General features: G+C 67.5%; 61 protein-coding genes and 1 pseudogene (2 of these 62 running past the window's edge). 24 read left to right on the forward strand and 38 right to left on the reverse strand.

The window, feature by feature from the left end; genetic code table 11:
• The 8 genes from ACFU9P_RS12300 to ACFU9P_RS12335 form a co-directional block, all read left to right on the forward strand.
• Positions 1 to 344 carry the 3' end of a glycosyl hydrolase gene (locus tag ACFU9P_RS12300; protein WP_384079238.1) on the forward strand. It extends 415 nt beyond the left edge of the window, so the window shows 344 of its 759 coding nt (coding positions 416–759); its start codon lies off the left edge, out of view; its stop codon occupies positions 342 to 344.
• A complete protein-coding gene (locus ACFU9P_RS12305) occupies positions 341 to 835 on the forward strand; it encodes a hypothetical protein (protein ID WP_384079241.1) in 495 nt (164 codons plus the stop codon). Before ACFU9P_RS12300 ends, ACFU9P_RS12305 begins: the two co-directional genes overlap by 4 nt.
• Positions 832 to 1,494, forward strand: coding sequence for a hypothetical protein (locus ACFU9P_RS12310; RefSeq protein WP_384079244.1), 663 nt, complete (start codon positions 832 to 834; stop codon positions 1,492 to 1,494). Before ACFU9P_RS12305 ends, ACFU9P_RS12310 begins: the two co-directional genes overlap by 4 nt.
• Positions 1,491 to 2,318 (forward strand): large ATP-binding protein, encoded by an 828-nt coding sequence (locus ACFU9P_RS12315; RefSeq protein WP_384079247.1) that lies wholly within the window; start codon positions 1,491 to 1,493, stop codon positions 2,316 to 2,318. The genes ACFU9P_RS12310 and ACFU9P_RS12315 overlap by 4 nt, the downstream gene beginning before the upstream one ends.
• A gap of 25 nt (positions 2,319 to 2,343) precedes the next feature.
• Positions 2,344 to 2,889 carry a hypothetical protein gene (locus ACFU9P_RS12320; protein WP_384079250.1) on the forward strand — a complete coding sequence of 182 codons (546 nt, stop codon included), beginning with the start codon at positions 2,344 to 2,346 and terminating at the stop codon, positions 2,887 to 2,889.
• Positions 2,890 to 2,962: 73 nt separating this feature from the next.
• Entirely contained in the window at positions 2,963 to 3,799 is an 837-nt protein-coding gene (locus ACFU9P_RS12325; protein WP_384079253.1) for a winged helix-turn-helix transcriptional regulator, read from the forward strand.
• A 131-nt stretch (positions 3,800 to 3,930) separates the two neighbouring features.
• On the forward strand, positions 3,931 to 4,779 hold the full coding sequence (locus ACFU9P_RS12330) for a DUF317 domain-containing protein (RefSeq protein WP_384079256.1): 849 nt from the start codon (positions 3,931 to 3,933) through the stop codon (positions 4,777 to 4,779).
• A gap of 20 nt (positions 4,780 to 4,799) precedes the next feature.
• Positions 4,800 to 5,657, forward strand: coding sequence for a DUF317 domain-containing protein (locus ACFU9P_RS12335; RefSeq protein ID WP_384079259.1), 858 nt, complete (start codon positions 4,800 to 4,802; stop codon positions 5,655 to 5,657).
• A gap of 178 nt (positions 5,658 to 5,835) precedes the next feature.
• On the opposite strand, the gene ACFU9P_RS12340 is transcribed toward ACFU9P_RS12335, so the two are convergent.
• A complete protein-coding gene (locus tag ACFU9P_RS12340; RefSeq protein ID WP_384079262.1) occupies positions 5,836 to 6,654 on the reverse strand; it encodes a helix-turn-helix domain-containing protein in 819 nt (272 codons plus the stop codon).
• A gap of 937 nt (positions 6,655 to 7,591) precedes the next feature.
• On the opposite strand from ACFU9P_RS12340, the gene ACFU9P_RS12345 reads away from it, so the two are divergent.
• Together ACFU9P_RS12345 and ACFU9P_RS12350 are read left to right on the forward strand one after the other, a co-directional pair.
• Entirely contained in the window at positions 7,592 to 7,771 is a 180-nt protein-coding gene (locus ACFU9P_RS12345; protein ID WP_384079265.1) for a DUF397 domain-containing protein, read from the forward strand.
• 337 nt (positions 7,772 to 8,108) lie between these two features.
• The gene (locus ACFU9P_RS12350; RefSeq protein ID WP_384079268.1) at positions 8,109 to 8,948 is read left to right on the forward strand and encodes an SAM-dependent methyltransferase; all 840 of its coding nucleotides are present in this window, start codon (positions 8,109 to 8,111) and stop codon (positions 8,946 to 8,948) included.
• Positions 8,949 to 9,011: 63 nt separating this feature from the next.
• Here the strand turns inward: ACFU9P_RS12350 and ACFU9P_RS12355 are convergent, their stop codons facing one another.
• Together ACFU9P_RS12355 and ACFU9P_RS12360 are read right to left on the reverse strand one after the other, a co-directional pair.
• Positions 9,012 to 9,851 carry a helix-turn-helix domain-containing protein gene (locus ACFU9P_RS12355; RefSeq protein WP_384079271.1) on the reverse strand — a complete coding sequence of 280 codons (840 nt, stop codon included), beginning with the start codon at positions 9,849 to 9,851 and terminating at the stop codon, positions 9,012 to 9,014.
• 547 nt (positions 9,852 to 10,398) lie between these two features.
• Positions 10,399 to 11,100, reverse strand: coding sequence for an HNH endonuclease (locus ACFU9P_RS12360; RefSeq protein ID WP_384079275.1), 702 nt, complete (start codon positions 11,098 to 11,100; stop codon positions 10,399 to 10,401).
• Between the two features lie 390 nt (positions 11,101 to 11,490).
• On the opposite strand from ACFU9P_RS12360, the gene ACFU9P_RS12365 reads away from it, so the two are divergent.
• From ACFU9P_RS12365 to ACFU9P_RS12385, 5 genes are all read left to right on the forward strand, one after another.
• Positions 11,491 to 11,823, forward strand: coding sequence for a DUF317 domain-containing protein (locus tag ACFU9P_RS12365; RefSeq protein WP_384079278.1), 333 nt, complete (start codon positions 11,491 to 11,493; stop codon positions 11,821 to 11,823).
• A gap of 63 nt (positions 11,824 to 11,886) precedes the next feature.
• Positions 11,887 to 12,246 (forward strand): hypothetical protein, encoded by a 360-nt coding sequence (locus tag ACFU9P_RS12370; protein WP_384079281.1) that lies wholly within the window; start codon positions 11,887 to 11,889, stop codon positions 12,244 to 12,246.
• 70 nt (positions 12,247 to 12,316) lie between these two features.
• Positions 12,317 to 12,592 (forward strand): hypothetical protein, encoded by a 276-nt coding sequence (locus tag ACFU9P_RS12375; RefSeq protein WP_384079283.1) that lies wholly within the window; start codon positions 12,317 to 12,319, stop codon positions 12,590 to 12,592.
• Positions 12,593 to 12,642: 50 nt separating this feature from the next.
• Complete coding sequence (locus ACFU9P_RS12380) at positions 12,643 to 12,855, forward strand: hypothetical protein (RefSeq protein WP_384079287.1); 213 nt, start codon at positions 12,643 to 12,645, stop codon at positions 12,853 to 12,855.
• A gap of 92 nt (positions 12,856 to 12,947) precedes the next feature.
• Entirely contained in the window at positions 12,948 to 13,277 is a 330-nt protein-coding gene (locus ACFU9P_RS12385) for an esterase (RefSeq protein WP_384079290.1), read from the forward strand.
• 163 nt (positions 13,278 to 13,440) lie between these two features.
• Here ACFU9P_RS12385 and ACFU9P_RS12390 read toward each other — a convergent pair whose 3' ends face one another.
• Positions 13,441 to 13,602, reverse strand: coding sequence for a hypothetical protein (locus ACFU9P_RS12390; protein WP_384079293.1), 162 nt, complete (start codon positions 13,600 to 13,602; stop codon positions 13,441 to 13,443).
• 41 nt (positions 13,603 to 13,643) lie between these two features.
• Here ACFU9P_RS12390 and ACFU9P_RS12395 point away from each other — a divergent pair, with 41 nt between their 5' ends.
• Positions 13,644 to 13,874 (forward strand): hypothetical protein, encoded by a 231-nt coding sequence (locus ACFU9P_RS12395; RefSeq protein WP_384079296.1) that lies wholly within the window; start codon positions 13,644 to 13,646, stop codon positions 13,872 to 13,874.
• A gap of 63 nt (positions 13,875 to 13,937) precedes the next feature.
• Here the strand turns inward: ACFU9P_RS12395 and ACFU9P_RS12400 are convergent, their stop codons facing one another.
• Complete coding sequence (locus tag ACFU9P_RS12400; RefSeq protein WP_384079299.1) at positions 13,938 to 14,393, reverse strand: hypothetical protein; 456 nt, start codon at positions 14,391 to 14,393, stop codon at positions 13,938 to 13,940.
• A gap of 338 nt (positions 14,394 to 14,731) precedes the next feature.
• On the opposite strand from ACFU9P_RS12400, the gene ACFU9P_RS12405 reads away from it, so the two are divergent.
• On the forward strand, positions 14,732 to 15,202 hold the full coding sequence (locus tag ACFU9P_RS12405; protein ID WP_384079301.1) for a hypothetical protein: 471 nt from the start codon (positions 14,732 to 14,734) through the stop codon (positions 15,200 to 15,202).
• Between the two features lie 122 nt (positions 15,203 to 15,324).
• Here the strand turns inward: ACFU9P_RS12405 and ACFU9P_RS12410 are convergent, their stop codons facing one another.
• The 8 genes from ACFU9P_RS12410 to ACFU9P_RS12445 all read right to left on the reverse strand — a co-directional run bounded on the left by ACFU9P_RS12410 (position 15,325) and on the right by ACFU9P_RS12445 (position 21,861).
• Positions 15,325 to 17,073, reverse strand: a complete 1,749-nt coding sequence (locus ACFU9P_RS12410; RefSeq protein ID WP_384079304.1) for a relaxase/mobilization nuclease domain-containing protein — start codon at positions 17,071 to 17,073, stop codon at positions 15,325 to 15,327.
• Complete coding sequence (locus tag ACFU9P_RS12415) at positions 17,074 to 17,532, reverse strand: MobC family plasmid mobilization relaxosome protein (RefSeq protein ID WP_384079307.1); 459 nt, start codon at positions 17,530 to 17,532, stop codon at positions 17,074 to 17,076.
• Between the two features lie 203 nt (positions 17,533 to 17,735).
• Positions 17,736 to 17,960 (reverse strand): hypothetical protein, encoded by a 225-nt coding sequence (locus ACFU9P_RS12420; protein WP_384079310.1) that lies wholly within the window; start codon positions 17,958 to 17,960, stop codon positions 17,736 to 17,738.
• A gap of 104 nt (positions 17,961 to 18,064) precedes the next feature.
• The gene (locus ACFU9P_RS12425) at positions 18,065 to 19,123 is read right to left on the reverse strand and encodes a DUF2637 domain-containing protein (RefSeq protein WP_384079313.1); all 1,059 of its coding nucleotides are present in this window, start codon (positions 19,121 to 19,123) and stop codon (positions 18,065 to 18,067) included.
• Entirely contained in the window at positions 19,120 to 19,686 is a 567-nt protein-coding gene (locus ACFU9P_RS12430; protein WP_384079316.1) for a WhiB family transcriptional regulator, read from the reverse strand. Before ACFU9P_RS12430 ends, ACFU9P_RS12425 begins: the two co-directional genes overlap by 4 nt.
• A 120-nt stretch (positions 19,687 to 19,806) precedes the next feature.
• Positions 19,807 to 20,514: an ATP-binding protein gene (locus tag ACFU9P_RS12435; protein WP_384079319.1), complete on the reverse strand. Its 708-nt coding sequence runs from the start codon at positions 20,512 to 20,514 to the stop codon at positions 19,807 to 19,809.
• Positions 20,514 to 21,530: a hypothetical protein gene (locus ACFU9P_RS12440; RefSeq protein WP_384079322.1), complete on the reverse strand. Its 1,017-nt coding sequence runs from the start codon at positions 21,528 to 21,530 to the stop codon at positions 20,514 to 20,516. Before ACFU9P_RS12440 ends, ACFU9P_RS12435 begins: the two co-directional genes overlap by 1 nt.
• Position 21,531: 1 nt before the next feature.
• Positions 21,532 to 21,861, reverse strand: coding sequence for a transcriptional regulator (locus ACFU9P_RS12445; protein ID WP_384079325.1), 330 nt, complete (start codon positions 21,859 to 21,861; stop codon positions 21,532 to 21,534).
• Between the two features lie 1,444 nt (positions 21,862 to 23,305).
• On the opposite strand from ACFU9P_RS12445, the gene ACFU9P_RS12450 reads away from it, so the two are divergent.
• Positions 23,306 to 24,334 (forward strand): hypothetical protein, encoded by a 1,029-nt coding sequence (locus ACFU9P_RS12450; protein WP_384079328.1) that lies wholly within the window; start codon positions 23,306 to 23,308, stop codon positions 24,332 to 24,334.
• Between the two features lie 207 nt (positions 24,335 to 24,541).
• On the opposite strand, the gene ACFU9P_RS12455 is transcribed toward ACFU9P_RS12450, so the two are convergent.
• Both ACFU9P_RS12455 and ACFU9P_RS12460 read right to left on the reverse strand, forming a co-directional pair.
• A complete protein-coding gene (locus ACFU9P_RS12455; RefSeq protein WP_384079331.1) occupies positions 24,542 to 25,669 on the reverse strand; it encodes a hypothetical protein in 1,128 nt (375 codons plus the stop codon).
• A 360-nt stretch (positions 25,670 to 26,029) separates the two neighbouring features.
• On the reverse strand, positions 26,030 to 26,902 hold the full coding sequence (locus ACFU9P_RS12460) for a hypothetical protein (protein WP_384079334.1): 873 nt from the start codon (positions 26,900 to 26,902) through the stop codon (positions 26,030 to 26,032).
• A gap of 486 nt (positions 26,903 to 27,388) precedes the next feature.
• Here ACFU9P_RS12460 and ACFU9P_RS12465 point away from each other — a divergent pair, with 486 nt between their 5' ends.
• Positions 27,389 to 27,544, forward strand: a complete 156-nt coding sequence (locus tag ACFU9P_RS12465) for a hypothetical protein (RefSeq protein ID WP_384079338.1) — start codon at positions 27,389 to 27,391, stop codon at positions 27,542 to 27,544.
• A 205-nt stretch (positions 27,545 to 27,749) separates the two neighbouring features.
• Here ACFU9P_RS12465 and ACFU9P_RS12470 read toward each other — a convergent pair whose 3' ends face one another.
• Positions 27,750 to 27,950 carry a hypothetical protein gene (locus ACFU9P_RS12470; RefSeq protein ID WP_384079341.1) on the reverse strand — a complete coding sequence of 67 codons (201 nt, stop codon included), beginning with the start codon at positions 27,948 to 27,950 and terminating at the stop codon, positions 27,750 to 27,752.
• A gap of 133 nt (positions 27,951 to 28,083) precedes the next feature.
• Positions 28,084 to 28,524: an ATP-binding protein gene (locus ACFU9P_RS12475; RefSeq protein ID WP_384079344.1), complete on the reverse strand. Its 441-nt coding sequence runs from the start codon at positions 28,522 to 28,524 to the stop codon at positions 28,084 to 28,086.
• 483 nt (positions 28,525 to 29,007) lie between these two features.
• Between ACFU9P_RS12475 and ACFU9P_RS12480 the strand changes: the two genes are divergently transcribed.
• Both ACFU9P_RS12480 and ACFU9P_RS12485 read left to right on the forward strand, forming a co-directional pair.
• A complete protein-coding gene (locus ACFU9P_RS12480) occupies positions 29,008 to 29,856 on the forward strand; it encodes a helix-turn-helix domain-containing protein (protein WP_384079347.1) in 849 nt (282 codons plus the stop codon).
• Complete coding sequence (locus ACFU9P_RS12485) at positions 29,835 to 30,074, forward strand: DUF397 domain-containing protein (RefSeq protein WP_384079351.1); 240 nt, start codon at positions 29,835 to 29,837, stop codon at positions 30,072 to 30,074. The genes ACFU9P_RS12480 and ACFU9P_RS12485 overlap by 22 nt, the downstream gene beginning before the upstream one ends.
• 1,391 nt (positions 30,075 to 31,465) lie before the next feature.
• On the opposite strand, the gene ACFU9P_RS12490 is transcribed toward ACFU9P_RS12485, so the two are convergent.
• From ACFU9P_RS12490 to ACFU9P_RS12550, 13 genes are all read right to left on the reverse strand, one after another.
• Positions 31,466 to 32,488 carry a glycosyltransferase gene (locus ACFU9P_RS12490; RefSeq protein WP_384079354.1) on the reverse strand — a complete coding sequence of 341 codons (1,023 nt, stop codon included), beginning with the start codon at positions 32,486 to 32,488 and terminating at the stop codon, positions 31,466 to 31,468.
• Complete coding sequence (gene serS / locus ACFU9P_RS12495) at positions 32,488 to 33,780, reverse strand: serine--tRNA ligase (RefSeq protein WP_384079357.1); 1,293 nt, start codon at positions 33,778 to 33,780, stop codon at positions 32,488 to 32,490. Before serS ends, ACFU9P_RS12490 begins: the two co-directional genes overlap by 1 nt.
• 454 nt (positions 33,781 to 34,234) lie before the next feature.
• The gene (locus ACFU9P_RS12500; protein ID WP_384079360.1) at positions 34,235 to 34,483 is read right to left on the reverse strand and encodes a histidine phosphatase family protein; all 249 of its coding nucleotides are present in this window, start codon (positions 34,481 to 34,483) and stop codon (positions 34,235 to 34,237) included.
• On the reverse strand, positions 34,480 to 35,304 hold the full coding sequence (locus tag ACFU9P_RS12505; RefSeq protein ID WP_384079363.1) for an aminoglycoside phosphotransferase family protein: 825 nt from the start codon (positions 35,302 to 35,304) through the stop codon (positions 34,480 to 34,482). The genes ACFU9P_RS12500 and ACFU9P_RS12505 overlap by 4 nt, the downstream gene beginning before the upstream one ends.
• A 101-nt stretch (positions 35,305 to 35,405) precedes the next feature.
• Positions 35,406 to 36,656, reverse strand: coding sequence for a methionine adenosyltransferase (locus ACFU9P_RS12510; RefSeq protein ID WP_384079366.1), 1,251 nt, complete (start codon positions 36,654 to 36,656; stop codon positions 35,406 to 35,408).
• 71 nt (positions 36,657 to 36,727) lie between these two features.
• A complete protein-coding gene (locus ACFU9P_RS12515) occupies positions 36,728 to 37,774 on the reverse strand; it encodes a phosphotransferase (RefSeq protein WP_384079369.1) in 1,047 nt (348 codons plus the stop codon).
• A gap of 124 nt (positions 37,775 to 37,898) precedes the next feature.
• Positions 37,899 to 39,143, reverse strand: coding sequence for an acyl-CoA dehydrogenase family protein (locus ACFU9P_RS12520; protein ID WP_384079372.1), 1,245 nt, complete (start codon positions 39,141 to 39,143; stop codon positions 37,899 to 37,901).
• 87 nt (positions 39,144 to 39,230) lie between these two features.
• Entirely contained in the window at positions 39,231 to 39,884 is a 654-nt protein-coding gene (locus ACFU9P_RS12525; RefSeq protein ID WP_384079375.1) for a GAF domain-containing protein, read from the reverse strand.
• A complete protein-coding gene (locus ACFU9P_RS12530) occupies positions 39,884 to 40,468 on the reverse strand; it encodes an ATP/GTP-binding protein (RefSeq protein WP_384079378.1) in 585 nt (194 codons plus the stop codon). The genes ACFU9P_RS12525 and ACFU9P_RS12530 overlap by 1 nt, the downstream gene beginning before the upstream one ends.
• A 22-nt stretch (positions 40,469 to 40,490) precedes the next feature.
• Positions 40,491 to 40,916, reverse strand: coding sequence for a DUF742 domain-containing protein (locus tag ACFU9P_RS12535; protein WP_384079381.1), 426 nt, complete (start codon positions 40,914 to 40,916; stop codon positions 40,491 to 40,493).
• A complete protein-coding gene (locus tag ACFU9P_RS12540; protein ID WP_384079384.1) occupies positions 40,916 to 41,332 on the reverse strand; it encodes a roadblock/LC7 domain-containing protein in 417 nt (138 codons plus the stop codon). Before ACFU9P_RS12540 ends, ACFU9P_RS12535 begins: the two co-directional genes overlap by 1 nt.
• A 142-nt stretch (positions 41,333 to 41,474) precedes the next feature.
• Entirely contained in the window at positions 41,475 to 42,998 is a 1,524-nt protein-coding gene (locus tag ACFU9P_RS12545; protein WP_384079387.1) for an ATP-binding protein, read from the reverse strand.
• A 38-nt stretch (positions 42,999 to 43,036) separates the two neighbouring features.
• Complete coding sequence (locus ACFU9P_RS12550) at positions 43,037 to 43,327, reverse strand: hypothetical protein (protein WP_384079390.1); 291 nt, start codon at positions 43,325 to 43,327, stop codon at positions 43,037 to 43,039.
• Positions 43,328 to 43,644: 317 nt separating this feature from the next.
• On the opposite strand from ACFU9P_RS12550, the pseudogene ACFU9P_RS12555 reads away from it, so the two are divergent.
• Both ACFU9P_RS12555 and ACFU9P_RS12560 read left to right on the forward strand, forming a co-directional pair.
• Positions 43,645 to 43,797, forward strand: a pseudogene (locus ACFU9P_RS12555) (transcriptional regulator); the annotation flags it as partial.
• 114 nt (positions 43,798 to 43,911) lie between these two features.
• Complete coding sequence (locus ACFU9P_RS12560) at positions 43,912 to 44,871, forward strand: transcriptional regulator (RefSeq protein WP_384080079.1); 960 nt, start codon at positions 43,912 to 43,914, stop codon at positions 44,869 to 44,871.
• 70 nt (positions 44,872 to 44,941) lie between these two features.
• Here the strand turns inward: ACFU9P_RS12560 and cutA are convergent, their stop codons facing one another.
• Positions 44,942 to 45,271, reverse strand: coding sequence for a divalent-cation tolerance protein CutA (gene cutA, locus ACFU9P_RS12565; protein ID WP_384079393.1), 330 nt, complete (start codon positions 45,269 to 45,271; stop codon positions 44,942 to 44,944).
• A gap of 136 nt (positions 45,272 to 45,407) precedes the next feature.
• Between cutA and ACFU9P_RS12570 the strand changes: the two genes are divergently transcribed.
• On the forward strand, positions 45,408 to 45,593 hold the full coding sequence (locus ACFU9P_RS12570; protein ID WP_384079396.1) for a transposase domain-containing protein: 186 nt from the start codon (positions 45,408 to 45,410) through the stop codon (positions 45,591 to 45,593).
• Positions 45,594 to 45,902: 309 nt separating this feature from the next.
• On the opposite strand, the gene ACFU9P_RS12575 is transcribed toward ACFU9P_RS12570, so the two are convergent.
• The 7 genes from ACFU9P_RS12575 to ACFU9P_RS12605 all read right to left on the reverse strand — a co-directional run.
• Positions 45,903 to 46,679, reverse strand: coding sequence for a hypothetical protein (locus ACFU9P_RS12575; protein ID WP_384079399.1), 777 nt, complete (start codon positions 46,677 to 46,679; stop codon positions 45,903 to 45,905).
• A gap of 13 nt (positions 46,680 to 46,692) precedes the next feature.
• Complete coding sequence (locus tag ACFU9P_RS12580; protein ID WP_384079402.1) at positions 46,693 to 51,456, reverse strand: putative T7SS-secreted protein; 4,764 nt, start codon at positions 51,454 to 51,456, stop codon at positions 46,693 to 46,695.
• A gap of 3 nt (positions 51,457 to 51,459) precedes the next feature.
• On the reverse strand, positions 51,460 to 52,116 hold the full coding sequence (locus tag ACFU9P_RS12585; protein ID WP_384079405.1) for a hypothetical protein: 657 nt from the start codon (positions 52,114 to 52,116) through the stop codon (positions 51,460 to 51,462).
• Positions 52,116 to 52,547, reverse strand: coding sequence for a hypothetical protein (locus ACFU9P_RS12590; protein ID WP_384079408.1), 432 nt, complete (start codon positions 52,545 to 52,547; stop codon positions 52,116 to 52,118). Before ACFU9P_RS12590 ends, ACFU9P_RS12585 begins: the two co-directional genes overlap by 1 nt.
• Positions 52,548 to 52,740: 193 nt before the next feature.
• On the reverse strand, positions 52,741 to 53,022 hold the full coding sequence (locus ACFU9P_RS12595) for a helix-turn-helix domain-containing protein (RefSeq protein WP_384079411.1): 282 nt from the start codon (positions 53,020 to 53,022) through the stop codon (positions 52,741 to 52,743).
• A 302-nt stretch (positions 53,023 to 53,324) separates the two neighbouring features.
• Positions 53,325 to 54,155 (reverse strand): zinc-dependent metalloprotease, encoded by an 831-nt coding sequence (locus ACFU9P_RS12600; protein ID WP_384079414.1) that lies wholly within the window; start codon positions 54,153 to 54,155, stop codon positions 53,325 to 53,327.
• A gap of 26 nt (positions 54,156 to 54,181) precedes the next feature.
• A protein-coding gene (locus ACFU9P_RS12605) for an endonuclease/exonuclease/phosphatase family protein (RefSeq protein ID WP_384079417.1) crosses the window boundary here: on the reverse strand, positions 54,182 to 54,753 show its 3' portion. The gene runs 343 nt beyond the window's last position; only the last 572 of its 915 coding nucleotides appear in the window; its start codon lies beyond the right edge, outside the window — the gene reads right to left on this strand; the stop codon is at positions 54,182 to 54,184.

Raw genomic sequence — 54,753 nt, forward strand, 5'->3', positions numbered from 1 at the left:
ACACGGCGCCGGACTACCCGTACGAGACGTGGACCATGGCCCGCGATCGGCGTGCGGTACAGGACCCGGTCAGGGTGTTCCTGGAAGTGGACGGTCCCGGGACGGAGACGTACACCCTGCGTGAGGGCGCGTTCGCCGACGAGGAAGCGGCGATGGACTGGCTGTTCTACCGACACAGCCCCCTGCCCGAGTCGCCGGAGTACCACGCTGAGGCGGCGGCCCGCAGCCGCGCGGCGCTCACCCGCTCCACCGGCCCCACGGTTCCGTCGCAGCCCGAGGCAGCCCGCAGTGCCGCGCCGTCGACGAGCACGGCGGTACAGACGACGGTGTCGAGGCCGTTGTGAGCCGGGCCCGCTTCGCGTTCGCCGCGCACCCCGACGCCCTCACCGACCTGCGCCAACTCCCCGGCCCCATCCGCGACCAGGCCCTCCTCCACCTCCAGGACCTCGTCCACGGGGAACGCGTCGCCAAACGCCTGGAGGGCCGGCTCGAAGGGTTCCACAAGGTCTACCTCGGCACCGGCACCGCCTTCGCCTCACACCGCCTCGTCGTCCAGTTCCGCCCCGCACCCCCCGGCTCCCGCCACGCCCGCGAGGTGTACCTCGTCGCAGCCGGATCCCGCGAAAACTACGCCGTCTACCGCACCGCCCAGCTCCGTACGAACCGCACCGGCCTCAACCAGCCCGCCGACACCGGCCAGGCCGTCGAGGCACGGGTACGGGCCGCCCGGTCCCGCTCCCCGCTTGCGGGTGAGCAGACCCGGTTCACCTCCGCTGCTCGTACGGCATTCAGCACGAGCACTCCGGCCGCCGATCCCCGAAGGGCCCTGCGATGACTGCCGACCGTATCCCGCTGTCCCGCGCCGAACTGGCCGACCTGCTCACCGATACTGCGGAGAGGATCTCGGGCATCCTGGCCGCCGAGTACCCCACTCCCGCCGGCCGGTCCTACCTGCACCCCGTCCTCGGCGCGCTGGCCGCCGGCCCGCAGGTGATCGGCGAGCTGAACGACCGGCTCGAAGAGTTCTTCGACGAACCGCTCCCGGCTACTCCTGCCGGGCTGTTCACCCTCGCCTCCTACGCCTCCGCGCTCGGCTGGCTCACAGAGTCCCTCGCCGAACTGACCATCTCGGTCGACCAGATCTGCACCCGCGTCGGTCTCCCCACCGGGCCACCGGCCCCGGCCGACGTTCCGCCCAGCGCCGCCGAACCAGCCGAGTCGGGCTTCCAGTTCAGTTCGCCAGAGCTGACGGCCATCCGCACCGCTGCCGAAGCGGCCGGCCTCTCCGCCAGCGAGTACGTCGAGGTGCTGTCTCAGGCCCTGCTCGCCGCCTCCCGCATCACCGACGCCTGCACCGAAATCTCCAACGGGCTGCGCGAAGACGCGAAGTACGTCCTCGACGAGGTCACCGACCGCGTCCGGCTCGGCGACGGCCCCGACAGCCTGCCCACCCTCGTCCGCACCCTCCTGGCCCGAATGGAGACGGCCGAATGAACCCCCACGACGCGGCCAAACGGCCCGGTGCCCACCTGGTCACCGAGGAGTTCGGCGTTGAGGACCCCTGGGCGCTGAGCGACAACCGCCCGCTGAGCAGCCCGCTTGGCCTGGTCGGCAGGATGGTCGCCGAGGCCGCCTGCGACGTCGACGAGCTGCACGGCGAACTGACCCGCGCCGCCCGGTCCGCCATCGGACTGCTCGAACCCGTCGGGCGCGGTGAATTCGGCGGTACGCGCGTCGCCGACGCACTGCTGCGCACCGCTGTCCCGCAGATCGGGCAGCTCGTCGCGCGCCGGGACGCGGCCTACGAGCGGCTCGCCCAGTCCGTATCCGCGTACCGTCGTCTCCTGCCCGAGCCGGACGCCGGGCAGCCCTCGAAGGCGTCGGTCCACAGCCTGAACAAGGAACAGGATCCCGGCCGGGACGATGACTGGGCCATCTCAGGTGACCGCCAACTCGGGGCCCTTGAAGCCGTGGAGGCGGGCGGGCTCCGATTCCACCAGAGCGGGGTCCACGGTTACATCTACCTCTCCGACCGACGGGGCCTGCGCCCCAACCCGGAGGTCTGGCCCGAAACCGTCCAGCGGCTGGTCGCCGACGGGCTCCTGGACCAGGACACCAGCGAGGGACTGTACCGGCCTGGACAGCTCCTCTCGCTCACGCCGCAGGGCCAGGCGGCACTTCGCGATGCCCGTACGGCCACGCCGCGCGCATCCGCCGCCCTCAGCCGCAGCAACACCGCAGCGATCCCCAGCGCTGTCGCCGATCCAGCGATCGCACCCACAACAAGCGCGGCCACCAAGCCTTCCCGTTCCCGCTGATCTCCCCCACGAAAGGACGTCCCCCATGTCCACCGCGATCTACACACGCCGCCTGGTCGAGCACCGGTACGGCCGCCCGCTGGAGGAACTGCGGCGCGGCAACGCCTCCGGTCACTCCAACGACCCTGTCCTGCCCATCCTGCTGCGACGGCTCAGCGGCCTCGCCCAGACCGACGCCGATGCCCGATCCGCCCGCCGCAGCCTCGACGCGGCCTGGCAGCGCTGCCGCTCCGCAGAGCACGGCGTCGACGACCTGGTTCTCCGCTACGCCGCCCGCGTCGCGGACCTGGAACAGCGGGAAGCATCGCAGGCCGAGGCCCTCTGGGACCTCCTCGACGTCCACCTTCTGCTGCAACAGCCCACCCCCCTGGGTATCTCCGCCCGCAGGCGGGAGGCCGCCACGCCAGATGCCGACGACCTGATGGCCACCGCCCGCCAGGTCACCGCCGGCCTGCCCCGGCTCAACCGCGACACCCTGCGCCAGGCCCTGCACGACCGCGGCATCCACGCCAGCAACCGCCGCCTCGGCACGGTCCTGCACCGCCTGCGCACCGAGCGTCCCCGCCCGTAGTACCGGTCCCCGCCCCGGACTTGCTACGCGTCGGCCACACCGAACCTTCCCCACTTGACTTGGAGTTACCGCGATGACTAACGCCTCTCAGCCCGGCACTTCCCTGACCGGCTCCGTCGACGCCCAGGGAGTCGAGGACGCCCTGACGCTGATCGCCCCACGGTGGACGGCCTGGACCCTGCAGACCCTCGCACAGCACGGCAGCCCCATGCACGTGAGCGACATCGCCGCCCAGCTCCCGTTCGTCCACCAAAACGTCATCGGCAAGCGCCTGCACGAGATGCGCGGCGACGGACTGGTAACCCGTACCGACACCCGATACCGCGCTCCCTACCAGCTCAGCGTCCTCGGCCAGGCACTCGAACCGGTCCACCGTGCCCTGTCCGACTGGTCCCAGGCGCATATACCGCTCGGCGCAGCAGCCGACGCCGAACGCGCCGAAGACGCCGTACGCCGCCTGTACCTGCGCCATACGACCGCAGTGATCCAGGTCCTCGACACCGCCGGCCCGACGCGGTTCGTGCACATCGCCGAAATGGCCGGGCTGGACACCACCCTCGCCTTTCACCGGCTGAACCGGCTCCAGACCGACGGTCTGGTGACCCGGACCGGACCACGCCGCGGAGACCCCTACACCCTCACCGACGCGGGCCGTGCCCTCGGCCCCGTCTACGCCGCCGTCGAGCAGTGGAGCCATCCCACCGCTCCAGCACCTACCTCCGCCGCACCAGCCACGAGGGTCACTCGCACCCATACCGGGGCGCGGACAGAATCGCAGGACATACGTGCCGCAGCAGCGCTGCGCCGGACCACGGCCTCCCCGGGCGGCCTGTTCAGCCACGCCTCCCAGCCGCAGCCGCAGGTCCGAGCAGCCGTCACCGCGCAGCCCGCCCCACGCCGGGGCCGGTGACCCGCCCGCCATGGCAATCAGCGCCAGACCGGCATCCCCGCCATCCCTGCCGCCACCGTGCCCGCGCGCCGCCGTACCGTCCGTATCCGGCTGCGTGCGGGCCCGTGCCCCTCCCGCCAGGAACCCTCACCATGAGCCCCCTCCCGTTGGGCGAACCCTCTCCCGACACCGACATGCTGGTCTTCCCCGTCTACCTCGCCGGACGCGGAGATACCACCACCATCCACGCCCCGTTGTCCGCCGCCCACGGCTGGGGCACCGTGAACACCACCACTGGGCTGATGTTCACCAGTCCGCGGGGGGACGCGCTGGTGGCCTCGGTTCCCGAAAGCCGGTACGGGGGCTGGAAGATCGTCCAGTACCGCGAGCCGCTCGGCATGCCCGTCTGGTCCGCCAGCTTCAGCCAGAACACCCCGGCCGAGATCACCGCGGCCTTCACCCGCGCCCTCGCCACAGGGCTGCCCAGCAACCACCGCGACTTCCTCCACGGCGGCCCCCACCACCGGCCCGCCAGCCCCGCCCGCACCCTCGCCGACCGCGGCTGGCACACCGAGGACACCGCCTCCTACCTGTACCAGTACGCGCCGGACGGGCACGCCTACTTCCGCCTGCACAAGGACCACCTCGACCACTACACCGAGCTGGAAGGCGGGGGACCCGCGCAGTGGACGATGTACGGCTGCGTGGAGCGCGTCAACGGCGAACGCTGGCACGCCGACTTCACCAGCACCACCCCCCTCTACCTCGTAGAGCAAGCCGTGCTTGCGCTCAGCAGCACCGACCCCGTCGAGCGCCCGCTCCACGCCATCCCCGAGCGGAACCTCCCCTACATCACCGCCCGGCCGGCCAACGCGGGCCCCGATCCACGCCGGTCCGCCGCTCTCGCCCGCACAACCAACGCCCCGCACAGCGGCCCTGCCGCACCCGCCGCCCAGCCTGCCGGCAACACGCCCGCGCCCGCGCCGCCGCACCGCCGCTGACCGCCCCCTCCGGAGACACCGTGCCGCACAACCAAGACCCCGAACCGTGGCGCGAGTACCACATCACCCCCTGCTACCTGGCCGGATCGACCTACACCGCGGGTCCCGCCCTCCGGCCCCTCCTCGACCTGGGCTGGAAGCTGACCCGCGACGAGCTGGCCAATGTGTACGTCGCTTCCCCGGACCACACCGTCCGCCTGGGCTACCTCCCCGAAGGCGAAGACGCCACCCTCTGGAAGATCACCGCGTACTCCGACCCCTTCGCCACGCCCCGCTGGCTCGTCACCTTCCAGAACAGCACCCCCACCGAAATCGTCGCCGGCTTCACCACCGCGCTCGCCACCGCCTACACCGACGGCCCCGACTCCTACCTCTACTACGGCAACGACACCCTCGCGGCCCTCGACGTCGGCACGCCCCTCGCAGCAGCGGGCTGGAGCCACCGCTACGGAACCACCGACGTCTCCTTCCACTCCCCCGACGGACTCGCCGAAGTCCACCTGCGCCGCCACCGCCTCGACCACCATGCCGAAATGACCGGGCACCAAGAACGATGGCTCATGCAGGCCGGCCCTCCCGGTGACCGGTGGTACGCCACCGCCTCCTCCTTCACCCCCGAAGGCCTCGTCGCCGCGATGAACACCGCCCTCACCGACCCGGCACCCGTCATCCGCTACGGCTACGACGTACGCCACCTTCCCCCACAGGCCACCGCCACCCCGGTCAAACCACCAGTCCCGACACCACTGGACGTACGCCGCGCCCAAGCCGCCAGCGCCCGCACCACCGTGCCCCCGCCCGCCAGCGCACGGCCCGTCATCCCGGCCCCGCGCCAGCCGTCAGCTCCGCAAAGCTCGCGCCCAGAACACAGCCGCTGACCACCATCCCTGCTTTACGCGCCGCAGAAGCCGTTGTGCCCGCCGCCACTGGCCTCAAGTAGCACACATCAGTGGTCGGAGGCGTCGGTCAAAACCCGCGCCATCTGCGCATCCGTCCGGCTCCTGCCAGCAGGACCACTGCTTCTCGGGCCCTAGATGTGATCCGTTGGAAAGTCCGCTAGCGATCACCCCTAAGTGCCCTCGGGCGGTCGAACCGGCAGATGGAGGAATTCTCCTGACGGCTCTTTTCGTCTTCCCACACCTTTCGCAGGATCAGCGGGTCAGCTCCGCAAATACGCGCAATGCTTTCAGTAACGCGCCAGTTAGGGAATTGTTCGCCAGCCAAGATGTGGGACATCTGGGAAAGCGAGAGGCCAGCGCTGGAGGCAAGTTCCTCAAGGGGAATATGCGAGAAACGTTGCACATGCGCGAGGACGGACCCCAGTTGACATCTGACTGGGCGATTGCACGAGCTGCGAGAATCACCATCCCCAGTCGCCTTGTACCTTTCGCTTTCAGTCTGCGTTGGCTGTGTGACTTCCGGATCCTGCAGGGCTTGCCGGATCTCGTGAGCAATGTGGATCAGACGATCCGTGAGCGCCTCTACTGACAGACGAAAGTGCATAGCTTGCTCGGCGAGAGTTTGCACAGGTGCGTCGGCCTGGGAGGCCACCTGTACAAGGTGGTTGACCTGAACCAGTGCATGTTCAGCTACTTCTCGCATGGCGGTGTCGGCCATTGCCGGAGCGGGAGCGATTACCGAACAGGCCGCTTGGCTTTTCCAATGAGCCGCCTGGCCGTAAGAGGCAATGCAGTCATTGGGCAAGCCAGAAAAGGCGCTCTTTCGCGGGAGTGGCTCGTTGGCGTGACCAGAACGGAACGTGACGCGCATATGCGAGATGTCCTTCCTCGGAAGCTCGATGGCGGATATGCGGCAACGAGGGCTGCGCTCGTTGCCGCATATCCGATGGATCGGCGCTGCCGCTTCGCTGGCCATCACGCGGAGCGGCAGTGGTGGTCGGGAGCCGCATCTTGGCGCCCCCGACCGTTATTCACGCGCCGTTCGGGGCTCCACGGGTACTGAGCCAGATGGTGAGGGCGGACAGGACCATGGCCGCCAGGAAGGTCATCGGGTCCGGGGGCGTCTGCGGGCCCGGGTAAGGCGCAGCACCGCAGACATGCGCCGCCATAAGCGCGTTGACGGCACAGGCGCCCCATGTGGTGTTTCGGGTGCGGCTGCTAGCCTGCCGATCAGGGTGGCGTTTGCGTTTGCCGCCTCGGCGGGCGGGGGATGTCGCCATTGCGACTCCTTCTGTCGTAGAGACGCAGAGCCCTGGCACCGGGCTCCACAACCTGAGGAGCCAGGGCTCTGCGGCTGAACCGAATAACTCAGTCAGCGGGCACTGAGAGTAGGCCGGTGCTCTACCGGCTGCCACCGCTCCTGGACCGTTTCCCTCCGCCCCGCGAGCGCTGGACGCCCTGAACAGCGGTGCGCCTACCGGCTTCTCTGTGAGAGCGCCCGCAGTTTGCGGAGCTGCTGAGCGTCCGGGCTGTTTCCGAAAATCGCATCATCTTCGCTGTTTCCGCAGGTGAGATGCCCGGTGGCACCGTCATCCGGTTGTCGAACGAATATGCCTCAGGTAACTGATGCGTTGCGCGCGCCCTCGTGAGTGCGCCGGCGCGAAGTCCGTGAAGAAAAAGGCTCCCGGCGCGCACTTGCATGCCTGGCTGCTGCTGCCGCACAGAGAAAGATGCTTCATACAGGTTCAGGGACCGCCTTGACGGGTCATCCTTCAAATGACTATCGGGATGCAATTGCACCCAGAGCCAACGGGGTACTGGCAGCAAGCGCAGAGGAGCTGATGATGACGGGGGAATCCGGAACGATCTCAGGCGTCACGAAGGGACGCGCTGAACAGTCAGCAGCCGTCCCGGTGACGGCCTGGCGAAAGAGTTCTTACAGCAACCACAATGGCGCCTGCGTCGAGGTCGCCGCTCGTGGTCCCAAGGCCATCGCCTTCCGTGACTCCAAGGTCCCGGACGGGCCTGTCCTGGGGTTCATGCGTGACGACGCCTCGGCGTTCATCACGGCCGTGGCCATCGGGGACTTGTAGTTCGCCGAACGGTTGACGGAAGTTGGCCGTCCTGGATCCGCCAGACAAGAGGTGATGCATGCCTGCCGGGCGTGCATCACCTCGCCTTGTGCACGCCGGTGAGCGCGTCCGCCAAGGCAAGGGACGGGGCGAGATCAGCAGGCTGACATCACCCTGTTCGCACTGGTGCCCCCGGACTCACGCCTCAAAGGTCGTGCGGGGCGAATGGCGGTCGAGGGGTGGACACGCGGTTGTTCTGACGGGTACTCAGTGACCATGATGCAAGTGCATCTGTTGCATCCAACTCACCTCAGAGTTGGCTTGCACAGATGCGACATGCTTGCGAATAGGGGATGGCGTGGAAGATGACAGGACTAAGTACCCGCAAACGGGCAGCGGGGACGGGGAGTTACAGCAGGACCGGCCTCACAGCGCCCGGATGTACGACTACTACCTGGGCGGGAAAACCAACTACGCGGTTGATCGGGAAGCGGCACAGGAAGTCACCCGCCACTTTCCCGGCATCAGCACAGTGGCGCGGGTGAACCGCGCCTTCATGCACCGATCAGCGCGCTATCTGGCCAGCCAGTGCGGGATCCGTCAGTTCATCGACATCGGGACCGGGATTCCGACTGCTCCCAACCTGCACGAAGTGGCCCAGGAAGCGGCCCCGGACGCGCGGGTCGTCTATGTGGACAGTGACCCGATTGTGCTTGTGTATGCAGACGGACTTCTCAACAGCTCACCACAAGGCGCCACTACCTATGTCGAAGGGGACGTGACCGACCCCGGCTCGGTGCTCGCGGCGATAGAGGAGTCTGGCTACCTGGACCTGAACCGCCCGGTCGGCCTGAGTCTTCACGCCCTGCTGCACTTCGTTCCGGACGACCGTGATCCGTACGGCATAGTGCGAACGTTGCTGAACCGGTTGGCGCCGGGTTCCTACCTGAGCCTTTCGCATTGCACCCCAGACTTCGACCCCGCGGCATGGGCGGCGATCGTGAACGTCTACACCGCCGCCGGCACTCCGACACAGGTACGCAGTCGGGCCGAAGTGCTCCGCTTCTTCGACGGGCTGACGCTGACCGACCCGGGGCTTGTCGTAGCGCATCGCTGGCGCCCGGAGGCCGCCAGTGGGCCAAGTCTCGTGACTGACACCCAGGTATCCCTGTACGCCGGAGTGGCACAGAAGCCATAGCGCCCAACCGGCAGCGCCCGGTCAGACACGGGCAGATCGGGCGCTGCCTGCGCGGAAAAGGGGCTAGAACGCGCTCCTCAGGTCACGCAGACGCTGGGCAGAACCCTTGTGGCTCAGCGATGCTTTCTGCAGACGGTCGAAGCCCTTGACCCGCCGGTCCACCTGCTCCTCTTCCTGCAGAATAAAAGCACCGTCGAACTGCTCGGTATAGACAATGCTGGGGAGCAACATGTCCTCGAAGTCAAAGATGGTAGTCGACCCCAGCACCACCGGCAGATTGGGTTTGCGTAGTTCCGCGATACGCATGACGTAGCGCGAGTGCTGCTCCGTCAGCGCGATCAAGTGGTCGAGTTGCCTGCGCATAATCCCGCTGTCGCCGAAAGGCCGGATGAGCGTCACTTCATCGATCACGGAGATCAGCCTCTTGGGCGGCGCCCCCTCAAACCGCAGTCGACGATGCTGCCTCAGATCCACAAGCCGCTCGACCTCCCGGCGGGACGTAGCCTCCCGCCCCGACAGGATCACAGCTCGCGCGTACTCCTCGGTCTGCAGCAGACCCGGTAGCTGCGCTGGCTCGTATGTGCGGATCCGCTGCGCCATCTCCTCGAAGCTCACGAAGGTCTGTAGCTGTTTCGTCGCGACATCCGACCAGTCCTGCCACCAAGGACGCTGGTTGGCGTGTTCGAGCAGCTCCATCAGGTTGTGCCGTTCCGCAGCGTCGCTGACGCCGTAAAAGTCCAGCAAACTACTGATGTCCCTGGCCTTGTAGACGTGCTGCCCCGTCTCAAGCCGGCTGATCTTGGATCCGGAGGCCCCGATGTGCCTGCCGGCATCCACGACGGATATGCCTAACCCTTCACGGAGTTCCCGCAGGTGACTCCCCAAAACCATGCGCTGCGCCATGGGAGCCGCTTCGGCATGCAGGTGCCTGACTCGTCGTTGAGCCGGGGACGGACGAGGGTCAGTCACAAAATCTCCTTGGATCGAGACAACGGCTCCTATCAGAGCGTTACCTATCGTGCACCATGCGTGCGCTCACTCACGCCAGAGCCGGACAACTGACCGAGTTGTAGCGATGAGCACCACTCATGAGTTTTGATACTGACATGCCACATTTGCCGACGGCAAACCAGAGACGCAACAACAATGGATCATGTTGCGCATCCGGGCAGAGGTCACAGAGGCAGCAACGGTCACCTGGGAGCTGCACCGGCCGGCGGCCGACCGCTGCGGTTCCAACCTGACGCCCGGAATCCTTGTCTGGTCCGCGGTGATCCAAACGAGTCTGCCAGGTGCGTGCGTCGTCCCCCGGGGGACCAAAGACGCGCCACGGGCAGGAGCTACAGGCGAAGTCGGACCGGCATCGATTCCCCAGTCGGGCCTGACCCGGTATGCCTCCGTCAAGCGATGCTGGCCAGAGGAGTGAACCGAGGCGGGCTTCGCCCCGCCGCTACGGCTCGCGTTCAAGTGCCCGCCGGATGAGCATGGCAGTGAAGTCACCCCCCGACATGCCTTTGGCGAAGGCTAACTTCAAGAATGCCGAGTATTGATCATCCGTGAGGATCACCGCCTCCACGCTTCGCGCCTGGGGGTGGCGCCACCCGCAGCAGATGTGGCGGGCGCACACGTCAGCGGCCCACGTACGGACGTTGGGAGTGGACCACGGCAGATGCGGGTAGCCGGACAGTTCCTTGCGGCACGAGTCAAGGTGCTCCAGCATCTCCGCCTTGTTCTTGTGGCGTGCTTGTCCGTAGTGGTGGCGGAACCAATCCCTTCGACCGCTCTCGCGGATCTCGCGACGTACGCGCTCGGTACGGGCCTCGAACCCGTGGAACATGAGGAGGGGCATCCGACGCGTATCGAAGCCCACGGTCGGCTGAGCACGGTGGAGCTTTTGATCGATGAGCCACTCAACTGGCGTCCGGTTGCGCTTCCAGTCGTTACAGGGCTTGCACGCAGGCAGGAAGTTCCACCAGATATCGGCTCCGTTGTCCGCGACGGGGTCTTCGTGATCAAGAGTTGTCGACGGGCTGGCATTGCAGTAAGTACACAAGCCCTTGTTCGCCGTGAGCCCCATCAGCCACACATACGTAGCCTGCTTGACCCGGCTACCACGCAGCACGCTCGCATCTACCACCATCGCAACCTCCACCGCTCCCTTTTTGAGGAGAGGGAGGCTAGCGCCCGCCACTGACAATGTGCGCTGACCTGCTCACTTGCAGTGATCAACAGCGTTGGCCACTAGCAGTGGAGCGATGCCGGCGGTCCCTTGAGTAGGTAGTGATGGCTTCGCTCCGTCACGGTGAACTCCAAGCCAGCTCCCACTGCTCCTGATCAGGAATGAGCTGGGTTGCGCGCATGCGGGCTCCAGGGGGGCCGACCGCCCGCCCCAGCGTTTCCCCGCGCCTCCACGCGCCCTTTGACGACCGGTTCGCCCACGGCAGACACCTAGCCCCGGGAAACGACTACGTACATCGGCGCACCGCATGTCAACGTACGGACGTCGGGAAAACCCGCAGGTCAACGAAGGGACCGTCTCACCGTGAACACCTCCAGCACGCTCCTGCCTGACGTCGTCCTCCCTGCCGTGGAGGACCGTGCGTGGCTCTCCAGCGACCACTGCGCGGGCCCTGTCCTCGACGGGTGGGCCGTTGTGGACACCCCGGAGGCCAATGTGCACTGCACCAGCCCGGACCGGCGCGTCTACGTCGGCTGGCTGCCCGAGGACCCGGCCGCGTGGAAGCGCGACATCGTCTGGCAGGTCCGGGTGGCCCCCGTCGAAGGAGAGCCCTGGGTCCAGGAGTTCGGCCCCGACACCCCTTCCGAGGCCGTCGCCGGATTTCTCGCCGCCCTTGCCGCCAGTCCTCGTCGCTGACATCCCCCGCCAGCCCGGCTCCCTGCCGGGCGGCTGTTCCTCATCGCTTATCGGAAGGATCCCGTGAAGCTCGCGTTCGACCTCAACAGGCTTCCTGGGCCCGCCATCGCGGGCCTCGGCCTCATCAGCACGGTCAACACCGCGCCGGACACCCTCACCTTCGTGCTCAGCCTCGCGGTCACCGCCAGCGGCACACTCCTCACCCTCGACGACGTACGGGAGGACTCCCTGCGCCGCGACGCACGGATCGTCGCCCACCTCGCCAAGACCCCTGGTGCCCGGACGCGCCAGATCGGCCGGGCTCTGGAACTCCGCGACCGGCCAGTCGGCAGATCTCTCACCCGCCTGGTCAAGGACGGCCTGGTGGTGCTGGAGACCGAGAACGAAACGCTCCCGATGCGCTCCTACCGGCTGTCCGACTGACCCCGCCCCACCTGCCCGCCGGTCCGGACGTCGAGCCGACCGGCCCCCACCCGACCTGGAGGAACACCCGTTGCCATACCGTGCTCCGCTGACCAACCACCACGCCGACGACTCGATCTGCCCGCCCGAGCACAAGCACACCGTCACCGGCAAACCACGTCACCCCGAGTGTCCCGGCCGCTTCTACTCCCAGGCTGTGTGCTCCTGCGGTGCCTGGGAGATCAAGCACCCCGGCAAGGGCTACGTCAACGAATGCCGCAGACGACACCTCGACACCCACCAGAAGCAGGAGGACGGCCCCGGCCCGGACGTGCTGCGCAACCTACTCCGCCTCGACCCGCAGTAACACCGCGCCGGCACGTCCGTCCTGCCCGCCCCCGCTCTCCGGAGGTTCCCGTGCCGCAATACCTAACCGTCGGCCACCTCATCCGCCAGCTCCAGACCGTGGACCCCGGCCTGCCCGTCCGGCTCGCCGTCAACCCCGACTGGCCCTTCACCCACTTCATCGCCACCGACGTCATCGAACGCGACGGCATGGTCTTCATCGCCGAGGACGGCCAGGAGGGATATCTCCCCACCCCCGTCCGCGACGCCCTCAACTGGACCTGACCCGTCGCGCCGACCCCGACCAGGAGACCCGTATCCCGCCGCCACACCGGCCTTCAACTCCGCACCCGCTGCACGGTTTCGCTCTGCGGCCCATGCCGCCGGGCGTATGCGGGGCGCTCGTCCACCGCGTCTGCGCCGTCCCCGACGGCCCGTTCGAGATCACCTGGCTCCCGGCAGACGCCCCGAGTCTCCCTCCCGGCCGCATCCGCCTGCACTGGGAACCCGCCTCCGCCGCAGGCTGGAACATCACCGCCCACCTGGGCCTGCCCACCACCGAGGTCCTCCTCGCCACCTGGCCCAACGCCCCCGACACCTGGCCACGCCTGGTCCGCCCCACCCTTTACGAGGTGACCGGCCTGTGTGCCGCCCTCGGGGTGGCCACCGCCGCCCTGGGCCTCGCCAACCATCTCGCCGAGACTTGACCGGCACCGTACAAGGCCGCCCCGCGCCGACCGGCACGGGGCGGCCCTCGCCGTATCCCCAGCCACTCGGACGGTGCGTACGCTCAACGCAGGCTGAAGGAGGAGACGATGGCCGACGAACAGCCACTCTAGGGAAACCCGGAGGTCGCCGCCCACCTGGGCATCAGCGTCCGGCCGCCCGCAGCCGCAAAAGCCGGGGAACCCTGCCCGTACCCGACGACACCAGCGTGGCCGACCGGCCCCGTTGGGGGCCCGCCACCTTCCAGAGCTGGAAGCCGCTCGGCCGGGGATTCCGCGCGGCCTCCACGGCACGGAGAAGTCTCATTCCGGCTGATCTCCATCCCGGTCACCCGTAGGCTCGCGCTCATGAACGACTCACCGATGCCGTCCCCGCCGTTCCCCTCACCCGACAGCACCGTGCTCCGCGTGATCGTCGGCAACGCCATCGCATCGGTCGAGACCGGCGAGGCCACCGTGCACGAGGCGATCCTTAACGCCGCCGTCCACGGCTGGTACGAGGGCCACATCCAGGGCGAAGACAACTGCCCCGGCTGCGACTTCCGGGGCCAGCTCCCCAAGAACAGCAACCGCGGCTGACCGCCCTACAGAACAGAGGGGTGTCACCGCCATGCGGTGGCACCCCTCTGTGTTCGGTGAGGTTCATGACCCAGGCTCGTCGCTCGCCCACTCCAGGTAGGTGCCAGCGAACGCGCCGTCGAACCCCATGGCGATCAGGCCCTGCTCGACGCTGGGATAGATGGTCCGCTGCGGGGTGGCGATCATGGCGTCGTAGTCGGCGCGGGTGATCTCGGGCTCCAGCCACTGGTTGCTGCAGCGGCAGCGGACCCAGACGTGGCGTCCCTGGTTGATCAGGAGCCAGTCCCGTCGTGCACGGCAGGCTGAGCACCTCACGGGGATCCCGCGCAAGGCCAGCTCCTGCGGGTGGGTGAGACAGCGGGCGCCGCTGGGGCCGTCGGGCGGCTGCGTCTCGTACCGGAGCTGCAGCAGTGGATCGTCGGCGAGGGGGATGGAGGGCAGGGAGGGGGTCGGCTCTACGGTGCGGTCGGTCAATCTGGGCACGAGCGTCATCTCCCGGTCGAGGGCCTTCTCGTTCATCCATAACAGCCGGTGAATCCGGTTGTCCAGAGGTTTACTGCAGTCCGGTCGGCCGGGGTCCGGTGAGCCGGTTTGTGACATCGAAGTTGGACCGGTCGAGAAGCTGCGGGCCAGCAGGGAGGGCCGGGTGGTGACCCCCAACACGCCCTGCTACTTGGGGCGCCGACAAAACTGATGCTGTGCACCGATGGAAGGTGGTCTGACATCACAGCCGCCGGTTTGCCGACGGCCAGCTCCTCTCCTCCTCCACCGCCAACTCCCTCACCCTGCCACCTCGTAGTGGTGAATCAGAGGGGAAAGGCCGCCGCCGTTTCCGCAAGTCCGCTAGAAGAAGCCGTATGACAATAGGAGACGACCCGTGGATGGTCGATGCGGTGTGGCGGGCGGCCGACCTGACGCGGGCCTACCTCGCCCAGGACCGCGCCCGGGTAGCGGACGGCCTCACAGATCTGGACACCGGCCGACTGGAGCGCGTCCTGGCCTGGCTGATCCTCACCCACGACGACCTCTTCGACACTCTGGGGGAGCCGTCCATGTCAGTGCGCGAGGTCAAAGCGGTGGCGGCCCTGGCACCACCGGAGACCGAGTTCGCGACGACGACGGCCCTGCACCGAGTCGCCGCAGAGGAGACGGGGCTCACCAAAGCAGTGGAGAGCCTGGCACCGCTGGACCGCGTCCACGCCATCGCGATCTGCACCGTGGTCATGCAGTTGGAAGCATTCGGCCGCACCACCGCCCTGGAGCAGCTCGATAAAGAGACGGCAGAGTACGAGCGGATGGGCCACCCCAGGCCCTACACGATCACCTGACTGCACAGGCTCTGCTCCGGAGCGGAGTAGAGCCTGTGCAGTCAGGGCAGTCCAGCTTCGATGGCAATCGGTCCAGATTCGCTGGCACCGGTCGGCCGGGCGCCAGCCTGCCACACCGCTGGTCAGCGGCGCGGCGGCCGGTTGCGCGGGTCCGGTGGGGCGGGCCGAGCCGTAGTCGCAGAGGTGGGTCGTACGCCGGTCCGGTTGGCCGGGGCATTGGGGCTGCCGGTGCCGGATGTGGAGCGGCTGGTGTCTCCCGGGTGTGCGGGGAGGTGGGCGAGTCGGCGCAGTCGCCAGACCAGGACGTCGTTCACGTCCTCGGCCGTGTCCAGTTCGCGCAGGGCGACGGCCTTCCGCAGGAGGGTCTCGGGGTCGTGCCCGGCCTGTTCGGCCTGGGCGAGGGTGGCGGCGAGAGCGTAGTGGGTCGGCTCGGCCCCTGCACGGGTTCCGGGGTCGGGCAGGGCAGCCCGGATGGCGGCTTCATACCGTCGGCGTTCGGGTTCGGGCAGGGTGTGGCCTTGGTCGCGCAGGGTTCGCATGGGTGCGGTGGCGGCCTGGCGGTAGGCGGCACGCAGGTGCTCGGCGGCCTGCCGGGAGGCAGCGGCCTGCTGGGCGTGGCCGCGGGCGGAGTGCCAGCGGACGGCGGCGATAGTGACGAGGACCAGGGTCGACAGGAGCATGGCGGTGGCGCCGCCGTCCTCGCCTCGGCCGAGTGCGCCGCCGGCCTGGATGATGCCCCGGGCCGCCGAGCGGATGGCTCGGGTGTCGGCTTGTTCGGCGCGGATGTGGCTGCGGGTGGCGCGTTCGAAGGCGCGGGCAGCGGCGCCCAGTTCGGCGCGGGTCGCTGCCGGGGAGGTCTGGGCGAGGGCGTCGAGGAGTTCGCCGACGCCGACGAGCTGACCGGCAGCTTCGTCGTCGTCCTCGTCCAGTGCTGTCGCGGCGCGCTCGGCGATAGTGGTGGCCCGGCGCCGCTGGTGTGCGGGCGCAGACCAGTCCCTACGGGCCTCGCCCGCATCATCCTGCATGACGGGTTCGGGCGTACCGTCGGCCAGGCGGCGGCGGATCTTCGGCAGGGACAGGTCGGGGGCGAGGGTGGAACCCGGGAACCAGACGGGTTCGCGGTCGCGGTTGCGGTCACCGGGCAGCGCGACGCTGTAGCCAAGGACATCGCCGGACGGCGCGTGCCGCAGCTTGACGCGCACACCCGCCTCACGGAGCCGGGTGAAGAACTCCCCTTCGCCGGCCGCGCCTGCAAGGGACTGGCGGACTGCTGTGCGCAGTGTCTCGCGCGAGGTCTCGGGGCGGCCGGTGCGCTCGGCTTTGAAGCGTTCAGCGCTGGTGGGTGCCTTGGCCGCGGTGCCGTCGCCGGGCTGGAGCCGTCGCAGGCCCATCTCCTGTTCGATGCGGCGGCATTCGGCCTGGGCCTTCTTGAAGTCGTAGTTCATCCTAGGGCGGCGCAGGTCGCCTCGGACCATGGTGGCCAGGATGTGGATGTGGTCGTCCGCGTGGCGTACGGCGACCCAGCGGCAGCCGTCCGGATCGCCTTCAGGAGCGAGGTTCACGGCCTGGACCAGGCGACGGGCGACGGTGTTCCACTCATCGTCGCTCAAGAGCCGGTCACCGGGATCGGTACGGACCGAACAGTGCCAGACATGCTGGGCCGGAGCCCTGATGCCGGCCTGCTTGACCCGCAGGTCCAACGCGGCGGCGAGACGGGCGAGGGTCGCCTCGGGGTCGCGGCCGGGGTCGGGCGCGAAGCCGTCCCAACTCCCCACGAGGTGAGGGTCGGTGTGCTCGTCGCGCTTTCCGGGCCCGTACAGGTAGGCGAGCAGACCGTGGGTGCGCGAGCCGCGCCGGATCTTGGGAACCATCTACAGCCGCTTCTTCACCAGGAAGTCGGCCGCGTCATCAACGCGGGCGAGGACGCGGGTCAAGGCCGTGAGCGCGTGGTCGAGTTCGCCGGGACGGGGTTGTCCTCCGGCGTTGTGGACGTGGGCGATCTGGTTCATGTTGTTGCCGATGCGGGACAGGGCGGTGCGCAGGGCGGCCAGCTCGTCGACGGCGGCGTCGAGCTGCTCGTTGGTCTGCGTGGCGGTCGTACCGCGGGCGGCGGCGAGTCCGGCGGCGGCGAGGAAACGGGCGACGGTGACGGCACGTTGTTGGGCGGCAGCGGTGATCTCGCTCTTCTCGGTGTCGGAGAGGCGGGTGGTCGTCTTGTGCGTGCGCTCGGTCGGGTTGCGGGCGCGGCGGCGGGGCGCGCGGTCGGGGAAGGCGGGCGGCGTCGGGGGCGGCTGCTGGCGCGGTGCGCGGTCGGCTGCTTCTCCCTCCACGGCCGGCGCCCCCTGGTGCCGGGTGTCCGGCTGGTTCCCGTGCGCCCTCGCTCGGGGACCAGCCGGGCTTCCCCCGCCCCCCTGGGCGGGGGCAAGTGCGTGCGACGGGCCGTAGGACCGTCGTATGCGACAACTTGCTGCGCTGATTGCCGTCTTGGGTTCACGAGAAGGTTCGGGGGCAGTGACCGTCGGGTCGTTGGCGCTCACCGGCTCGTCTCCGTGTTTTGCCGGTGGACGTCGCGCAGGACGGTCTCGATCCAGTCCATGGCCAGGACCGGGTGGTGCAGGGTCCACGGGGTGCTGCGTGAATGGCGTTGCACGGTCCAGGTGTTGTCGGGGCCGGGTTCGGTGCGGTGGAGGTGGCTGTGCTGGTGATGGACGGTCAGCCAGGTGTCCACCTCGGCCGGTGTTGCGGGGGTCGTGCGCATGGCGGTGCTCTCCGGTTCGCTTCAGGAGGTCGTGGGGCGCGTGTCCGGGGGCGGGTGACCGGCCGAGAAGGTCCGGCTCGGTCACCCAGCGCCGTGGTGTCCGGTCAGTCCCGGGGGGAGGTGACCTGCTGTCCGTGCTGCTTGCGGAGCTGGACCATCAGGGCGGTCAGCGTGTCGCTGGACAGCGGGATCTGCTGACCGCGGATCGCCTGCGCGACCACCTTCCGGGTCAGCTTGTCCTCGGCCCTGACCGCTGACCGGGCGATCTCCAGCAACTCCTCGGTATCCGGGTCAGACCGCCGGTCACCGGTAGTCCGGGCATCCCGGTCACTCACCGGCGGCGCAGTGACCGACCGGTCGGTGACCGGCGGGAGGCTGTCCAGATGACCGGTGACCGGCTCGGCACTGTCCGGCCGGTCACTGACCGCCGGGATGGTATCCAGATGTCCGACCAGGTCAGCCCCCTTGGGCCCCTGGTCAAGGTGACCGGTGTCCGGGCGGGCGCTGTCCACCGGGGCACCGTCCCCGGCGGGTGTCCGGGTGTCCGGAGTCTGCTTGTTCGGGGACAGCCGGGGCCGGTCGGTCGGCACGGTCACCGGCTCTCCAGCGCCGGCCCGACCGGGCTGCGGCTGCTGCTGACCGGCCCGGTCAGTCCGAGTGACCGCGACGCGCCCGGCCTGACGGGAGTGACCGAAGTGACCGAGGTCATCGCGGTCACTGTTCTTGACCGGGCCCCGGGCGATCAGGATGTAGAGATGGACCGCTCCGGCCAGGGCCAGCGGCGCGAGGGTGGACAGTACGGCGACCACGGTGTCCCCGAGCCGTAGTTCGCTGGCCGAGGCCGTCTGCTGGTTGAGGCGGACCGCGTGGAGGGCGTTGGCCCAGATGCTGGCGGTGGTGGCCGTGCCGAACAGGAGCCATACGTACGCGCGGGCCCGCAGCGGGGCGTTGCGCAGGACGAGCAGGGCCCGTACGCCGTAGGCGATGAACCCGTCGATCACCAGGGGGAAAAGGTAGGTCAGCGGGCCTCGGACGTGGATCGCGACGGCCATCTGCTGGAGGGCGTCGTACGACAGGGCGCAGCCTGCCGCGCCAAGGGCCACGATGGCGGCGCGGTCCCAGCCGGTGATGTGTGCCGGTATCGGCACTGTGGTGCTGGTCATGCCGCCGTCCCGAAGTCGTCCCGGCGGAGACGCTTGCCGTCGGCCTCGGGAGGCGGAGGGTTCTCCCGGCTCTGCTCCACATCGCGGTTGCGCAGAGCGCGGCGGATCTCGCGGTACTGCTTCTTGGCGTATTCCTCCGTGACCTTCAGCAGCCGGGCCAGGTGCTGCTCGGTGAGGCCGTGGCGGTAGGCGGCGTGGATGACCGCGCGGCGTTCGGCATGGGTGAGGTGGATGTCGCGTCCGGCGAGGGTGGCGTTGACACGGCTGTAGTCGAGGCGGGTGGCGAGCTTCGCGTGCAGCAGCGTGCGTTCCTCCTCGGTCATGCCGCCCCGGATGCCGTGGGCGTCGTTGTTCTCCAGGGCGGCGTCCAGGCAGGTGAGGCGGACCGGGCACTGGCGGCACAGCGCCTTCGCGGCGCGGATACGGTCCATCTCGTCCGGCTCAGGGAAAAAAATCTCCGGGTCCACCGGGTGGTACTCCGTGCTCTGGCAGACGGCCTGGTCCTGCCAGGTCTGGTCGCCGAGCGAGCGGTGGCGGGCCGGGCCGTTCGTCGTGGTGCTCATGCGGGGTGTGCTCCGATCGCTCTCCGCGCGCAGGGGCGTCGGCGGAGGAGTGCATGGGTCGGGAGGTACTCGGGGTGCGCCGAGGGCGCACGGGGCAGGCGCGGCGGCGGCCTGCTGCAGTCAGGCGGCAGTGCGGAGGCGTCTGCGGTCGACCGGCTCGAACTCGACCCGGATGGTCATCTGACGCAGGCGGGAGGCGACGCGGTCGCCGAGATAGGCCCGCAGGTCCCCGATGCGCAGGTTGGTGGTGATCAGCGTGGGGAGCATGTGGTTGTACCGGCGGTTGACCAGCCGGTAGGTGATCTCCTCGGTCCAGTCGCTGGCCTTCGCCGCGCCGAGGTCGTCGAGGATCAGCAGCGGGCACCTGCTGACAACCGCCAGCTCCCGTTCGCTGTCCACTCCGGGGCGGGGACGGAGTTCCGCGTACAGGTCCGCGGCAGTGACCGCGCGCCACCGCACCCCGATGCCGGCCCCGGCAAGGGCGCGGACCGCGCCGTACGCCTGGTGGGTCTTGCCCGAGCCGACCACCCCGGCCATCAGCAGGCTCGGGCCCGTGGTGATCTGCCGCCGGGCGCCCCGGCTCGGGACGACGGCCTGCCGGGCGACGTCGTGGATCCAGTCCAGGACCTGGGGGTGGTCGGCCACCGCGCCCCGGTAGCGCGGAGGTATCCCTGCCGACAGGGCATCGAGTGCGGAGACGCGCTCGGGCTCCTCGGTCAGGGCGGCGACGGCCGCCGGGGCGATGTTCCGGGAGGCCAGGATGCGGGCCATCCGGTCCAGGGCACCCCCGGCGCCGAGGGTCTGCGGGTCGCGGGTACGGGTGCGCATCACAGCTCCTCGGCGTAAGCGGCGGCATCGACGGGATTGGTCCACGCCTGATGAGCGGGCACGGTAGACCGCGATCCCGGCCGCGCAAAACCGGCGGCGGGGGCGTTCATGGCGTCGTTGACCAGGCTCGGCAGGCGGGATGGGTGGCCCTGGATCTCGCCGAAGCGCTTCAGCCCGGCTCGGACGTGCTCCGAGGCGATGCCCTCGCCGAGGAGCTTCTTGGCGATCCTCCCGAGGTGCCCGATCACGTCGCCCGGAGGACGCTCCTGGCACGAGGCGACGTACTCGCCGACCAGCTCCTTCGCCGAGACGGTGGCATCGGGCGCTGTGCGCCCCGTAGGGAAAGAAGATCCAGGATCCAAGGTCCTAGATCCAGGCGCCGAGCCCTCCCCGACGTTTCGGGGAGCCTTCGGGGAGTCCTCGGCGAATGCCGTCTGACCTGCGATTTTCTCGCCACTGTGGTCAGGGGTGCCGACGGGGTCGGCGGGGGCGTCCCGTTGGGCGGCCGGGGCCCCGCCTTGGGGGGCGGGAGGCGTCGGTGCGGGCTGCGCGGGTAGATCGAGGGCTCGGGGAGTGTTCCCCGAAGCCTCGTCGAGCCCTCGGGGAGGGGTGGGCGACGCCTCGGTGTGATTGGCGCAGAGGCCCTTGCAGGGACCGCAGCGGTCCGCCGCCTGGTGCTCCGGGCACGCGGGCAGCCGGGACTGGCTGGGCTTGTCGATCTTCTGATGCTCGGACCAGGTCACGACATGCAGGTAGCGCCGGCCGTCGCAGCCGGTGTACCGGCAGACCAGCCCCGCGCTTTCGAGCTGCTGAAGGTCGTCCTCGACATGGACGGAGGTGTGCTCGGCGCGAAGCGGCCAGAGCAGCCCGGCGATGATCGCCGCGTTGTCCCGGTGACGGCCGTGGTCGTCGGCCTGGGTGAGCAGGCCGAAGAAGGTGCGCTCCGCCTCGACACTCACCTCGGCGAGCGACTCGGAGAAGAACGCCTCCGGCTTGATCGTCCGTATCCGCGCCATGTCAGCGGCCCCGACCAGTGGTGGGGAGGTCGCTGCGGGTGAGAACGGCCGAGGCGAGGTCGAGGGTGTGAGGCCGGGTCCAGTCGGCGTCCGGCCAGACCCGCACGACCCAGCGGGCCGCGACCGTGGCGGTCGTGCGGCTGAGTTCGATCGGCTGCCCCGCCCCGTCCCAGACACGGGCGTGGGGGTGCGGCCAGACCGCCCCGGGCTCCCGAAGGCTCACGCGGACGGTGGCCGCGCCGGGGATCATGTCGGCAAGCTGAAGGGCGAGGCGGCGCTGGCGGTCGGCGCTGTCCGGGCAGGCTGGGGTTCCGCTCGGTATGACGGGCATGCAATACTCCGTGATTTGTAGGAGCGCGGTGCGGCTGTCCTCGTGGAAAAGTCCAGCCGCCCGTGTGAGTTGTGAATCGGTGCTCTTCGGGGCATCGGCCCGGCGCCCAGGAGTTGGTAGCTCCCGGGCGCCGGTCTCATTTCAGCCCCGACCCAGAGTGCTGTGCGGCATGCGATAGGCAGCCGCGTGGGGTGGTAAGGCGTTCATCCCGGTCTCCCCCTCGTCGTTCGGTTCGGGCTGCGGCGGGCGGTCCGTCGAGCGACCAGCACCATATGCACACACCCCACGAAGATCCACCCCGTTCCCGGATGCCGGTTGGACACCACGGCCACCGAGCGAACCATCAGCGAGCACTGCTCACCAGACGGACGGTGACCCAGCGGGCGACAGCGGCCACGCCGGGCATCCAGATTTATGTACGGGGAGCAAGGCAGACAAGCCACCACGCAGGTTGGGACGTTCGACCCTTTGCGCACGACAGCCGACATGCAAAACTCCTTTGACGTGCGCCACTCCGGTGTCCGGGGAAAGAGCCGGCGCGGCGTCGGCAGGTGATCTCCCGCCCTTGCCTCAGCGTGAATGCCATTCAGCATTCGGCGCCTGAGAGGTGCAACTCTCAGACGCCGTCGCTGATTTCCGGGCGCATCGGCCCGTTCCGTATAGCATTCCGCAGCTCCGCCTGGCCGGGCGCCGGCGAGCGACCAGAAACTTATGGCGATGCCGCGTCAAGTTCTAGACGAGCTTGGAGATCCCCCTAGAACTCACGAGAAGGGCCGCGCCTCGCCCGGTGTGGACCGTAGAGGACAACGGGCGCGGAATGACGCTCGCGCCGAGATCTCCGGAGATAATTCCCACCGCTCCCCTCTGACTGGCCCCTCTGACAGGCAAGGCCCGGCAGGCAAGCCAAGGCACGGGCGCGGCCCCGCTCCAACCGACTGTTCAGTGACGGATCTCCCAGCCCAGCAAGTCCGTCAACCTGCGGGCGGGGGCTGGCTATCCGGCCACGCGAGCGTGAGCAGGCTCCGCGTCCCAATTCGGGTCACTGGCCAGTGCAATGGTCACCGGCACCGAGTCCCAGCGTGTGTCTGCCGAAGAAGCGCTCAGCACCGTGGGCGCCGAACCCAATCCCCCTGCCACCGCCAGGGCCAATGCGAACGCGGCAACGAGAACCCTGCTTTTCTGACGGCTCATCATTGAATTCCCATCTCTCGTCCAGCGCTGACGGCAGCCCTTGCCATCAGCGGCTTTTGCCAACCGGATTCTGCAGTCCAGGCCGAGTCCCGCCCTTCCCGGCAGGATCATGATCATCGTGCGAGCGGCCACGAAAAGGATGAAACTGAAAGGGAGACGTGGTCGCTGTGTGTAGGTTCCACGCTCCGGCCCGTCGGCACAAGAAAAAAGCGTTGCGTGTGCACGCACTTTCCAGAAGACGCAAGGTTCAAAAATGACAGATGCGACGGAAAGCGACGGAACGCCGGACGGCCTGGCCCTTTCGGATGATGCCTTTGCCCTCTACGAGCGCGTTGCCCGTGGTGACGGACATGTTGAGCCGGGTCAGCCCGGACTGGATGAACTGCTCGGCATTGGCCTGGTACTGCCGCACATCTTCGAGGAAGATCTATACCTGCCCTCCGACCGGCAACACGTCTGGCAGATCCTGACGGACCGAGAACGAGTCAGCATTGAGCAGTCGTGGGAGCGGCTGAGACGATCCGGGGAGCGACTCAGAGCGCTGCCGCGCTTTTTCGCGAAGCTCCCGCGCGCGGCAACAGGGGGCCAGGACAGCGGCGGCATCGAGTTCATGAAGAGCCCCCGCGACGCCAACACAGCCGTCGCCGCCGCCCTGGCCGACGTCAGTTCCCACGTCTACACCGCGCACCCCAAGGACCGCCAGCAGGAAGTGCTGACCATCTCTGCCGTAAGCGACATCGAGCGCCTGGAAAGAGGCATCGGAATGCGGACTGTCTACCCGGAGACCGCACTCTCCCGGGCGCCGGAGAACCAGTGGGTCTCGGCAGTCACCCCACACGGTGCACAGGTCAGGACCGCGGCAGCCCCGTTCCCACGGATGATCATCATCGACGAGGTCTTCGCCCTCATATCCGACCGCGAAGCGGTGCCCCCTTACAGCCGGACAGGCTGGACGGTGACCCACCCAGGCATGCTGGGTTTCATCCTGGACACCTTCAAGCTCCTGTGGCATGTGGCCGACCCCTGGGCGGGCAGGATCACACCATCGGCGTCGGGGACGATCACGACCCCCCGCGTCCGGACCATCCTGAACGGCATGAGCCTCGGACACACCCACGAAGCCATCGCCAAGAGCCTCGGAGTGAGCACACGTACGGTCACCAACAACCTCAGCCCGATCTACGAAGCACTCAGTATCGAAGCCGGCGATCGGTTCCGCCTCGCCCTCTGGTGGGCCACATCCGACGAAAGAGAGCTGGAAGCAGAGCCAACCCAGCAATGACATGCACTCAGGACCGCACCGGTAGGTCGGCCGCCGCTTCCTTATCCTCGACTCACGCACCGGTGGCTTCGTTGATGTCCTTCGACAGCGAAGTTAGTCGTGGGTCGACAGGTTTGGATGTCAACGAGTCTGCTCGTGCAGGCTGCGTAGGTAAGAGCATGCAAACCGTGTCGAAGACAGTGCGACATTAGGGCATGCGACCGGTGGTCAGAAGAACGTCGTCAGCTCGACGCGCTTGTCCTCCCGGTTGAACCGGAGTCCGATCGTGAAGGTCTGGTATCGGCCGTCCTCCACTTCGACGTCGACCAGCGCCGTGTAGAGCAGGTTCCCGTACTTATCGAGGCGCAGGTTGTATAGGTACCCCTGCGCCACCAACTTGCTGACCGCGGCCTCCAAGGCGGGCTGATCCAGATGGAGCAGGCCGGCCTGCTCCACGGAGTCCCGGTGCTTGCCGTCCTGGAGGTACCCGTACCGGCCCGGAGTCATCCAGATGTCGGGTGACTCCAGGCGCGCGGCGTCAGGGCTGAGCGTGGCGAGCGCGGAGCGGTTGTCCTCGCGATTCTGGCCGGTGAGGTGGCTGTTGATGCGGTAGCCGAGGAACGGCAGGAACAGCATGTCGATCACTGCTGTGGGCGTGAAGCCGAGTGCTTCGAATGGCAGCCCTGCGCTGTTTGGCTCTTCGTCGACGTACACGCCTTCCAGGATCCTGTCGCCCACGCGAAGGCCGGAGTTCATGAGGGACAGACCGAGGAACGCCTTCAGGGTGCTGCGGCCGGTGCAGTCGGCGTACCCGAAGTAGGCGGGGTGCTCAGCAGCAGTCGAGGTGAGCGTGTCGGCCTGTGCCTTGGACAGGTTGGTGACGTACACGCAGTACACCAGCTCCGAGTAGGTAACTCTGTACGGCCGGTGGTAGACGACGGTCTTATCCATAGCCGCCTGCACCTTTTCGGCGGGGGCGCGAAGGAGGTCGCCGCGTAGGATCGAGTTGACCGGGACGCTCTTCTTTGGCCGGGGGAGACCCGCGACCCACGCCTCCGTCACGTCTACGGCGTAGAGGCCGTTGGAGCGCTTGGAGTCGAAAAGGAGGGCGATCTCCCTGCGGCGGTGATCGGGCACGAGCGCCTTGGCAAGGCTGCTGTAGGCGATGCCCAGCTCGTCGAGGGCCCGGCTGAGGTGGAGGTGGTCGGCGCGCATCCTCCGGTGGTACGCCTCGTCGGTCAGGTTGAACCCGTTCCGCATCGCAGCGAGGAGGAGGTTGTCGTGGGTCGTGACCGAGTGGATGTTGAACGGTCCGGCCAGCAGCTCATCCCACGTCGTCGCGCTGTCGGCGGCCATGCTTGCCTCCTCGTATCGAAGTCTTCGCATGCTGGGCGAACCACGAGGCTATGCGCCCCACTACGCGCGCGACCACTGATTTCGACGATGCTCATCCCCCACGACTAGATCGCTGTCAGAGAAGCCGAAACGGCTGGGTTGGCTGTCACGCGCCTCGATTGGATGGCAAAGGACAGTTGATCTCTAGGAACAGCGTTTGCCGACGGATGTCCTGTCTCACTGAATCGAGTCGTCTTCTCAACGAAGCGAGTCGTTCGCTTCCATCTCAGAAGCCAGTCCACGCGTCTCACCAATCCAGTCCACTCAGGTCAACGCGTTGGACGACTTACTTCGTCGAGGCAGGACAGCCGCCAAGCGTCGTCAGAGGGTGCGGGCGCCCTCAAGCTTTCCCTCAAGGGCGGCCTCGACTACTCGCAGGACCTGGCGCCGGACTGCGGCTGGTTGCTCGGCGAGGTTCTCGTCCAGTACTGCCTGCGGCATGTCCAGCAGATCCTTGACGTTGGCGAGGGCGTCGGGGAGGTGTTGCAGCGAGGCCTGGATGGCAGTGAGGTTGTCGGCCATCTCCGGGTCCGAGCGGCGCATCCCGACCGTCATGGCCACCATCAGGGGGGCCATCGCGGGTTCCTCGTCCAGGCAGGCGATCCCGCCGAAGCCCGCGTGATTGTCCTTGCCGTGAACCGCACCGATGAGCCGGGCGGCGAGGGGCATCAGCCGGAAGAGAGCGTGGGCGAAGGGGCGGGCTTCTTCCAGTTCGGTGTCCGTGGCGGTTGCCATCGTCTTGACGAGGACCGGCAGGGCCAGGATGCGGCCGGCGGTGAGCAGGTCGTGGGGTGAGCCGGTGAGCCACGGGCCGGCGCCGTTCACCAGATGTCGGCGCCCCGGGGCGACACCGAGGAGTCGTTCGATCGCGAAGGCTTCGCTGTCGGTCGCGGTGGGCGGTTCGCCGAGTCCGAAGGTGCGGAGAAGCAGCTCGACGGAGCGGGTCCGTTCGGCGGCGGGCTGTCGGATCGGCCGGGGGGCGGCATTGCGGCCGCGTTTCGCGGCGAGTTCAGCGGCGAGGGATTCGACGGGTTCCCGGCGGGCTGCCGATCCCGGTGTGGCGGCAGCATCTGGTGTCGGAGCGGTGTGCTCCTGAAGGGCTTCCTCAGCGGCGCGAAGGCTGGCGATGAGCGCGCTGCGGGCGGCGTACGTGGGGATGGGGAAGCCCTCCAGCCACAGCAGCACGCGGAGCATGCCGGGGTCTTTCGTGTGTCGCCGCCAGCGACACAGGGACACGATCTGCTGCTCGGTGCCGGACGGGTAGAGCCACACGGGAGTGATCCCCCGGTTCTGGGCCCGGCGGGGGCGCGGGATAAGTCCCTGGACACGCAGCGTCTCTAGCTGCCGGGCGGTGACAGGGTGACCCGCGCGGCGGGCGGCCTGGAGGAGGGCGGCGCTGTCGGGGCCAGAGCAGATCAGCGACGGACCCGGGGGTGTGGCGGGGCTCATCGGCGCAGCCTAGTGCGCTCCCGTGCCGGCGCGTCAGGGGCGGGCCGGAGAAGGCGGTTGGAGGGGCCGGCGGGAGGGGGTACTCCCGGAAAGAGGGCCGGTATCTCGCATCCGCGGCTTCGGCCGTTGCCGGGATGGGCGGCGGGGTGCTTGTGTCGGGAGAACCGGCCCGTCGAACTGGCGGCGCCGGTCCGGCGGGGCGGTCGCGCCCCCGTACATGAGGAGGACGTTGTGGTGTCGAAGAAGATGGTGGCGGTGGTGGCGGCAGCGGTCGCGCGGGCATACGCGCAGCGGTGGGCGGTCCGCAGTGGGTATGCGGGATGGCAGGTGACGGTGGTGGGGTACGCGGCGGGGGTCGCGATCACGGCCGTGGTCCTGCGGGCGTGACCACGATGTTTCGAGCCGGTGTCCTGTCTCGACGAAGTCAGTCAGTCGGTCGCGCCTGTTCTGACCGGCGTGGACTGGACTAGGTGAGACGTGTGGCAGGACAACGGACTTCGGAGGCGACTGTTGATCAACTAGCTCCGGAATGTCGAGCAAAAATGACGGCACCGAGGTGGTCGGGAACACGGGACGGGGGAAGCGGCGGGGATCAACCGGCCTTGGCAGGCTCCTCGGCTGATGCCCGGGTGCTGGCCAAGCGGTAGGAGTCGGTGCCGGTTTTGATCGTTACCTTGCGGCGCAGCAACACGGGCTCCACACGGGCAATTAAGGTGGCCGTCTCAGCACACAGTGACGAGATGCGGCGAATCAGCCACCCTCCGTATTTTTCTGGATTCTTCGTAATGCACATACCGCATCATTTACTCCATCAAATCTGAGCGAATGTGCCACGGTGACGCTTGCGTCACCGGTCTTACCCTCAGCCCTCCGACACGATGCCGAATCGGGTGGAGCAGCGGGTTCAGCACGGAGTGATCCGGCACTCAGGCGCCAGAAGTCCGGCTCACTGCAGCTTCCCTGCGGGAGGGCACGCAGTGGATCTCGAACCACACATCCTTGCCCCCGTCGGTGGGTTGGGCACCCCATGCGTTGGTCAGGGCTTTCACGGACGCCAACCCCCGCCCGCGTTCGGCGAAGTAGTCCAGTTCCCCTACCTTCGGCAGCTCGGCGCTCATGTCGCTGACTACGATGCGGACGCCGGCGGGCAGTCGCATCAGGGTCAGCACGCACTGCGCGGATTCGGTGTGCTGGCGCACGTTCGTCAGCAGCTCGTTTGCGCAATACACCGCAATATCCACAATTGCCCCGTAGTCCCAGTGGCGAAGGTGGGCGCTGATGATGCGGCGGATACTGGCGAGGTTCTCCGGGGTGACCATCAACTCCTGACGGTACTTCCGTCCACCCGCTTTCCCAACGGCAGTCATCGGGCGCTCCGCTGACCGTTCAGCATCGAGGCGGCAGCAGCGTTCCCGCACAGCATCTTCGATTGAGTGGAACGAAATTCGCACCCCGCTTCGTCAAGGTTGCGAGCGAGGGACAGCAGAAGGGGCATGGCCGAGACCTCCACAGGTGTGCCAGGAAGTACGCACCGGAGATCTGCTCGTACGTCCGGGATTGCGTATTGCTGTCTGGCTTGGTTCTGGCTCAACTACTGTCTTGCACGGGATAGTTGGACGGCAAGATGCCGTGCAACTTTCACGGAAATTGTCATATTCGATTGTCCGGACTCTTGCCTGTGCAAGCCGAACTCTGGCTGGCACACTCAGGACTCGGGGACCGCCGAAGCGGACTCGGAGATGGCCGAGCCGGACTCAGGAGCTCGTACGCCTGACTCTGGAGAAGTGAGGAGGACTCAGACTGTGGCAGCGCCAAGGGGACCTACGAGTCGACGCGTGCACTTGGGCAGGGTGCTGGAGAAGATGCGCATCGACCGCAGAGAGTCCAGAGATGAAGTGGCGGTGGCACTCGGCTTCTCCCCGGAGAAGCTGTGGCGTTTGGAGAAGGGTCGTACCGGCCTGCCGAACCACGGTGACCTCAAGGCGCTCCTGGAGCACTACGAAGTATCCGACGAGGAAACCGTCGAAGAGCTTGTCAAGATCCACCGCGAGTCGCTGAGTCAGGGGTGGTGGGTGCCCTACAACCCCCATCTCCAGAAGGGCATGCGCGACTACGTCGGCCTGGAGGCTGACGCCCTGTCCATCAGTGCCTGGCAGCCCAACCTGATCTTCGGCTTGCTTCAGACGCCGAATTACGCGCGGGCGCTGCTTGAGAGCGCAAAGGCCGTCGATGAGATCACGACCGAGTTCATCGATGCGAACGTCGAGCTTCGGATGAGCCGGAAAAGACTCATCACAGAGGAGGAACCGCGCTCCCTGTGGGTCATCCTGGCTGAGGACGCGATCCACAGCACGATCGGCGGAAGCGCGATCATGATTGAGCAGTACGAGGAGATCGGAAGGCTTGCCGCGCTCGACCACGTCACCGTGCAGGTGCTTCCGGCCGCGTCCGCCGGCTACCGGGCCAGTCAGAACTTCGCACTGCTCGAACTGCCCGAGCCACTGCCGAAGATGGTTCAGGCCGACCATGTCAACGGTCAAGCCTGGGTTACCGACAAGAAGCCCGAGGCCGGCAGGTTCTCCCGGAGGTTCGAAGCACTGCGGGCCGCGGGTCTCGCGCCTCACGAGACACCGCGGATCCTCGAAGAAGCCAGAAGAGAACAGGAAGAACGGAAGTCATGGCCATTAACACAAACGTGAAATCCACTGACGTGGCACTTGAAAGCGCCTGGTTTAAGTCGTCCTACAGCAGTGGGGCCGAAGGGAACTGTGTGGAGATCGCGGATCTGGCCGGGCAGGTCAGCATCCGGGACTCCAAGGACAAGGAAGGAGCCACTCTGACCGTCCCTAGCTCGGCATTCTCGTCGTTCATCTCAACCGTGCGCTCCGACTCCGGCTTCGGTGCAATCGATAACTGACCGCCGGGACGAAATGAGGAGTGGTCCTCCCCAGGGCATGTGGGAAGGACCACTCTGCATCACAGCTACCTTGACGTACTGCTCGGCCAGTTGCCAGCCCGCCTCGCGGGCCTACGCACCAATCATCCGTCGATCACGATCAACGGGCCTGATCGATCGCACTGTCCGATGGCCAACTCGGCCCCGGGCCGATCATTTCCACCGGAGGTCCCCGGCGCTGCGCGCCCCGAAGCCAGAGTCTTCGTACGCCAACCCCACTACAACGGACTTCTCGCAGCCTCACCAATACCCGGAGACCCCGGACACGCCACTGATATAGATGAGTTCCGGTTCAACGTGTAGCGGGCCACACACCACCACTTTGCCGACCTGGAAAACTCCGTCACAGACCCCAGACGGACACGCTGGCGGTACGTAATGACGTTATCGGGTGACCTCCCGCTCGATACTTGAGGCAACGGCGGGCCAGGGGACGGGAAGCGCCGCAATCGTTGTCCAATATCGGTGCGATGATCGAACCGCGGCGCTTACTCCGAGGCGGGTCGATTCGGGCGTAAGTGTGCCAAGGACCCGGCGGGTTATGCCGCCCGCACCGCGTGCCGCAGGTGTGATGCCGTTACCGAGAAGAAGCGTCGCCGTGCGGAGTGCGTCCAGGGTGGCGGGAGGGGCCGCTCCGGTGAGGGGCCCGTAGATCAGCTCGTTCCAATTTTGCATGGTCCGGGCCCATGCCAAGCGTTCGAGGCTGGTGCCGAGGTCGACCGCCATGCACTGTGGATTGTCCGCGTTCCAGAGAAGAACGATGTCGCCCAGCGTAAGGTTCAAGTGTCGAAACCGTAGAGTGATTCCCTTGACTTGGCGGCGTTGCCACACCATGACTCGGCCGTAGATGCTTATGTGCCGGGCATGGAAGCCGAGTTGGGAGAGTACGGATAGCCAGACGTCGAGAATCGTCCCGTATTCGGCGATACTGTCGATGGGCTGGACGCAGGAGACGTTGACGAAAGAGGTCAGAAACCCGTCACGCAGTTCTCCGGAGTCGGTGCGTTGGCCGGTGAATCGCACTACAGGTTGAGGGATGAAGCCTCGGCGGTAGGTTCCTGAGTGGCCGTCCTTGAGGAGCGGATCGAGGGCTTGGACAGCCGAAATGGTCAGTTCCGTCTCGCGCCCCCATCGAAGAGGTAGGCAAGTATCCCGTGGGATGCCTTGCGTGGCGAAGCCCTCTTGAAGTGTTCCGAGCAGTTCTGCCCACGAAGGCCGACGGCGGGGTGGGCAGTATGGAGAGCCGCGGTGTGGGTGTTGGATTTCTAAGGAATCCCCGTCGAGGGTGAACTCCCAATGGGCTCCAACCGCTTGCCTGAGCACGTCGGCTACCTGCTGGCTCGGTGCCCCGCTCAGCACGGGCGAGCCGCCATCCCCTCGAAATGCCGTGCTGGGTCAAACCGTAGCTGTCCGGCCGCCTGCACCGTGCGGTGGTCGAGTGACTGCGCTTGTTCGACTGCCCCGGCGAGCGTGAGCGCTGCTGTCTCGTCGTCCACTTCAGGATCGGCGACAGCGATGGCCCCGGTCTGGTCGCACAGCGCAGCCTCGGCGCACGTGCCCTTGCGCCAGGTCAGCGCAGCCACGGGGGTTCCGGCTCGCAGAGATTCGCCGAACACTGCGGCTCCGGCCTCCACGTAGGTGCGTGCGTACGTGTAGACGAACGCTGATGCGTCACGAAGAGCGGCGGTCTTGGCCGGGCCACCGAGTTCGCCCACCAGCTCGACGTGCTCCGCGGTGAAGAGCTTCTCGTGCCGGCGTACGTAGTCCTCGTCGAAGACCGGCCCCACGACGCGTATCCGGCGGCCAAGTATCTGCGCTGCTCTCAGAGCGAGGTGCGGGGCCTTCTCCTCGTCTATCCGACCGAGCCACACAAGGTCACGCCCGCCGACTGAGGGCGGCTCTTCCTCGTTGAGGCCCAGGTGGACGGCAAGCTCTCGGATCGGCTGGTGAGCTGCGTACCGCTCGATCATCTCGGGCGAGTAGCAGTACAGACGCGACCGCTTACCGTCGAACGCCGTCTCAGTGTGTTGAAAGATCGGCGAGTGCTGGAATGTCGCGACGTCGCAATCGAGCTCGTTCCACGTGCGCGTCCAGGCGGCGAGTGAGGGGTACTCGTGGCCGACCACCAGGAGGTTGTATCCCGCGGCGCGGAGGTCACGCTCTGCCTGAGATCCCGACGTCATGTCCTCAAGACGGACTGGCTTGCGGACCCATTCGGCTTCCAGGTCCATGAGCCAGCCCGGCCCGAGGAGATGCACGTCGGCGCCTGCGGCACGGGCGCCAACCGCGACCGCCCAGAGCCATCGTTCGATCCCGCCGTATCCGGCCGGGGGAAAAGCGTAGCTACCTGGAAAGTCGCAGACGCCGACGAGCACTATGCCTCCGGGGTTCCATCCGCCGAGATACGGCGGAAGCCGAGGTATGGGACGAGTGATTCAGGCAGGACGATCGAGCCGTCCTGCTGCTGGCCTTGTTCGAGCACCGCGGCCAGGGTGCGGCCGATCGGCAGGCCCGAGCCGTTGAGCGTGGCAACCAGCTTCGGTTTGCCGTCCGCGCCACGGGTGCGGATGTGCGCGCGGCGCGCTTGGAAGGTGCCGAAGTTGGAGACCGACGAGATCTCGCGGTAGGTGTTCTGGCTTGGCAGCCACACCTCGAGGTCGTAGGTGAGCTGGGCGGAGAAGCCTGTGTCGCCAGCGGCGAGGCGGATCACGCGGTACGCGAGACCCAGCTCCTTCAGGCACGCCTCGGCGTGCCCGATCATCTTCTCCAGCTCGGCGTCGGCATCCTCGGGGTCGCAGATCCGCACCATCTCCACCTTCGTGAACTGGTGCTGGCGGATCAGGCCTCGGGTGTCGCGACCGTACGAGCCGGCCTCCGAGCGGAAGCACGGCGTTTGAGCAGTGAGGGCGAGTGGCAGCTCCGAGGGCGGGATGATCTCGTCGGCGTAGAGATTGGTGAGCGGGACCTCGGCGGTCGGGATCAGGAACAGCTCGCGATCCGCAACGCCGGTCTTGAACAGGTCCTCCTCGAACTTCGGCAACTGACCCGTGCCGGTCATCGTCTTGCGGGTGACCAGGAACGGAACCGAGTGCTCGACGTAGCCGTGCCGGCGTGTGTGAAGGTCGAGGAAGAGCGTGACGAGTGCCCGCTCAAGGGCTGCCCCTGCTCCACGAGAGACGGCGAAGCGGGAGCCCGAGAGCTTCGTCGCCCGGGCGAAATCGAGGACCCCGGTAGCCTCGCCAAGGTCGACGTGGTCCTTCGGCTCGAAGGAGAAGGTCGGCGGAGTCCCTACTCGACGGACCTCGACCGCGAACTCCTCAGAGTCGCCATCCGGAGCCCTGTCGTCGGGGATGTTCGGAATGCTGAGGAGGAGGTTGCGGAGATCGTCCTGAACCTTCTCCTGATCGGCCTCTATCTCCCGGATTTCGTCCTTGATCTCGCGGGCCCGCTCCTTCAGCTTGGAGATATCCCCGCCTTGCTTCGCGGTCTCCTGGACCTCCTTGGCCACACGTTTGGACTCTGCCCGCAGCCCGTCGGCAACATGAATGCTCTGGTTCCGCCGGGCATGGAGGTCCTCCAGGACGGACAGGTCCAGGGAGTAACCGCGTCGAGCGAGCCGACGTACCGCTTCGGCCCCCATGTCGATCAGGGCGCGAGCATCATGCATGGTTGGGGTCCTTCTTCTCCGGAAAGTGAGCTGCTGCTCTGACGGTAGCAACTGCCGACGTTCCGTCGACCCGCTATATCGCTGCGTTACTCCGCTCATCTGGATCTTGGCGATCCTCTGTATCAAGATCAGATAGAAGCTCCGTGATCCAGCCGCCGAGCATGTGGTGTGCGACATCGAGCGGCTGCACGCAGGGAGCCTCTGGGAAGAACAGGGGCGCGGCATCGCCCTCGGGACGACCCCGCTGCCGGAACAGGACGGACAGGAGCAAGCCGTGCCCCACGACGAGGCGAGGGCCGGGGAGAGCTAGGCAGTCTTTCAGCCCGAGGAGCATCCGTGGATACCCTCCCGCTGCGATTCCGCGGCGCCCGGGGGATGGCGCCATGCGCCATGTTGATCAACCCCATCGCCGTAGCCGAGCCAAGGGCCACCCTCGAACTCTCCATAGTCCAGTTCATTCAGCCGGGGCTCGACCACGAGCTCCGCGGCGGGCACTACCCGTGAGTAGGAGAGTGGTCTGCTTAGCACGCGGGAACCTGCTGGCCGCCCACATCCGTACGCTGTGCAGAGGCAATTCGGTCCAGGCGCGCTGACACGATCGCACTCCCTCCTCGCTGAGCTGGACGCTGACGGAGGGGTCCCCGTTGAGGAGCTGTTTCGTGCTGTATTCCGTCTGACCGTGGCGGAGGATGCGCGTCCTCATATGTCGCCTCCGGCTCCTCGGGCCGACAGGAAGGAGAGCACCCCCATCATCTTCGGTGCTCGTGGATCAACGGTGTCCACGTAGTAGAGGAGGCCGTCCAGGGACAGCAATCTGCACCACGGTGCGATCACCGGAACGGGGATGCGCGAGATTCGGGCGGCTGTCGAAAGCCGCTGTTTCGTCTCTCGGCCAAGATCGTAGTAGACGGTCCAGAAGGCCCAGTCGAAGGCGGCGTCGCCCACCATAGGAACAGGATCGAGCAGACGCGGATGGCCCTTGTCGTCGAACGGAACGTTCTCCCGATACAGGTCACCGTGAAGGACGGTGGAGCGCTCAGGGGCCGCTTTGAGGGTGGCGAGTGCGCGAAACTCGTCCTCGACGAGTGACCCCCACGGCCCAAGATCAAGACTTAGCGCTCGCTTCTCGATCCGCGGCAGCACCTCGAAGCGAAGGTAGTCACTGAGAAGCGGGAGGCTGACTGTGCGCGGCCTCGCTCGTCCTCGCAGGTGCAGTCCGTGAAGCGCACCAGCCACCATCTGTGTTTCCCGGCGCCGCCACTCGGAGCCTCCGGGGCGCCCACCCACCATTTCGAAGAGTGCCACCGCGTGATCGTCGGCAGTGTCCATGACATCGACCGTCATCCCGCCGGCCCACAGTCGAAGGGCACGAATCTCATGGCGGTAGCGTGCGGGATCAGCCCAAGCCTTGAGGAGCAGCGGACACCCGTCGGGATCGATCGCCGTGGCGATCACGGAGGCGTGTCCAGCGTCGTGGTACCCCTCAAGCGAGAGGTTCCAGCGTTCTGCCAACTGCTCCAGCACGCTAGGTACGGTGTCGAGCCAATCTTGGACCTTCGGCCCGTAATGTGCGATCAGCCGCTCTCGACATCCCTCGGGCACCCCGCCGAGCGTCCGCGTAGTCATCAGCTCAGCACGATCCCGTCTTGAACAAGCTCGTCGGTGAGGGCCGGGAACTCCTCCAGAGCCTCGGTGACGAGAGCCTGCACCTTGTCGATCTCGACTTCCTGTGCGGCGAGACGAACCAGGACCCGCCATGGTTGATCCAGCCTCTGCCCGGTAATGCTCACCAGGTGCACTTCGGCATGCTCGCCTGTCACTTCATGGAGTCGGTGTGCCAACCGAAGGGCGGTGATGTTGTAGAGCTTGCCGACGTGGTAGACGGGGTTTTTTCCGCTCGCGCCCTCCAGATTCATTGGGCGCAGGGGCGTGATGAGACCGTTGACGCGGTTGCCTCGGCCGACTACGCCTTCGTCACCGGACTCGATCGAGCTTCCCGTGTAGGTCAGGTAGAGCTCGTCCTTCTCGGGCACGTCGCGAGCGTTGAGGCGGAAGTCCGCGTCCGCGCCGGGGAGCGAGATGCTGGCGAAGCGATGGCATTCGGCGAGAACGGTCTCAGTGTTGCGGACATACTCCGCTCGACTCGCGACGTGACGCGATTTCTGGGGTACGCATAACACGATGTCCGCGTGCTGCCCGTCCCAGTAGCCCATGAGCTTCACGTCGGAGCCGCACCAGGCGTGGTCCCGCGTGAAGTCGCTCTCTCCGGAGAAGTGGTTTACGAGGTCGCGGACGAACGTCTCGAATGGGTTCTCCGGGGCCCAACCCGTCCCGAGGGAAGTGTCGTTCGAGAGGCGCACGCTGCGCTCACGGAGGTCGTCTATGGAACGCGGGTTGAACCAGCGGGTGCGGTCCGGAACATCGTCGCCTATGAGTACGGCGCCGGGACTGGAGTTGCTCGTGATGTTGAAGGCGATGTCGAGGTGATCCGAGACCTCCGGCACGCGTTCGGCGAAGAACGATTTGACTTCCGCCTCAATGATCTCCGTAACGGGGATCGTCTCGCCACCGCATAAAGGCGCGGCTCGGCCGTTGACGTGAACTCGGACCGGCGAGGTCATCTTGCCGCCGCCGTAGCGAACTTCGCTTGCGCCGCCGAGGAGAGCGAGCTTGTCGAAGTTGTGGTGCAGTACGGCCCCGAAGTGCTTCACGGTGTACTGGCTGTACGCCCGGGACAGGCGCTCGGCGAGGTGATCGGCGAGGGTGTCCGGGTGGCCGAGGCCCTTACGCTCGACGATGGTCGTGGCGTCCGGTTGGGGTGCTCCGGTCTCGATCACTATGTGGCTGTTGCCCAAGGTGGTGCTGGTTCGGTGCATGGCCTACTCCTTGCAGAGCTGGAAGGGATGTGCGTGGATTTCGTCGGGCCGGTTGGCTGGGCGAACCGAGATCATCGCGGGACGCCCGCGGTCCGCAAGCGTGAGACAAGTCGGACGAGTTGCTCGCAGGCCGCCGCAGGATCGTCTTCCGCGGCGAGCTGGTAGAGGTCACGCGCCGGAATGAGGTGGATGTCTCCGGCGCGTCGTCGATCGAGCCAAAGAACGAGGCGCCAAGCCAACGCTGGACCCGTGGAGCCAAGTTGACTGACGATTCCGATGGGCAATCGGTGAGGTCTTGCTGCTGTGTAGATCAAGTCGCGTATGACATGGAAGGTCGCATCGGCCTGATCGCACATGGCAGGGCCTCGTCCACTCGCCTCCCAATCGACTATGTGAAGGCGGTCGCCGTCGAACAGGAGGTGCTCAGGCTTGAGGTCGCCGTGCAGGTATACCGTAGGGAGTTCGTCGCAGGACACAAGGGCATCCTCCAGGTCATGCCACCAGGAGAGTTGCCGACAGCGACTGGAGAGCTGGTCGAGAAGGAATCCGCGGTTGGACCCGAGCATGTCGCCGGGGCGCCACCGCCAACCTGAGCCGGGGCATAGGCCGGCAACTCCGCGATGGAACTGGTGAGTCGCTGTGATGACGTGCCGGACGAAGCCCTGGACTCCTCGTGCGGTGCGGATTGAGCAGGGCTTCCCCGGCACGGCTCCGAACACGGCCCAGGGGTGGGCCCCGTATTCGCCAGTCGACACCACAGAAGGGACTGAAAAGCCCCATCCGGCAGCGATTCTGAGCGCATGTACCTCGCGACGTCGCCTCTCGTGTGGGGTGATGGTGCGATAGACCTTGAGCAGTGAACTCCCGTCGAGGGACCATCGCGTGATCGAGTTGGGCTTCACCGCCGCTGGCCCGTACCCCGCAAGCTGAGGGCCGGCAGTACCGGTCTGCGATGCGCTACTTGCCATGATGTTGCCCCTCCCTGTGATCAATGTGGTCTTCGACGACCTCGTGAGCGTGTTGCGCGGCACCGTCGACAGCGGTGTCGAAGTACGTCCTCCCGGCGGCATAGGATCGTCGGCCTCAGCCCGGCCACCAGCTCGTGCATGGCCCAGCATTTGCCCAGGTCACCCTTGCCGTTCAGTTTGAAGTTGCAGGTGGCGATCTTGATCTGGCCCACTACGTAATCCTTGGCATCATGTACCGCTTCAAACGGTGATCTGGGAGTGAGGGGGTGTGGTGTCAGCCGGGGGTGGGTTCGATGGGTGTCCAGGAGGATTCGGTGGCCAGGCGTTCGGACCACTCGACGAAGCCGGTGCCGAGTGCGGTTTTGGCGAGGTGGATACGCTGGAACTCGCCGGTGCCGGCAGGCGGGTAGGTGTGCTGGATGTCGCGGAAGAGGCGTTGGAGCGGGTAGTCGGTGTCCAGGGCACGGGCGCCGTGCAGCTCCATAGCGTCCTGGGCTGATCGGGCGGCGAGCTGATGGCCGGTGTGTTTGGCGCCGATCAGATGGTTATCGCAGGCCACCTTGCGGTCGAGGAGGTCGACGGCCTGGTAGGCGATGGTCTGGGCGGTCTGAAGGCGGGCCTGCATACCGCCGAGGCGGTCTTGTACAACGGGCAGGTCGGACAGGTGCCCGCCGTAACGGGCGCGGCTGCTGAGATAGGTGGCGGTGGTGTCGACGAGGGCTTCGTGGATACCGAGACTGAGGGCGGTCAGATTGGGACGGCCGTAGAGGATGCTGCTGCTCTGCGCCACATACAGGCCCTCTCCGACGTTCCCGAGCATGTTGGCGGCGGGTATGCGTACGCGGTCGAGATGGAGGCGGCCGGCGGTGAACCCGCGCAGGCCCAACCCAGCCCGGTGCGGGTCAACCGTCAAGCCCTTGCAGCCGTGTTCGACGAGGAACGCGGTCAGTGCCTTGGAAGCGGTGACGTCCGGAGGGGCGGTGCGGGCGACGACGATGTGCATGCCAGCGAGGTGGCTGTTGCCTATGTGGGCCTTGCTGCCGGTGATCAACCATGTGTCCCCGTCGCGCTCGGCAACGGTCTCGATGCCGCCGATATGCCCGCCGGCGCGGGGTTCGGTGACTGCAATCGACAGCAGCACCGTCCCGTCGGCCGCCAGCGGCAGCCACCGCGTTTTCTGCTCGGCGGTGCCCCAGTGCTGGAGGGCACCGATGGGGATCAGACCGGCTTGGAGGATCGCTGCCGCAGTCGCGGAGACCGCCGCGAGACGATGGATCAGCACTGTTTTGGCCACGTGCCCGGCCCCCAGCCCTCCGTACTCGGCGGGGATCGTCACCCCGAACCAGCGCCGCCCGGCCATGAGCCGAGACAGCTTGCGCTCGACTTTGTGCGGGGCGGCTTCCATGCGTTCCACTCGGGACGCGACGTGGCGGGCGGTGAACTCTTCAGCTTCTGACCACAGGTGCTCATGGGCAGGCGTGAGGTAAGGGGCGAGCGCGGCGGGCGGTGCGGCGGACATGGTCGTCTCCCTCTCCTGTGCGGGGTCCCAAGGCGGGTGCGGCCTGTTCTCATTGGCGTGGGTTGCCGGGTGGGGGCGAAGCCGAGGTCAGTGGACTGGTGTGCCGGGGGTGAGGGTGCGCATGACATCAGCGCCGGTGGCCTTGACGATGTCGAGGAGGCGGCGGGCGTCGGCGCGGGGACGGACCTCGGGGTCGATCCCACACACGGTGCCCAAGGTGATGCCGGTCTCCTGGTGGATCAGCGGGGCGCCGAAGTACGAGCGGATGCCCACCGCGTCGGCGACGTAATTGCCTGAGAAGCGCGGGGAGGCATGGACGTCGTGCAGGGGCAGGCCCTTCTTCCGCTTGACCACTGCGGGGCACCAGCCATGATTGAGGCTCATAGTGCGGCCGAGGATCAGGTGGCCGCTGTCGGGCGGCGGGTTGTGTAGGCCGACGAACGTTTGGTCGGCGCGGAAGATGTTAACGAACCCGTAGAGCATGCCGGTCGCCTCGGCGAGGTGGTGCGCGAAGTCATCCATCAGGTCGTCCGCGAAGGTGGGCACGCCCAGGCGTTGGATCAGCTCCTCGCGGGCCTGCTGCTCGGCCAGTTCCTGGGCCCGGGCCCCGCTGATCATCGGCTCGCCCGGGTGGACCGCACCGGTCGGCGGCACGATCACCTCATGCCGGGTGGGAACAGATCGCAGGCCGGGAAACTGGCGGACCAGCGGAGACGGGAGGGTGGTGGTGTGCTGTGGCATCAGGCATCCAGAAGAGTCGAGGTTGAAGACGGGGACAGGGCGTGGTCGACGAGGCGGAGCAGGACCCCGGCGACCGAGTCGGGCCGGCGGGCGTCGCAGGTCACCACGGGGACGCTGGAGTGGAGGGCGAAGGCGTGACGGATATCCTGCGCGAGGTAGCGGTGCGCGCCGTCGAACTCGTTGACAGCCACGACGAACGGCAGACTGGCCCGTTCGCAGAAGGTGACCGCCGGAAAGCTGACCTCCAGACGGCGGGTGTCGGCCAGGACGACGGCCCCCACCGCGCCTCGGGCCAGGTCGTACCAGAGGTCGATAAACCTGTCCTGGCCCGACGTGCCGAACAGCATTAGTTCCATGGGTATCGGCCGCGTGAGGGTGAGGCGGCCGAAGTCGAAGGCCACCGTGGTGGTTGCCTTCGCCTCCACCCCGTTCAGGCTGTCGGTAGCGGCGCTGGCTTGGGTCAGGTACTCCTCGGTGCTGACGGGCTCGATTTCGCTGACCGTCCCCACGGCGGTGGTCTTGCCGACCCCGAATCCCCCTGCGATAAGGATCTTCAGCACGGCAGGGCCGTCGGCCCGCGGCATCGTGGTCCCGGAGGGAAGCGGGTCAACTGGCCTTGTTGACGGCGTCGGGCCATTTGAGGGCGAGACCGGCACGGAGTGCCTCCAGGAGCTGTCGGTTCGGGCGGTCCCCGGCAGGGGAGTCGGAGGGCGTGTAGGGGGTGGTGAGAGACAGCACCAGGACACGGGCGTCGATCAGGTCCGAGATCAGTACCCGGGTCGCGGTCAGCGGGAGGCCAATCGTGCCCGCCAGTTCCGCCACTGAGCGGCGCCGCTGTCGGCACAGGGTCGTGATCTGCCGGTACTCCCCCTCGGACAGTCCCGGACCTGCTCTGCCGTCCCCGGCTTCCAAGGCGGTCTCCGGGCTGAGCAGGTGGCGGTGGCGCGTGCGGCCCCGAGTCACGAGGTAGGGCCGTACGAACGCGGCGGCCGTCCTCGCGGATTGCGGCGTGCGCCTGATGGGCCTGGTCATCAGGCGATGCGGACGGCCGCGACCATGTACGGGGCGAACCGGTCCACCAGGTGGCCCATCTCGTATCCCACCGTGCCCGCATTCGCCTTGGGCTCGGCGATCACCGCGAGCACCGTGTCGACCACGCCATTGGTGTTGCCGGGGCGGTTGGGGAAGGCCGCACTGGTCCCGGCGATGGACACGAAGATCAGTCCGTCCTCGCGCTCGATGAGGGCCAGCTTCAGCGCTTCCTTGCCGCCGCGCGGACCGGGGATGTTCTCGGCCAGGGACGCGAGCGTGCCCAGGGTTGCGGACCACTTGTCGGACGAGTCCTTGTGGATGCCGCTGTCCACGAGCGTCAGCCCGTCCCGCGAGATCAGCAACGCGTGCGTGACCTCGGGGACGGTCTGTGCGAACTCCTCAAGCATGCGGGCCATCTGTTGGACCGCTCCGTTCTGGCCACTCGGAGTCGCCGTCACGGTGTCGCCGTTCGTTTGCTGCCTGTCGTGAGTCATGGGAAATCGCTCCTGCGGATACGTGACCTGCCTCGGGCGCCCCGGGCGGGCCGTCGGTGGGGGGCTATGGCTGTGCGGCTGGCGGCTTTGGGGCTTCCGGGCCGTCGGTAGGGGCGTGACCGTCTTGGCCGCGGGCAGCGTTGATACCACCTCTGAACGCGCCCGCCAGGTCATAACGGGGCCCAGTAACCGGGGCCGCAGGCCGCGTAGGCTCCGGCACGTCCAGATGCTCCAGCACTCGCCGGGGCAGCGGCGGCGCACCGGCTGCCGGCGCGGTCCCAGCATCAGCAGGCGCCGGTGGAGCGCCCGCGGGCGGTGTGGACGGCGTCGCGCCGACCAGCACGCTGGACCGGGAGGACGGCGCAGCCGGCGGAGGGGCGAGCGCGGCGGCGGGACCGGAAGAATCCTCGGGAGCCGTCATCTGCACCAGAAGCTTGGCGGGGACGACCACCTGGGCGGTCGTTCCCCCGGTCGGACTCTCCATCAACCGCACGGATATACCGTGACGGCGGCCGATCTTCGCCGCAGTGAGCAGACCGATACGTCCCTCACGGACCTGGGCACTCACATCGACCTGCCCGGGATCTGCCAGCAGCAGGTTCAACTGCTCCCGTTGCGCCGCACGCATCGGGATGGCGACCTCGTCCTCGACCTCGACCACTAGACCCGTCGCCACCTGACGGGCCCGCACCCGCACCTTCGACACCGGGTTGGAAAACTGCGTGGCGTTGTCGACGAGTTCGGCCAGCAGGTGCGTCAGGTCCGGCCCCACATGCCGGGGTAGACCGAGCTCGACACCCACCGTTCCCGCCGCCGTCGACACACGCGAGTAGTGCAGAACCTCCTGAACCGCGCCTCGCAGAACCTCCGTCACGCTCACCGGCTGCCAGGCACTGCGCAGCGATTCTCCCGCCAGCACCGCCTTGCTCTCCACCCAGCGCCGCATCCGCGTCACCAGATGATCAAGTTTGTATAGCGAGTCCAGCAGATCGGGATCCTCGGTCAGATCCTGCAACTCGTCCAGCAGCTTCAACGCCCGGTCGATCAACGCATGTTCACGTCGGGAGAGCTGATGCAGCATCGACACCAGCACCGCCGACTGCGACTCGTCGTGAACACGGACCAAAGCGGCAACCGCCTGTACCTGAACCTCATCCAGCAGGGCCACTGCCTCATTGGCCGGTCCCGCCCTCTCCTGGAGCGGAGCACTCCCGGGCATCGCCGGCGTGCCGCCCCGGCACAACTCCTCCGCCGTCCACAGCACGGACTTCCCCACTGCGGCCACCGCCTCGGTGACCTTCCGCAATCCCTCCTCGCGTACACGCTCAACGGCTACCGCCACTGCCCGTGCCCGCTGAACCCCGACCACAACGGCCGCCACCAGCCCACACGCCACTGCGGCCAGCAGGTGCCCAGTCGGAACCTGAACAGTGCTCCAAGCGATCAGGGCCGCGCCCAGCACGGCCAAGACGATGACGAGCGGGGCGGCGACCGCCGCCCGGACGTGCTCCAGCACGTAACGGTCCACGGGCGGGCGATGCCGTTTGCGGCGGCGGTGCGTGACCAGGCCGCGCGCTTCGGTGTTCATTTTGCTCCCGTTTGGATCTAATGATCGGTAATCGGTGCTCACTGGGCATTACCTGCGAGATCAAGGACTTCGACGGCGGCGTCCCCGGACGTGATCCGCCCGATCTGTTCGTGAGCGGCTGGCGGAATCAGTTGCTCGGCGGCTGCGATCAGATTCCGGAACGTGTGGTTCAGGGTTTTGGGGGATGGGGTGACGCGGTTCGGCAACCAGGCGCGGGACCGTAGGCAGGTCTCGGGGTCGGCGACAAGCTGAAGCCCGCGGCCGGACTCCTTACCGTTGTCGAGGTTTCCCAGTACCGCGCCATCCGGGTTCCGATCGGTCACCGTCACGCGGGCCTCGCCACAGGCCACCGAGACCCGGAGGACCGTGCGCGTGCGGCCCCACCGACATGTCTGCACGTACTGGTTTGGGCCCACTGTCCTTGGGAGTTGACCTCTCGCCTGGCGCGCAGGCATCGGCCGCGATGCTGTCTGTGCTGCCCTGGCTGTGAGGGGCTGCCTTTCGGAGCGTGGTCATGTGCCCATCGGACCGCGTGACGATGCCGCCCAACAGGGGAATCAAGAGGGGGAAAAAATCTGTCAAGGGGGAAACCACAGTGCGGAATTAAGGACATGATTGGATTCCATCCACTGACAAGGGCACACTCATGCCAGCAGATCCGTTCGCCGAACTACTCCTCCGGCTCCGTAAGGAAGCGGGACGAACCCAGGAGCAGCAGGCAGCCGCGATCAACGCTGTGTCTGGCCGACACACCGTGACCCGCCGAGAGATCAACCGTTACGAGCACTCTGAGAACATCCCGACAAACCACACACTTGCGCATATCGCTGTGGCCTGCGGTCTCCCATTTGAGGAGCTACAGAGGGAAGCCAGGGCCGCTCGTGCCAGGCGGAGAAAGGAGGACCGGGACGACGTGAAGCGCCGCACGCTACTTGGGGGCGCCGCTGTTGGAGCGGCTACCGCCGCCGAACCGTGGGGACGGCTTGCCTTCGCTCTCAGCAAGGGATCCACGATCGATTCGCACGCTGTGGCGGCGCTCGTTGATCGAGCCGCCGAACTGCACCTAAGCGAGCTGAACCTCAGCGGTCGCCGACTGCAAGGCGTGGTCGAATCACACCTGGACGCGATCACCGCCGCTCTGACTCATGCCGGCGAGCATGAGCGGGCTCTCACGATCGCCGCCGGTGAGACCGCTGCCCTTGCCGGATGGGTGGCCTGGGACCTGGGGGAACACCAAAAAGCTGGCGCCTACTACACGGTCACATCGGAGTGTGCAGAGGCCGCCGGGCACCCGCCATTGAGGGGGCTCGCCTTGACCTACGCCAGCTATGGCGCCGCCACGCCGAAGAAGGCATTGGAACTGCTGTCCCAGGCGGCTCAGGATGTCCGGGGCCATGGCAACGCAACCGCTGCTGCCTGGGTCCACGGCAGGCAGGCCGAGGAGGCGGCTCAGGCCGGAGATGAGACAGGCGCGATGCGTGCGCTGGAGCGTGCCCGCTTCGCCTACGACTTCGCGGATCACGTCAATGAACAAGCGTGGGTCCGGTTCGTGACCCCGCACCGGATGGACTCGCTGGCGCTCTCGGTGTACGGGCACTTGCGGCGCAAGGAATTGACCACCACCGCGGACAGCGCGGTAGCACGTTTAGGAGAGGCTCTACCGGAATCCGGCGTTGTCGTCCTGGGTGATCTGGCCTCGGCGCTGCTTCGCGGAGGTGACGTCGACCGAGGGGTCTACGTCTCACATGCGTTTGCGGCTGCGGCACGGTCCAAGCCCAACACCATGGGTAGGGAGCGAGCCCGGACAGTTGCGGCCCAGCTTCCCAGCAGGGAACGAGAACTCTCTCACCACCTGGAGCAATTCGCGTCCTGAGTCCGCACTCCGCCGCTGCCAGCGGACGGGCACTCGGGACGCGAACGCTGATGCGCGCGGGGTCTGGGCGTTACGCCGGAGTTGTCTCCTCGACAACCCAAGACAGGTACGCCTCGGACCCTCCGGTCACGGGAAGAGTGATCCACTCCGGAACTTCGTAAGTGTGCTGTTCCGCTACCCACGCCGCGAGGTCCGGGAGTCGGTCCGTGGTGGTCTTGTACGAGATTCGCCACTCCTGCGCGGTCTCGATGGCACCCTTCCACCTGTAGACGGCTGTGAACGGCGCATCGATGTGGGCGCATGCCGCCAACTGGTTCTCAACAGCCCCCCGTGCCAACGCCTTCGCCCGGTCCTCGTCGTCAATGGTCGTCTGCGCAATCACAATCTCACTGTTGGCCATACAACTACCTCTCCTCTCGGTGTAACACGACTCTACCCAGCCGACTTACTTACATCTGAAGGAATTGAGGCGCAGGCTCTTCGCCTATCTCGGCTGAAGCGCCACCTGTGACAACCGTGTCCTTGTACGAGGGCATTTGAGACTTCGGTCCTGGTTGGACAGCGCGTACACCCTCGTCTTCGAGACGGTCGATGAAGTCCTGGCCGAGACCGACAGGACACAGCAGCGGATATGGGACTTGCCCTCGCGTGTAGTGGTGTACCTGCTGCTGACCGGGGTCCTGTTTCCCGGGATCGGCTGGCTACAGATCGGCAGCGGTTGACGGCAGGCATGGAAGGACTGCCGACAGCGACTCCGACGGCAGGCGCACTGGCGCAGGCGAATCCGGGCCCGGCCGCTGCGCAGGCTGTTCGACCTGCTGCGCGGACCGGCCGCCGCGATCGGCACAGTGGGGGCTCGGTGGCGGGGCCCACTCGTCTGCGCGATCGACGGCACGCTGACGGCCGTGCCTGACAGTCCGGCGAACCAGGCCGAGTTGAGAATCCCCTCGGCTACTCGGCGTACTAGGAGGCGGGCGGCGTCTGCCGCTGGTCGTCCGCGATGTTGCCATGGGCGGGGTCAGGCCGGTGGTTCACGGCTTCTGTTCGGTTGGCGGGTCGGCGTAGTCCTCGACCAGGTTGCTGATGAGTGCGAGCAGTGCGTCGGCTCGGTGGCGGTCCTCGCGCTGGTGCCGTAGGGCCAGATCGACTGCCCGGAGCCGGTTCAGGGCGGCCGGCTCTCGGTCGAACACGTCGTCAAACACCGGTGTGGTGGCCAGCTCCAGGCACTCGGCGAACAACTGCCGGGTGGCTTGGGACGGCGTGGCGGAGTCGGGGGCTGCGAAACCGGTGGTCAGGTACCGCGCGGGATCGGTGAGGCTCCAGCCGACGAAGGCGCCGCCCTGGACCAGGAGCGCCACGTCGGGGGCGATGCCGATCCGGGCCTCCACGGGCTTGTCGAGGACATCGAGGTCGCGAAGGCACGTCAGGACGGTGTCTTCGGGGGTGCGGCAGAGCACCGTGGTCGCCTCCAGGCGGAAATCCCGGGCCTCGTCCGCGCGCAGCCCGCCTGGGCGGACGGCGGGCGTGACGGGAACACGGACGCAGTCCTCGGCGGGAGCGGACTCACCGGGCAGTTGCAACTGGGCAGCGGCCAATTGCCGTTCGGACCGGTCGAACCGGAGCTCGTCAGGTGTGTCCCAGAGCAAGTCCCGGCTACCGAACGTGTCCACGAGGAGCCGCTCATGTTCCGCCACGTCCCTGTACTCCCCGAGGCGCACACGCTGGCCCGCGAAATCGAAACGCGGGGTGACGTGCAGGGGATCGCCCGCCACCGTCGCGGACCAGTCTTCGCCGAATGTCAGTCTCATGGTGAATGCCGCCTCATCGGATCTGCACTGCCGGAGGCATGTAGCCGTCCTTGGCCGGAATCCTGCCCTCCACGATGTCCGTGTGGGTAATCGGCCCACCGGGGTCGGTCGGCGAGCCGCCGAGCGCCCCTGCCCCGGATTCGCCCCTGATCCCCGACGGGCCGTATGCCGTGATGGCCTGACCCGCGGTGGAGCCGGGGCCCCGGGTCACCACGATGTCCTCGCCCTGCCGGAAGATGAGGTTTCCTGCGCCTCCCGTCGAGTGGTACACCGCGTCCGGGTTCTTCAGGATCTCCAGGACGCGCTCGTCCGTGAAGCCGTGCCTGGTGTCACCGTGGTAGTCGGGGTCCTTTCTCAGACGACCGTCCTCCGCCCTCTCGACGACCCCGTCCGCGACCTTGAGGACCCGCTGCTGAGCCTTCTCCTCCTTCGTGTACTTGGGCATGAGACCCAGCCGGTCGGACCCGATGTACGGGTTGTCCACGTAGGCGACGGGGTTCGGGGCGGGAGCGAGGCCGAGGGGGTCCGGGGAGGTGTAGCGGCCGGTTTCCGGGTCGTAGTGGCGGAAGACGTTGTAGTGGAGGCCGGTTTCGGGGTCGTAGTACTGGCCCGGGAAGCGAAGAGGCGTGTATGTGCTGCTGCCGTGGGCCCAGGCGGTGGTGCCCCACAGGGTGGCCCGGGAGCGCCACGCGATGTCGCCGGACTCGTCGATCAGTTCGGTGGGCGTGCCGATGAGGTCCGTGGCGATGACGAAGAAACGGCGGTCGATCTCCTCCTGACGGTCGTCGGCCGTGAGAATGCGCTCGGTCTGGGCCAGGGGGACGTGGGCACGGTGGTCCCAGGTGAGGGCGACCGTGCGCGGGACGCCCGGCTGGTGGCTGGTCTGTTCGCACAGGGTGAGGCCGTCCCAGGTGAAGCGGACCTCCTCGACCACGCTCTCGCCGTCGGCCGCCAGGCGCTGCTTCGCGCTGCGGCGGCCCAGGGGGTCGTAGCGGTACCTCCACCGTGTCCCGTCGGGCGTGGTCACGGAGGTGAGGCGGTTCTCCGTGTCCCACGCGTAGCGCCAGGTGTCGGGCTTGCGGGAGAGGCGGGTCTTCTGCCGGAGGGTGAGACGGCCGAGGGCGTCGTGTTCGAAGCGGACGCCTCCGGCGCGGGTGATGGTGGTGCCGTTGTAGGCGCGCGATCCGGTGGCCTCGCTGCCGGGGTGGCGGGACGGCCAGGATGCCGAGGTCTGGTTGCCGGCGGCGTCGTAGGCGTACCGCTCCGTCCAGCCCTGGGCGTGGACGGCGGTGACCCGGCCCGCCTGGTCGAGGTCGAAGGTGCGGGTGCCCGACAACTGGTCGACGACGGAGGTCAGGTGACCGTCGGCGCGGTAGGAGTAAGCGCGGCTGTTGACGGCACGCGTTCCAGCGGTGATGGTCTGCGCGGAAAGCCGGCCGGCCTCGTCCCAGGCGGAGGTCATGGTGACCATGTCGCCGAAAACGCGGGCGAGTTCCCGGCCGGCGGCGTCGTGGGTGAAGTTGACGCGGTGATCTCCGGTGGTCAGCCGCAGGGGTCGTCCGTCGGAGCCGTAGGCGTAGCTGGTGACATGACCGGTGGGTGTGGTACGGCGCTTGCGGCGGCCGAGTTCGTCGTAGGCGTAGACGACGGGACGGCCGTCCACCAGTTCGGTCTTGACGTGGCCGCGGCGGTCGTACTGGTACCGGAGGTCGCTGTCCGGTCCGACTGCCTCAAGGAGGCGTCCGGCCCTGTCGTAGGCGTAGGCCGTCGTCCGGCCGTCGACGTCCTTGCGGATCACCTGGCCGAGCTGGTCGCGGACGAACGAGATGGTGCCGCCGAGCCCGTCGGTGCGGGCGGCGAGCCGGCCCGCGGCGTCCACCCGGTAGGTCAGCGTACGTCCGTCGAAGTCGGTCTCGGAGACGGTGTTGCCAGCCGCGTCGTACTCGTAACTCCAGTTCAGGCCCTGCGGGTTGACCACGCGGGTGAGGCGCAGGGCGGCGTCGTGCTCGAACTCGTAGCGTGCGCCACCGGGTCGGGTGCTGGCGAGCGGCAGGTCGAAGTGGGTGTACTCGAAGCGGGAGACGCCACCGGACGCGTCGGTGTGGCTGGTGCAGTTGCCCTCACCGTCGTAGGTCCACGACTCCGTGGCACCGCCGGGGTCCGTGCGGTACGCGAGCTGCCCATCGACGTTCCATCCCAGGCGGGTGAGCCCTCCCGCCGGGTCGGTGACGCGGACGGGGCGGCCGAGGGCGTCGCGCTCCGTGCGGGTCGTGGAGCCCGTCGGGTCGGTCACCTCGACGGGCAGCCCCGCCGCGTCGCACACCACGCGTGTCGTGGCTCCGAGGGCGTCGGTGACCGAGGTGAGCCGGCCGGCGTGGTCGTAGGTGCAACGGGTGATGGAGCCAGCCTGGTCGGTGACCGTCGTGCGGTTGCCGCGTTCGTCGAACTCGTAAACCGTGCACGCGCCGTCCGGGCCGAGGATCTCCACCGGCAGGCCGAACAGGCCGCGCACCGTGCGCAGTTCGCTTCCGTCGGGACGGGTGGCGGTTATGAGCCGACCGTCCTCGTCGTAGGAGAAGGCGGTGGTGGCGCCCAGCGGGTCGGTGCGGGTCAGCAGGTTGCCGCTCGTGTCGTAGGCGAAGCGGGTGGTGTGGCCGAGTGGGTCGGTGGTGGCCAGGACACGGCAGCCGCGGCCGATCAGGTGCCGGGTGGCCCGGCCGTCGGCGGTGGTCAGGACCGTCGTCCGGTGGCCGGTCGCCGCGTCGGGTTCGGAGTAGGCCAGGGTGATCTGGACGTGGCCGGCCTCGCCGCCCTCGGCGATGACGCGGTGCAGGTCGTCGTAGACGTAGTCGTAACGGCTGTTGTTGGAGTCGGTCCAGGCGATGACCCGGCGGCGGTCGTCATAGACGAAGGTGGTGGCGGCGCCGGAAGGCCGGGTGACGGCGCTGAGATTGCCGTCCTCGTAGCCGTAACCCATCAGGGGCAGGTCCGCGCCGTCCTCGCCCGCGCCGACCAGGCACAGGGCCGTGACCCGGCCGTCGGCGACGGACAGCTTCACCTGGTGGCCCGCCGAGTGGACCAGGGCCAGCGGCAGGCCGTCGGCCAAACGGTCGAGGGTGACCGTATGGCCGTTGCGGTCGCTGATCTGAGTCAGCCAGGCGTCGCCGTCGTCGCCAGGCTCACTGCCGGACGGGGCGGTGAAATGGCGGGTCAGCCCGGTGTCGGGGTCGGTGACCGTGTAGTCGCCTTCCGCGTCGCGGGCCAGCAGGGTGCGGGCCCTGCCCGTCGCCGACCGGGTGGGTGCGCCAGGCACCGGGTGCGGGTACGGGATCAGGAGCCCGTCTGCGGTGACGTGGACGACACCGACGGCATCGATCTCCAGACGCTCGTCGACGGTGGACGACCACGAGGGCCCCAGGAAGCGGCCGACCGCGCAACCCGACTCGGTGCGGCGGGTGAAGACCAGCGGCAGAATGCCGGGGAGTTCGACGTCGGTCTGCGGCAGGAACATCCGGCCCGAGGCCAGGTCCACCGGGTCCGTGCCGTCTGTGGTGCGCTCGCCGTCGGGGCGATTGTGGGTGCCGTCCGGGGCATCGTCGATCAGCCTGCGCGCACGGTTCGCGGCGGCGGCCGCATCCGCGGCGTCCATGGCCAGCCGCGCACCCTTGACGCCAGCCCCCGCGCCCCCGGTCGCCGCCGTCAGCAGCAGGTCGGGGACGAGCCGGCCGAAGCCCTCGGCCGGGTCCCGCATGAAGTCGGTGACCATCTGACGGCCCGCGCCCCACGGGTCGTTCGCCACCTGCACCAGCCCGGCCGCCGTGCTGTTCAGCGACGTCAAATACTCTGCCGGATGCGTGATGTTGTACGGGTCGGTCGGATTGATCCCCCGTACGAACGTGGCCAGCCCGGCCGTCCCTCTGACGATGCCCGCACCGAAGTGTGTCTGCATGACCTGGAGTTCGTCCAGACCGTCCATGGCCTGCTCGCCGTACGAAGGCTTCTGCGGGGCCGCGTCCCGCGCCGTCCGTACCGCCGCACGCGCCGTCTCCGCCGCCGAATTGCGCTGATGGCGGGCCTCGGCCAGCAGCTCCTGCGCCCCCTCCATCCGCGCCCGGCCGGGATCGGTGAACGCGCCGGGCCGGGTGGGCAGGGAAGCCGGGTCGCGCTGGTCGGCGGGCTGCGCGTTGTAACGGTCGACGGCCTGGTTGTACGTGTCAACCCGCCCGTTGTACGCATCCCGAGCCGACTCCGACGCCTCCGTACCCGCCTTCCACTTGTCGATCGCCGTCTGCGCCTGCCCCTGCGCCCATTCCACCGTGTCCGCGAAGGCCTCCAGCGCACCGGCCGCCTGCTCGCACGCGTCCGCCGCCCGCAGCCACTTCGGCGGCTCGACCGACACCGTCTCCCGGAACGCGTCGGCCGCCTCGCCCCGGATCGAGTCCGAGTTCAGACTCCGCAGGCCCTCACCGACCTCGGTAAACGCGTTCTGGAAATCGCGCAGATGGGAGACCGTGCTCCGGATCTTGCCCGGACTTCCGTAGATCAGCTTGGTCTTGTCCTCGGTCTGGCCGAGATCCAACTCGTCGACCTGGGCGCCCATCCGGTTCGCCAGCGAACCCGACTGCTCACGCACCCAGTCCGCACCGGACTGCCAGCCCACGTCCTCCAGCCGGTCCGCGGTCCACCGGCCGGCGTCCTCGACACGGTTACCGACCCACTTGGTGCCGCCTTCGACCGCGTCCTCAACGACATCCGGAACGAAATCACCGATACCCATGGCTCAGTTCCCCCCGCCGTCCCCGTTGTCCTGCTGCTGGGCCTGCTGGGCGCGCTCCTCCGGAGACGGACCGAACGTGTCATCCAGCGCCTGGTCGAAATCCTCCTGACCCACCCCGAGCAGCTCGTTGAGGATCCGCGACTGACGGCCGCCCTGGCCCTCCGTGAGCACCGTACGCCCGGTGTCCCGCCAGGTCTGCGCGGCCTCGTCCCCCGCCTGTTGGAAGGACTCCGCACTGTAGTCCGGGCTCAGATAGTCCGGTGTGAACACCTCACCCCAGCTCTGCCCGGTGATCTCCTCCTCGGAGGCATGCGGATTGCCGACCGCCGCGTTCACCGCGATCTTGAACGTGCCCTGGAGGTACTGGTCCTCCTCCCACACCAGACCCGCGGCCAGACCGAGTGTCGAGGCGATCGTGTTGGCATCCTGGACGAGCGCCCGTACACCCCACTCCCAGCGCTCACAGAAGTCCTCGAAGTCGGCCGACAGACCGTGGTGCCCGCTCTCCATGCCGGTCATGGCCAGCTCGGAGAAGCCCTTGCCGAGTACGGCGCCGGTCCCGGTGCCCACATCCCGCAGCTCACCGACCGAGGCCCGCAGGCCCTCGGTGATCCGCCGGACGCTCTCCTGGTCGAACCGCAGATCCTCAAACCCGCTCATCAGCGCCACCCGCCCTCACGCGGTTCGACGGCATCCAGGGCGACAGCTTCGGGCACGATTCCCACCACGGGCGGGAACAGCATCGACCCATCCGGATCGGCGACATTGATCGCCACCCCCGCCGGCACTCCCATCGCCGGAATGATCTCGTCCAGCAGCCGGGCGCCGCGCAGTTCGGCGTACTCCCAGGCCCCGTCCGTGCCGTCCGTTCCCTTCCCACCCCCGCGCGCCTTCGCGAACCGGGCCAGTGCGACCTCATCCGTGAACCCGCTGATCCACCGGACGCCACCCAGCTTGGCGGTCCACAACCCGCTCCCGCCGAAGGGCACCAGCACCAGCGCCCTCCGCAACTCCCCCACCAACGCCCGTGGATCCCCCACCCCCGCACGCCGCTCAGCAATACGCCCCACAAGCCCCGCAGCCGCCCCCATAGTCGCTCCGTACCCTCTTGTCACCCGGCCGATACGCCTGTCATGCGTCAAAGCAATCCCCGTGTTGGTGTAAAGGCGGGGCCGGCCGCCGCTGCGACCCTCATCTGGGCGGCGGCCGGGGCGCCGTTCCACGGCGCCCTCCGTCCGGCGAGGTGTGCGGTCTCATCCGGACGGGCCCCAGGGAGGCCGCCTCCTACGAGGAGGACGGCCGTATGGTCTGGTCAGTGTCCGGGCAGAGGGCATCAGGGCTGCGCTTATCGCCGCCAGGCCTCCGCAGCGTCAGCCCAGCGTCAACGGTGAGCAGCCGGTGAACCGAGCCGTAGGACAGCCCGGACCGTCTGACGAGGACCCGAACTGAAACATTTTCGCTGCTCACGTAGGCCCTGGCCAGTTCGTCGGCATAGCGCTGGCGCAGATCACCAACGAGCCGCTCGCCTTTCTTGACGGGGGGCAGATCGAGTTGTGTGCGCGTCAAAGCTGACTCCGGCGATAGGTGGTGTTGGTGGTGGGGGCTTTCGTCGCCATGAGGAGGCGGCTGGGATGTTGTTGCCGCCTCGTGGCGGCAACAACATCCCCCTTTCGGCAGCGTCCTGCCGAAAGGGCCCCGGCGGAGGCCATCCCCCGATACGGGGATGGAGATGACCGTGTGGTCCGGCTGCCCTCTCGCAAGCTTGAGGGTGAAGGAGCGGCGCGAGGTGCCATGCCCCGACTGCGGGGCCGCCTGTCCCGCGCCGCCCCCCGGTGCTGCTCGATGAACTGGGCCTTACGGCGGCCGGTTCACCGTGCAGCCGTGTGTGGGCTGCGTTCGTATCGCTGGAGCCACAGGCCCGGATCGAGGATCTCGTGCGTCCGAGGGATCATTTCCCGGTCCCCCCAGATGCGGTTGACGGCGTCGGTCCCACCCACAGCGACAACGGCGCCGACGAATTGGGTCCCCTGCCGGTACGGGATGTGGCGCTGCTCCCACATGTCTTTGACCTCGGGATGCTGGCTGCTCTTGCGATACAGGTCGGACCACGGTGCCAGCCCGGCATCAACCGGGGTGCCGAACAACTTCGCAGTCACGAGCTGGTCGGCCCAACGGGCATGCCCCTCAATCAGGTGGCTGATGGCCCGGTCGGCGAGCCCTCGCAGATCGGGCATAAACGTTCTCCAGCCGTTCGCCCCTGCGGCGTGCTGCATTTGCCGCACCAGTTCGTGCACGACTACCTGGCACAGGAACCTCTCGTCGGACAGGACCCCCGTGTGCTTCAGGGTGGCGGGCACGAGGTGGGTCTGGGTACCCGTACCGGTCTCGATGGTCTGTCCCATGACCAGAGGCCAGACGAGCGGGATCAGTCGGGTCTGGACCTGGACGTCGGTCTTGGCTTCGGTCCGGCGAGCTCCTGATGGGCTCAATTCCGCGATGTCCCGCGCGAGCAGCGCCCATATCGCCTCTATGCTCTCGTGTTTCCAGACCGTGGGCGTGATGAGGCGGTAGACGACCCGACTTGGCAGGCTCAGGCCCGTGACGTCGGCTACCAGGGGCGCCACCTCGATGACGATGTCTTCTATCTGCTCCCGCAAGCTGGCATGGCAGTCCGTCTCGTCGCGGACTTCGATCGTCATGTGTGCTGCTCCGGTTCTCTGTGCTGTCAGGCTGGGTATCGCTGGAGGCGTCGTCGGGCGGCCAGCGGCAAAGTGCGCCGCACCGCGAGTTTGGCCACGACCGGCAGATGACTTGAAAGCTGACGAGTGGTCTCAATGTCGACGACGTCGTACGACCGCAACTCCGCCCTCGTGCTCAGGAGACGGCAGGTGGGCAATATGTAGTCGGACCGGCGGTCATGCAATTGGGTCGGATCCCAGTAGCCGACGGTCCGGTGGCGCTCGATGCCGGGGAGTGCGGCGGGGTCCTGGAAGCCTGCATCCACGAGGGCTTGCATGGCGCCGCGATCCCCGTCCCCGTAGGTACCGTCGGCGTGCCGGATCCGGTGGAGCGAGTGCAGGTGAGGGGCCAACCAGTCCCAGGATTTCGGCTGCGGGTCATCTGGGGCTTCGCAGGAGAGGTCACCGATCAGCACGGTGTCAGGCTGGTCGCCGTACTCGGTCAGCCAGGCTGCCTCGCGGGCCCGGTCCTCGGGGCTGATCGGAGAAAGGTGGGCGTGGAGCAGCCGCAAAGGCCATTCGACACCCTCTATCTGGAGATCAGCGCGGGATACCGTGT

Source organism: Streptomyces sp. NPDC057617 (assembly GCF_042800555.1).
In the GTDB taxonomy this organism is placed as follows: Bacteria; Actinomycetota; Actinomycetes; order Streptomycetales; family Streptomycetaceae; genus Streptomyces.

Bases quoted from the DNA above. Each gene is read 5' to 3' on its own strand.
- ACFU9P_RS12310 (WP_384079244.1), top strand. From the start codon at position 832: ATGACTGCCGACCGTATCCCGCTGTCCCGCGCCGAACTGGCCGACCTG.
- ACFU9P_RS12315 (WP_384079247.1), top strand. From the start codon at position 1,491: ATGAACCCCCACGACGCGGCCAAACGGCCCGGTGCCCACCTGGTCACC.
- ACFU9P_RS12320 (WP_384079250.1), top strand. From the start codon at position 2,344: ATGTCCACCGCGATCTACACACGCCGCCTGGTCGAGCACCGGTACGGC.
- ACFU9P_RS12325 (WP_384079253.1), top strand. From the start codon at position 2,963: ATGACTAACGCCTCTCAGCCCGGCACTTCCCTGACCGGCTCCGTCGAC.
- ACFU9P_RS12330 (WP_384079256.1), top strand. From the start codon at position 3,931: ATGAGCCCCCTCCCGTTGGGCGAACCCTCTCCCGACACCGACATGCTG.
- ACFU9P_RS12340 (WP_384079262.1), bottom strand. From the start codon at position 6,654: ATGGCCAGCGAAGCGGCAGCGCCGATCCATCGGATATGCGGCAACGAG.
- ACFU9P_RS12355 (WP_384079271.1), bottom strand. From the start codon at position 9,851: ATGGCGCAGCGCATGGTTTTGGGGAGTCACCTGCGGGAACTCCGTGAA.
- ACFU9P_RS12385 (WP_384079290.1), top strand. From the start codon at position 12,948: ATGCCGCCGGGCGTATGCGGGGCGCTCGTCCACCGCGTCTGCGCCGTC.
- ACFU9P_RS12390 (WP_384079293.1), bottom strand. From the start codon at position 13,602: ATGAGACTTCTCCGTGCCGTGGAGGCCGCGCGGAATCCCCGGCCGAGC.
- ACFU9P_RS12395 (WP_384079296.1), top strand. From the start codon at position 13,644: ATGAACGACTCACCGATGCCGTCCCCGCCGTTCCCCTCACCCGACAGC.
- ACFU9P_RS12400 (WP_384079299.1), bottom strand. From the start codon at position 14,393: ATGAACGAGAAGGCCCTCGACCGGGAGATGACGCTCGTGCCCAGATTG.
- ACFU9P_RS12405 (WP_384079301.1), top strand. From the start codon at position 14,732: ATGACAATAGGAGACGACCCGTGGATGGTCGATGCGGTGTGGCGGGCG.
- ACFU9P_RS12410 (WP_384079304.1), bottom strand. From the start codon at position 17,073: ATGGTTCCCAAGATCCGGCGCGGCTCGCGCACCCACGGTCTGCTCGCC.
- ACFU9P_RS12420 (WP_384079310.1), bottom strand. From the start codon at position 17,960: ATGCGCACGACCCCCGCAACACCGGCCGAGGTGGACACCTGGCTGACC.
- ACFU9P_RS12425 (WP_384079313.1), bottom strand. From the start codon at position 19,123: ATGACCAGCACCACAGTGCCGATACCGGCACACATCACCGGCTGGGAC.
- ACFU9P_RS12430 (WP_384079316.1), bottom strand. From the start codon at position 19,686: ATGAGCACCACGACGAACGGCCCGGCCCGCCACCGCTCGCTCGGCGAC.
- ACFU9P_RS12435 (WP_384079319.1), bottom strand. From the start codon at position 20,514: ATGCGCACCCGTACCCGCGACCCGCAGACCCTCGGCGCCGGGGGTGCC.
- ACFU9P_RS12440 (WP_384079322.1), bottom strand. From the start codon at position 21,530: ATGGCGCGGATACGGACGATCAAGCCGGAGGCGTTCTTCTCCGAGTCG.
- ACFU9P_RS12445 (WP_384079325.1), bottom strand. From the start codon at position 21,861: ATGCCCGTCATACCGAGCGGAACCCCAGCCTGCCCGGACAGCGCCGAC.
- ACFU9P_RS12450 (WP_384079328.1), top strand. From the start codon at position 23,306: ATGACAGATGCGACGGAAAGCGACGGAACGCCGGACGGCCTGGCCCTT.
- ACFU9P_RS12455 (WP_384079331.1), bottom strand. From the start codon at position 25,669: ATGGCCGCCGACAGCGCGACGACGTGGGATGAGCTGCTGGCCGGACCG.
- ACFU9P_RS12460 (WP_384079334.1), bottom strand. From the start codon at position 26,902: ATGCTCCGCGTGCTGCTGTGGCTGGAGGGCTTCCCCATCCCCACGTAC.
- ACFU9P_RS12470 (WP_384079341.1), bottom strand. From the start codon at position 27,950: ATGTGCATTACGAAGAATCCAGAAAAATACGGAGGGTGGCTGATTCGC.
- ACFU9P_RS12475 (WP_384079344.1), bottom strand. From the start codon at position 28,524: ATGACTGCCGTTGGGAAAGCGGGTGGACGGAAGTACCGTCAGGAGTTG.
- ACFU9P_RS12485 (WP_384079351.1), top strand. From the start codon at position 29,835: ATGGCCATTAACACAAACGTGAAATCCACTGACGTGGCACTTGAAAGC.
- serS (WP_384079357.1), bottom strand. From the start codon at position 33,780: ATGCATGATGCTCGCGCCCTGATCGACATGGGGGCCGAAGCGGTACGT.
- ACFU9P_RS12500 (WP_384079360.1), bottom strand. From the start codon at position 34,483: ATGAGGACGCGCATCCTCCGCCACGGTCAGACGGAATACAGCACGAAA.
- ACFU9P_RS12510 (WP_384079366.1), bottom strand. From the start codon at position 36,656: ATGCACCGAACCAGCACCACCTTGGGCAACAGCCACATAGTGATCGAG.
- ACFU9P_RS12515 (WP_384079369.1), bottom strand. From the start codon at position 37,774: ATGCTGGGCCATGCACGAGCTGGTGGCCGGGCTGAGGCCGACGATCCT.
- ACFU9P_RS12520 (WP_384079372.1), bottom strand. From the start codon at position 39,143: ATGTCCGCCGCACCGCCCGCCGCGCTCGCCCCTTACCTCACGCCTGCC.
- ACFU9P_RS12525 (WP_384079375.1), bottom strand. From the start codon at position 39,884: ATGCCACAGCACACCACCACCCTCCCGTCTCCGCTGGTCCGCCAGTTT.
- ACFU9P_RS12530 (WP_384079378.1), bottom strand. From the start codon at position 40,468: ATGCCGCGGGCCGACGGCCCTGCCGTGCTGAAGATCCTTATCGCAGGG.
- ACFU9P_RS12535 (WP_384079381.1), bottom strand. From the start codon at position 40,916: ATGACCAGGCCCATCAGGCGCACGCCGCAATCCGCGAGGACGGCCGCC.
- ACFU9P_RS12540 (WP_384079384.1), bottom strand. From the start codon at position 41,332: ATGGCCCGCATGCTTGAGGAGTTCGCACAGACCGTCCCCGAGGTCACG.
- ACFU9P_RS12545 (WP_384079387.1), bottom strand. From the start codon at position 42,998: ATGAACACCGAAGCGCGCGGCCTGGTCACGCACCGCCGCCGCAAACGG.
- cutA (WP_384079393.1), bottom strand. From the start codon at position 45,271: ATGGCCAACAGTGAGATTGTGATTGCGCAGACGACCATTGACGACGAG.
- ACFU9P_RS12575 (WP_384079399.1), bottom strand. From the start codon at position 46,679: ATGAGACTGACATTCGGCGAAGACTGGTCCGCGACGGTGGCGGGCGAT.
- ACFU9P_RS12580 (WP_384079402.1), bottom strand. From the start codon at position 51,456: ATGGGTATCGGTGATTTCGTTCCGGATGTCGTTGAGGACGCGGTCGAA.
- ACFU9P_RS12585 (WP_384079405.1), bottom strand. From the start codon at position 52,116: ATGAGCGGGTTTGAGGATCTGCGGTTCGACCAGGAGAGCGTCCGGCGG.
- ACFU9P_RS12590 (WP_384079408.1), bottom strand. From the start codon at position 52,547: ATGGGGGCGGCTGCGGGGCTTGTGGGGCGTATTGCTGAGCGGCGTGCG.
- ACFU9P_RS12600 (WP_384079414.1), bottom strand. From the start codon at position 54,155: ATGACGATCGAAGTCCGCGACGAGACGGACTGCCATGCCAGCTTGCGG.